We start from the raw sequence: 51391 nt of genomic DNA, 5'->3' as shown, positions 1-51391 counted from the left end.
GTACTGACCATGGCCAAGGAGATCTTCGTCGCGTACGGCGTCGACGTCGACGCCGTCGCCGGGTGGCTCGGGTCCTACGGAGGCGAGAACTCCCCCGACGACATCTCGCGCGGGCTCTTCGCCGGCGAGGTGGGGACACCGCGCCTGCTCAAGCTCTTCGAGCGTCACGGCCTGAAGACGACGTGGTTCATCCCCGGGCACTCGATCGAGACGTTCCCGAAGGAGACGGAGATGGTCGTCGCCGCCGGGCACGAGATCGGGATCCACGGGTACTCCCACGAGAACCCGATCGCGATGACCCGGGAGCAGGAGACCGAGGTGCTCGACAAGTGCATCGGGCTCGTCGAGCAGTACTCGGGCAAGCGGCCGACGGGCTACGTCGCTCCGTGGTGGGAGTTCTCCACGGTCACGAACGAGCTGCTGCTCGAGCGGGGCATCAAGTACGACCACTCCCTGATGCACGACGACTTCCTGCCCTACTACGTGCGGGTCGGCGACTCGTGGACGAAGATCGACTACTCGAAGAAGGCGTCGGAGTGGATGGTGCCGCTGGAGCGCGGCGAGGAGACCGACCTGATCGAGATCCCCGCGAGCTGGTACCTCGACGACCTGCCTCCGATGATGTTCATCAAGACGGCGCCGAACAGCCACGGCTTCGTCAACCCGCGCGACATCGAGCAGCTGTGGATGGACCAGTTCGACTGGGTGTACCGCGAGTACGACTACGCCGTGTTCACGATGACGATCCATCCCGACGTGAGCGGCCGCCCGGCGGTGCTCGCGATGCACGAGCGGATCATCGAGCACATCAACCGCCACGACGGCGTGCGCTGGGCGACCTTCGACGAGATCGCCGACGACTTCGCGCAGCGGAACCCGCGCGGCTGAGGTCGCGCGGGCGGGGACGGTCGCACGCGGCGACCGTCCCCGCCGCTAGCCCACGGCGGCGGCGAGCGCCTCGGCGGGGTCGATCCCGGCCCCGAGCGCGACCTGCAGCAGGACGCGCGCCTTCGGCCCCGCGAGGTCGCCGGCGAAGAGCGCACCCGCCTCGGCGAGGTCGCGGCCGCCGCCGCGCCCGTACACGGGCTCGACGCGACCCTCGAGGCACCGGCTGCAGACCGCCACGACGACACCGGCCGCGACCGCCTCGCGCACGGCCTCGACGACCGCGTCGTTCGCGTTGCCGCGCCCCGTGCCCTCGAGCACGATCGCACGCGCTCCCGTCTCCGTCGCCGTCCGCACGAAGCGCCCGTCGCTCCCGGCGTGGAGCCGGATCAGGTCGACGGGCGCCAGCTCGTCCGGGTCGGGCAGGGGATCGGGCCGCCCGGGCGCCCTGCGGTAGCGGACGGCGCCCGCGTCGACGTGCCCGATCGGGCCGTAGCCCGGCGAGGCGAACGCGCGGAGCGCACTCGTGTGCACCTTGCGCGCCTCGCGGGCGGCGTGGACCTCGCCGGCGAACGCGATCAGCGCCCCCCGACCGCGCGATGCCGGCGCCGACGCGGTCGTGATCGCGTCGCGGAGGTTGCGCGGCCCGTCCGCGTCGCGCTGCTCCGCACCGCGCTGTGCGCCCGTGAGCACGACGGCGGCCGCCGAGTCGGGGAGCAGCAGGTCGACGAGGTACGCCGTCTCCTCCATCGTGTCCGTGCCGTGCGTGACGACGGTAGGTGTGCCCGACACGGCGTGCTCGACGACGCGCCGGGCGAGCGAGAGCGCGAGCGCGCCGTGGACGTCGAAGCTCGGGACGTGCAGGAAGTCGTCGAGCTCGAGGGTCGGAGCATCCGGCCAGTCGAGCATCTCGACGAGCTCGTCCCCGGAGACGGCGGGGACGAGCTTGCCGGTGTCGGGGTCCGGTCGCATGGCGATCGTGCCCCCGGTGGACACGACGACGACGCGCGGCACGAACGCCTACTTGTCGGTCGAGCGTGCGGTCTCGACGCGCATCTGACCGCCGACCTCCTCGCCGAACTCCTCCTCCACGCGGTGCACGGGGGTGGCGCTGCCGCCGCCGCGGAGCTTGACGATGAGGGCCGCGACGACGAGGAAGGTGAGGACGACGAAGATCGAGACGAGCGTCGTCGCGGTGCCGAGCGCGTACAGGTCGGGACGGATCGCGCCCGTGAAGGTGAGGCCGCCGATCGTGAGCGGCAGCGTGTCGGTCGAGGTGATCTGGAAGAGGATCGAGCGGTCGTAGTCGTTCCAGGTGAGGGTGAAGCCGAAGAGGAACGATCCGAAGATGCCCGTCCAGACGAGCGGCAGGGTCACCTCACGGAACGTCCGCGCCTTGCCGGCGCCGAGGTCACGGGCCGCCTCCTCGATCGAGTCGTCGTAGCGGTTCCAGACCGCGAGCATGACGAGGAACCCGAAGGGGATCCCCCAGATCACGTTGGCGCCGAGCGCCGTCTTCCAAATCGACGTGGGAACGTCCATCCAGGCCCAGAACAGCTGGGTGCCGAGCGCGAGCAGGAAGCCGGGGGTCATCAGCGCGAGCAGGATCACGTAGAACGCGAGCGACGCGCCCCGGAACCCGCGCCGGAAGGCGACCGAGAGCGAGAAGGCGATGAGGGCGACGATCGCCCCGGCGGCGAGGCTGATCCAGAGCGAGTTCCGGCCGGCGGCGGCGATCTCGTCGGCGTGCGAGCCGGGGATCGAGGAGTCGAAGAGCGACTTCCACCAGTTGAAGCCGGCAGGCCCGCGGAACGGCCACGTGAGGCCGCCGTAGATCCCCTGGAGGGAGAGGACGCCCATCAGGATCATCGGCAGGTAGAGGAAGCCGAGGAAGATCACGAAGTAGACGGCGAGGATCCACTTCGCCCAGTCGATGCGTCGGCGGGGCTTCCTGGGAGCGGCCGTGGTCGTCGCCGCGCCGGCGGGGGCGGCGGCCTCGGAGGCGGAGCTCACCTAGATCTCCTCCCGGAGGTTCGCGAAGCGCGTGATCACGAACACGCCGACGAGCAGCACGGCGACGAGGAGCACCGCCGACGCCGAGCCCTGCGGATACTGGATGCCGATCTCGACCTTCGACTGCACGATCGTGCCGACCGACGAGATCTTGTTGCCGCCGATCACCTTCACCGTGCCGTACTCGCCCATCGTGAGCACGAAGATGAAGATCGAGCCGATCACGACACCGGGCATCACCTGCGGCAGGATCACCTCGCGGAAGGTGCGGATCCAGCTGCCGCCGAGATCGCGTGCGGCCTCGATCGCGCTCCGGTCGACCTGGGCGAGCGCGAAGAAGAGCGGCGTGATCATGAACAGGATGTAGAGCTGGATCATCGCGAGGCGCACGGAGAGCGTCGAGAACCCGAGTGCCTCGACGGGGTTGTCGACGATGCCGAGCTTGCGGAGCACCTGGTTGACGCCGCCCTCGCGTCCCATCAGGGGGTACGTCCACGCGATCGCGCGGGTGAGGAAGCTCGTCCAGAACGGCGCCAGCGCGATCACGAAGAGCGCGATCTGGTTGCGCAGGTTCTGCACCTTGAGGGCGAGGAAGTATGCGACCGGGAACCCGAAGATGAGGCACGCGGCAACGGCGATCACCGACGTCGTGAAGCTCGAGAGCATGTTGCGCCAGTACGTGTCGTCGCCGAACAGGTCGGTGTAGTTCTGGAGCGTCCAGTCGGTGACGAAGCCGGACTTCGCGCCCTGCTCGTAGGTCCAGAAGCTGACGAGCAGGATGAAGACGAGCGGGGCGAGCAGGAAGAAGGCGAGCCAGATGTAGCCCGGCAGGCCCCAGAAGAACGAGATCAGCCCGTACCCGCGGGCCTTGCGCTCCTCTGCTCCCTGCGAGCGGGCGGCCTCCGACCCGCTGACCAGCGGCTCACTGCCGAAGGAGTTGGACATCCTCCTCCTCCCACGTGACGCGCACGGTGTCGCCCTCCCGGCCGCGTAGCACCGGGTACTGGTCACCCGCGACCTTCGCGAGCATCCGCTCGCCGCCGACGTCGAGGTGGAGCTTGACGAGGTCGCCGAGGAACTCGACGAACGTCACGTTGCAGTCCGCGGCGTTCGTGGCCGCGTCACCACCGCCTGTGTCGGAGACACGCACGGCCGCCGCCCGGACGGCGAGGTCGGCCCGCTCGCCGACGGCGGGGCTTCCACCCTCGTCGGTGCGGGCGCTCGCGCGGACGCCGGCATCGCTCTCGACGACGACACGGGTGTCCGTCCGCTCGACCACCTTCCCCCGGATCAGGTTGTTGTCGCCCATGAACCGTGCGACGAGCTCGTTGCGCGGCCGGGTGGCGATCGTCAGGGGGTCGGCGATCTGCTGGATGCGCGCGTCGTTCATGACGACGATCCGGTCGGCCATCGACAGCGCCTCTTCCTGGTTGTGCGTCACGTGGATGAACATCAGGCCGAGCTGCCGCTGCAGCGCGCGGAGCTCGACCCGCATCCGCAGCTGGAGCAGGCGGTCGAGGTCGCCGAGCGGCTCGTCGAGCAGGAGCGCCTTGGGCTTGGTGACGAGCACGCGCGCGAGCGCGACGCGCTGCTGCTGCCCACCGGACAGCGCCCGTGGCTTGCGGTCGGCGAGTGACTCGAGGCCAACCATCTCGAGCGCCTTCATCGCCTCCTGGCGCCTCTCGCCCTTGCCGACGCCGTGCATCTTGAGGCCGAACTCGACGTTGTCCAGCACCGAGCGGTGCGGGAAGAGCGCGAAGTGCTGGAACACCGTCGTCGTCGGACGCTTGTCGGGCTCGAGGTCGACGAGCGACTGGCCGTCGAGCACGATGTCGCCGCTCGACGGGAACTCGTGGCCACCGATCATGCGCAGCGTCGTCGTCTTCCCGCAGCCCGACGGGCCGAGGAGGACGACGTACTCGCCGTGGTCGACGTGCAGGTTGACGTCGTCGACGGCGACGGTACCGCCGGGGAACACCTTCGTCAGCCCGATCAGGTCGAGGCCCGAGGGCTGCGAGGCGGAGGGGGCGGTGGCCGCCCCCTCCGTCGTCGCTGCTGCTTCCGAGTCTCCCATCGTCAGGCGGACAGGAACTCGTTCACCTTCTTGACCTGGTACACGTTGTTCGTGAAGAACGAGTTCCAGGTCGAGTACTTGCTCCCGCGGTTCGCCAGCGAGCCGCCGTCGCGGAACGAGCCCTTCTTGATGTCGCCGACCTGCCCCGTGATGCCCGGGAGGTCCTTCGAGGCGCGCTTGCCGTTGTACCAGAACTGGTACTCGTCGATGTCGAAGCCCGCCGCCTTGCCCGCAGCGCTGTTGATCCAGGCCCCCAGCCTCGCGCCGTTCGCGATGTAGTAGCCCTGGCGCATGATCAGCGCGCCGAGCCACCCCTGCTGCATCCAGTTGAGGTAGTCGTACACCGCCTGGAGCTTCTCGCCCGTGACGTGCTTCGGGATGCCCTGGGCGCTGCACCAGCCGCGGAAGCCCGTCGGCGGCGCCGCGTAGCGGCAGTTGACGCCCTGGGCGACGAGGAGCGCGACGGCCGGCGACCACATCGACTCGATCACGACCTCCTTCGAGGCCATCAGGTTGACCGACTCGTTGAAGGTCGACCAGAAGGCGCGGAACTGCCCCGCCTTCTTGAAGGTCGTGAGGATCTTGAACAGCCGATCCATCTCCGGCTTGGTCATGTTGCCGACGTCCCTGAACTTCATCAGGCCGGCCGCCTCGACAGCGAGACCGGCGTCCTGCGTGAGGATGCCCGGGTCGTTCAGCAGGGCGACGCGGCCGCGCCACTTGACGTTCAGCAGCTCCGCCCAGGAGACGCGGTTCGGCGCCTTGGTGAGCACGTTCCCGTCGTAGCCCATCGAGTCCATGTTGAAGTGGGCCGGAGGGCCGACGACGTAGCGCGGCATCGGCCTGCCGCGGAAGGGCTTGTTGGTCGCCTCGTTCCACCACTGGACGATCTGCTTGTTCGTCTTCGGGCCCTGCCTCGTCAGCGGCAGCCCCGTCGACCCGTCCGGGTCGACGAAGATGACCCTGAACGGCGCGTTGCCGTCGCCGGTGGTCGCCTTCTTGTTGTTCGGGAGGAGCCGGCCCTTCGTGAAGACCTGGTAGTTCTGCTTCCAGTACCTCAGCTTCCGCGTGTCGACCGGCTGGAAGTTGCCGGTGGGCCAGATCTGGAAGTACTGGTAGTTGTAGAGGCCGCCGATGTCGAAGCTCCGCGGCGCGGTGATCGACTTCTGCACCTGGGCGTTCGTGCCCATCAGCTGGATGTTGAACTTGACGCCGAGGTCCTTCTCCGCCTGCTGCTCGGCACCCTGGGGCCACTCGACGCCGAGGCTGATCATGTTCAGCGTCCCGGTGTACTTGCCCGCTGCAGCCGGTGCTGCGGAAGCGCGTCCAGCCAGCGAGGCGAGGCCTGTCAAGGCGGCGGCGCCCACTCCACCCTTGACGAGCACGTCACGACGCGAGAGCCGCCGCTGTTCGGGTGTCTCCGCCCGAACGGCCTCGGGCTCCGTGAAGTCGTTGCGGGTGAGCTCGTCCATGTACCCGAGCTGATCGGCGTACTCGACCGGATCGAAATCCGTCTCGTCGAATCTGCTCATTCGCCTTCTCCTTTCGCCCCCGGTTATCCGGTGGGTAGTCGCGCGACGGGCTGCCGTGCGTTCCGCCTCCCTCTGGCTAGGACGTCTCGCCAGAGGGTTAGTTGTATACAAGGCTCCACGAACCGCGTCAACTGGGTCCTCGCGCCTGTCGCCCCCCGGAGGCCGCGAGCACGCCGGTCCCACCGCGCGGAGGACGTGACCGACGCGTGGCCGCGACGAGCAGGAGGTACGCGGCGGCGCCCGTGGCGACACCCCAGACGACCTTGAGCCAGCCGTCGGGGACCGCGTAGTAGACCGCCACGCCGACACCGATCGCGGCGACCGCCGCGATGTTCACGCCACGAACGTACGCGTATCGCCCCTTCGCGTCGAAGAGCGCCGGGACGTCGATCCGCATGCGCTGGACGACCACGTAGTCGGCGAGGAAAACGCCCGTGAGGGGAGCGCCGAGGTTGCCGAGGTGCGTGATCCACGTCTGGGCACGCTCGATGAAGTCGGGGAACGCGGAGAGCACGATCGCGAAGATCGCGACCGCGATCGTGGCCCGGATCCGCCCGAGGCGCGGCACCGCGTTCACGAGGGAGAGCCCGGACGTGTAGACGTTCGTGACGTTGGCGGCGATCCCCTGGACGACGATCGCAGCGAGCATCAGCACGAGGAGGAACGACACCGACGTCACGTCGGCGACGGCGACGAACGGGTTGACCTCGCCGGTCGCGGCGGCGGCGTAACCGCCGACGAAGGTCGTGATCGCAGCCGAGGTGAGCGCCGACCCGATGTACCCGATCCGCATGTCCCGACGGGTCGGCGTGTAGCGGCAGTAGTCGGCAACGCTCGTGACGAGGGTCAGGGAGGCGCCGCACATCACGGTGACGTACGTCGCGAAGCCGACCCACGTGAGCGACTGGTCGGGCGAGTCGAGCACGCGGCCGAGCGCGTACGCCGGGTCGTCCGAGGCGAGGAAGAGCCCGACGAGCAGGACGGTGAAGAGGAGCGAGACGGGGAGCACGATCCGGAGCAGCCACCGGGTGACGTCGAAGCCGAGCACCGCAAGCGTCGCGTGGACGCCCGCGAGGGCGAGCGCCACGGGGACGAGCGGGAGCCGGTCGCCGGTGAGCACGAGCACGATCGCCTGGAAGCCGAGGCCGGCGGTGAGGGCCTGCGCGGCGAACCAGTAGCTCGCGGCGATGATGCGGTACGGCGAGCTGAGCAGGCGCGCACCCCAGTAGCCGAGCGACCCCCGCATCGCCACCTGTCCCGGCAGCCCGTCGTCGACCCCCGGCTGCGCGACGACCACGAGCAGGGCGTATGCGAGCGCCTGGCCCAGCACCATCGCGGCGACGGCCCACAGCAGGGGCAGCCCGCCGTCGACCACGGCGAGCGCCCCGAGCACGTACATCACGGGGTTGAGGAAGAACGTGAAGTTGATCGCGAAGAGGTCGCGCCACCCGGCCGTGCGGAGCTCGGCGGGGATCGGCTCGATCCCGTATTCCTCGAACGCGACCATCCCGGCGCGCCTCCCGGCTCAGCCGCTCAACGGGTGCCGCCGTAGGAACTCCACGACCGCGCGCCCGTGCTCCTCGGTGGCGTCGAAGATCGTCGAGTGCCCGGCGCCGGCGATGACGTACTTCTCCGCACCCGCGATGCCCTCGTAGATGCCCTCCTGGCCGACGCCGTTCGGCCCCTGGTCCCACGGCGTCATGATGTCCTCGTCCCCGCCGAGGACGAGCGCGGGCGACGTGATCTTCGGCAGCCACGACGTCAGGTCCATGTCGTTCATCGCCTGGCAGACGGCGGTGAAGACCTCGGTGCGGTTCGAGTCGCGGAGGATCTGCTGGCAGACGTCGGCGATCCCCTCGCCCTCCGGCGTCTCCAGGAACCGCTTGTTCACGGCCTGCCACGCGATCAGCTCGGCGAGCAGGCGGCTGCCGGGGCCGTCGGGATCGGCGTTCGCGATGTCGATCCAGTTCTTGAAGATCAGTCTGCCCATGTGGCCGAGCTTGGCGGCGGCGCAGTTGATGACGACGGACTGCGTCCGGTCCGGGTACTTGCCGGCGACGACGATCGCCACCATGCCCCCCATCGACGTGCCGTGGACGTGCGCGCGCTCGATGCCGAGCACGTCCATCAGCCCGACCAGGTCGTCGGCGAAGACCTCCATGTCGTAGTGCTGGATGGGCTTGTCCGACTGGCCGTACCCGCGCTGGTCGTAGTCGACGACCTGGAAGCCGGCGTCGGCGATCAGGGGCGTCACCGGGTCGAGGTTGAAGTGCCCGAACCCCGCGCCGTGGATCTGCACGACCGGCTCGCCCTCGCCGGTGACCCGGTACCAGAGGTTGACGCCGTTGACCTCCGTGAAGCTCTCCATCTTCCCCACCACCACCTTGATCGCTGGGCCAGAGGGCGACAGTATGTTCCGAATGTCTGACATACGACAAGGGACCAGGCTCAGCGGGAAGGTCGCGCTCGTGACGGGCGGCGCCTCCGGGATCGGCCGCGAGACGGCCGCCCGCTTCGCGGCGGAGGGAGCGCACGTCGCGGTCGCCGACGTGCGCGAGGAGGCCGCGGTCGCGGCGGCGGCGGAGATCGGCGGGGACGCGATCGGGCTCGAGCTCGACGTCACCTCGGCGGCGTCGGCCGACGAGGCGGTGGCCGCGGTCGTCGACCGCTTCGGCGGGCTCGACGTCGTCGTCAACAACGCAGGGGTGACGATCGTCGGCGGCGTCCACGAGATCGGGGAGGACGACTGGGATCGCGAGCTCGCGACGAACCTCAAGGGCATCTACCTCGTCTCGCGCGCCGCCTGGCCGCACCTCGTGGCCCGCGGCGGCGGCGCGCTCCTGCAGACGGCGTCGATCGCCGGCATCTGGGCGATCCCGTCCGATGCGGCCTACTGCGCCTCGAAGGCCGGGGCGATCATGCTCACCAAGTGCATGGCGCTCGACGGGGCGAAGGACGGGATCCGCGTCAACTGCGTGTGCCCCGGGTTCACGGAGACGCCGATGATCGACGGCTACTTCGCCGCACAGCCCGATCCCGAGGCCGCGCGCGCGCACGCGACGTCGATCCACCCGCTCGGCCGGCTCGGGCGCCCGCGCGACCTCGCCGACGCGTTCGTCTACCTCGCCTCGGACGAGGCCGCCTGGGTCACGGGGACGGCGCTCGTCGTCGACGGCGGGCTCACCGCGGGGATCTGGGGCGGCTGACCGGTCGCGGCGACGAACGACGAGGGACGGAGGAGGCATGACGGAGCACTTCATCGAGCGGATGACCTGGGAGGAGGTCGGTGCGCGCATCGACGACGGCGTCGACGCGGTCCTGATCCCGATCGGGACGACCGAGCAGCACGGCCCCCACATGCCGCTCGACACCGACTGCCTCATCGCGCGCTCGCTCTCGGCGCGGGCGGCGGCGCTCGCCGAGGAGGAGGGGCTGAGCCTGCTCGTCGCGCCGACGCTGAACGTGACGCTCTCCTGGTACCACATGCAGTTCCCGGGGAGCATGCACCTGCAGGTGACGACGTTCCTGCAGGTGTTCCGCGAGGTGTGCGACTCGCTCACGCACCACGGCTTCCCGCACCTCGTCGCGGTCAACGGGCACGGCGGGAACATCGCCGCCCTCACCGTGGCGGTGAACCACTACTTCGAGCAGACCGGCCGCCGCGTCTTCCTCGTCCAGTGGTGGGACCTCGCGGCGGACGCACTCGCCGAGATCGAGGGACCGATGATCCACGCCGAGGAGGCCGAGACGTCGCTCGCGCTCGCCCTCGGCCAGCGCGTGCTGATGGACCGGGCGTCCCGCGACGCGTGGGACCGCGGGCAGGCGGTCCGGGACGCGGGGTTCCCGTGGACGTCGTACGGGCAGTACGGCATGCGCCACGCCGGGCCGAAGGTCGTCGTCCCGATGGACATGCTCCGGGACATCACCGCGTCGGGCGTCGTCGGTGACGCCTCGCGGGCACGCGTCGAGACGGGTGAGCGGATCGTCGAGGTGCTGGTGCCCCGCATCGTCCAGGTCTGTAGCGAAATGGCCGGAAAGGAGCCGTCATGACACGTCGCGTGATCGACCTCTCACAGCCGCTCTCCCGCGAGAGCCAGCTGCACCCGTTCTTCCCGCCGACGCAGATCCTCCGCCACATCCTCCACACGGACGCGGAGCCCGGCCGCCCCTCCTTCTCGGCCGAGATCATCATCACCTCGAACCACGCGGCGACGCACGTCGACGCGTTCGGGCACTACGACCCGGACGGCGTGGCGATCGCCGAGATGCCGCTCGACACGTTCTGCGGGGAGGCGATCTGCGTCGACCTCCGGGCCTACGGCAAGGGTCACGACGTGACCGCGGACGAGGTCGAGCAGGCGGTCGTCGAGAGCGGGCAGCAGATCGAGCCGGGGGACATCCTGCTCTTCTGCTCCGACCACTACAGCCAGACGGCCGGCACGCCCGACTTCCTCGACGGCTTCTGCGGCATCTCCGCCGAGGCGGTGCACTGGATGGCGGACCGCGGCGTGAAGATCTTCGGCGTCGAGACGATCTCGCCGGACCTCGTGTACCTGACCGACGAGTACCCGACCCATCGCGCCTGCGCGGAGCGGGGGCTGACCCACTACGAGAACCTGAACAACCTGCGGGAGGTCGTCGGGCGTCGCTTCGAGTTCTACGGGTTCCCGCTGCGGCTGGAGACGGCGTACGGGTCGCCGGTGCGAGCCGTCGCGATCGTCGAGGACTGAGGCTCAGGCCTCGACGACGACGTCCACCGCCTCCACCGGGGCGGAGGCGAACGCCTCGTGGAACGCCGCCTGCGTCCACTGCTCCTTGGGCACGCGGCGGCGGAGCAACGTCACGGCGACCGACGGCTCGGCGAACGGGTACGGCGTGACGCGGGCGCGCCAGGGGCCGAGCGGCTCGAAGCGATACGACTCCACGTCGAACGGCTCCCCGGCCTCGTCCCAGCCGCGCATGCAGAAGGCGAGCGAGAACCGATCGAGCCACTGCAGTCGGTGGTAGTCCCCCCAGCGGAGCTCGTCGGAGACCCCCACCGCCGCCAGGCGCTCGGGGTACGCCGCCTCCTGCTCGGCGACGAACGCGTCGACGAGCTCCTGCGCCTCGGGCGCGCGGGTGAGGCCGAGCGCGGGGTCGGTGCCGTAGCGCTGGCGGTAGATCCCCGCGCCGTGCATCGACACGAGCAGGCCCGCATAGGGGTCCTCGTCCGTGATCGCGGCGATCCCCGCCCGGTAGAAGGCGAGGTGCGCGGGCACGTGCACGTCGAGGAACTGCACGGGCCTCGAGGCCTCGTCGACGAGCGGCGACCGCTCCCAGGTCGCCCACCCGTCGTCGTGGCGCCGCGCCGCGACGACGACCGAGTCGTGCCGCGGCCCGCGGTCGGCCCAGGCGGCGCCGAAGCCGGCCGCGAGATCGGCGTGGTCCGTCTGGAGGACGAGCTGCCACGAGTCGCCTGCGTCGCGAACGATCACCCTCGCATCGTGGCAGATCTATGATCGCGAGGTGGACGAGCAGCGCCCGACCTGGCTCCGTGTGCCCGCGCCCGAGGAGCTCCCCGAGGCGGTGCACGAGCTCTGGGCGCCCTCCCTCGAGAAGCTCGGCTTCGTCCCGAACGTGCTTCGCAACTACGCGCTGCGCCCGTCGCACCTGCTGGCCTGGAACGCCTGGTACGAGGAGGCGATGAAGGGCGACTCCGGTCTGACGAAGGCGGAGCGCGAGATGATCGCGGTCGTCGTCTCCGTCGCGAACGAGTGCGCGTACTGCATCGCCGCCCACTCCGCGGCGCTGCGCAAGCTGACGAAGGACGCCGCGCTCTCCGACCAGGTCGCCGCCGACCACCGCCGGGCCGCGATCCCCGAGCGAATGGTGGCGGCGCTCGACTACGCGGTGAAGCTGACGCTCCGCCCGACGGAGATGACCGAGGACGACGTCGAGGCGCTCCGGCGCGCCGGCTGGACGGACGAGGACGTGATGGACATCGCCGAGGTGACGGGGCTGTTCAACATGTCGAACCGCATGGCGTCCGGCCTCGGCTGGGCCCCGAACCCGGAGTACGAGGCGCTCGGCCGCTAGGCGCGGACGACCTGTCCGCCGCCGTCACTCCGGGTCGCCGCGCAGGGCGTCCAGCACCTCGTCGAGCGACACGACGTCCCCGTACTTCGTGTCGATGTCGTAGAGGTTGGCCTCGTGCGCTGCGGGGTTGCGGTCGCCGACCGCCTCCCGCGGGACGATCGGCCGGTAGCCGTGCTGGAGGGCGTCGAGCACGGTCGCCCGCACGCACCCGGAGGTCGAGGCGCCCGTCACGACGAGGCTGTCGCAGCCGTGCGCGGCGAGGAAGCTCGCGAACGGGGTGCCGAAGAACGACGAGGCCCAGAGCTTGTTGAACACGGGCTCGGACGGGAGCGGCGCGATGCGGGGGTCGATCTCCACCCAGGGCGTCCCCGCCTCGAGGGTGAGGAGCGCCGGGATCTTGTCGATGAACGCCGCGGCCGCCTGTTTCGCCGCCTCGTCGTAGGAGACGGTCGTGAAGGCGATGGGGAGCCCCCGCTCGCGGAACGCGCCGAGCAGACGGTCGATCGCCTCGACGACGTCGTCGAGGTCGCAGACGAGCGGCGACGCCGGGTCGGTGAACCCGCGGTTGACGTCGATCACCACGAGGGCGGGCCGCCGGCCGAAGCCGGCGCGCCCGTGGAATCCCTCGTGGCGCATCATCTGCCGGGCAGGACCGGGATCCGCGGGAGCGGATCCCGGTCGCGCGCACACCCCTGGAGGCGTCCGCTGCCGCGGCCGCGTCGCCGAGCCTCCCCGATCCCGGTCACTCGCTCACGACCCCGGTGCCGGCACGCCGTCGCCCTCGCGGACGCGGGCGAGCGCCTCGTCGCCCGGCTCGAGCGGTGACCACCGCAACGGCGTGGCGGGGGACGGCGGCTCGAGGCCCGTCTCGGCGACGCAGTTGGCGATCACGTCCTCGAGCGGCGGCCCGAAGTCGAAGGCGAGCGCCTCGCCTCGCTCCGTCCGCTGCCGCTCGCGCTCGGCCTCCGTGGACGCCTCGTCGACCGACCCGTCGGCGGCGAGCACGACACCGTAGCCCTCTGTTGCGAACTCCCGGCTGACGAGCCCGAAGGAGACGTCGCGCGCGACGAGCTCGGCCGGACGGTCGAGCCGGTCCTTCCAGCCGCCGCCGCCCGCCGTTCGGTACACGAGCATGTCGCCCGGCTCTACGACCACGTTGTCGCACTTCGACGGCAGCACCTGCTCGGTGCCGTCGGCGCGCTTCAGCAGCTTCGACGAGCGGGCGCCCGGCCAGCCGCCGAGCACGCCCCACGGCCGCGTCAGCCACCGGTCGTCGTGGATCGAGACCTCGCCCGGCTCCAGGTACACGTACCGCTTCTCCACGCCGTTGCCGCCCCGGTGGAAGCCGGGGCCGCCGGAGTCGGTGACGGTCGTGTAGCCGTCGATGCGCAGCGGGTAGTAGGCCTCGAGGTACTCGGTGGGGATGTTCTCGAACAGCGGCCACCACGAGTGGCCGTCCATCCCGTCGCCGATCGGCCTCCCCGGGATCCCGCCGTACAGGATCTCCATCGAGTAGAAGAACTCGCCGGCGTCGTCCCAGCCCGAGTACAGCATGTACGGGCTCGTGCCGTAGCCCGACGCCGTGTTCAGCTCCGGCGCCTGCTTCACGAGCGCGCCGCCGAGCACGTCGAACAGTCGTGCGAGCGCGTGCGTGCGACAGCCGAGCGCAGACGGGAAGCGCGGGTTGAGCAGGCTCCCCTTCGGCATCACCACGTGCAGCAGCGGGTAGAAGCCGTCGTTGAAGAGGATCTGGGGATCGTTGACCATGATCAGGTAGATCCCGATGAACATCTTGAACATGCCCTCGGAGAGGTAGAAGTTCACCGGGCCGAGCGCCTGCGGGTCGGTCCCCGACCAGTCGAAGAACGCCTGGTCGCCCTCCCGCCAGATCGTCAGCTGCATCTTGAACGGGCCGTTGCCGAGGCCGTCGTCGTCGACGTAGTCGACGAACGTCTGCGGCACCTCGGGGATCGCGACGAGGATCAGCTTCCGCATCGCCTCGTACGTGCGGTCGAGGAGCGCCTGCAGCGCGGCGAGGTAGGTCTCCTTGCCGAAGCGCTCGCAGAGCTCCATCACCCGCTTCTCGCCCGCCCGGCAGCCCGCGACGATCGCGAACAGGTCGGCGCGGTTCATCTCCGGCAGGCGGACGTTGTTGAAGATCAGCCGGAGCACGTCCTCCTGCGGCACGCCGCGCTCGATGATCTTGAGCGGCGGGATGATGATCCCCTCCTCGAAGATCGTCCGCGCCCCCGTTGGCAGCGACCCCGGCAGGGGGCCGCCCGCGTCCATCTGGTGGCCGAACTGGCTCGACCAGCCCACCAGCTCGTCCTCGTAGAAGATCGGCACGAGCACCAGCCAGTCGTTCGTGTGCGAGATCGACGCGGAGCACTTGAACGGGTCGGACGTGAGGATCACGTCCCCCGGGTACACCCCCCGGTCCCACTCCTCCATCATCTCGTTGATGTACGCGCCGAACTGGCCCACGACCATGCGGCCGCGCGGGTCGGTGATCATCGGGAACTCGTCGTGCTGCTCGCGGATCACCGGGCTCATCGCGGAGCGGAAGAGCACGGCGTCCATCTCGAACCGGGCGCTCTTGAGGGCGCCCTCGATGATGTCGAGCGTGACCGGATCGACGTCGATGTCCGTCGGGATCTCGGCGATCCGCAGCTCGTCGTGTGTCGTCGCCATCTCGGACCTCACGTCTTCGGGTTGATGAGGATGTTGTAGTTCACGTCGACCTCTCCCGAGTAGCCCGGGAGGACGACGGTCGTGGAGTCGAACTCGGTCACGATCGCCGGGCCGTCGAAGCGCATGCCAGGGGCGAGCTTCGCCCGGTCGTAGATCTTCGTGGGCACCTGCTCGCCCTTGAAGGTGATCGCGTGCTCGTCCGTCACGGCCACCGAGGCGTCGGCGCCGCCCACCTTCCCGACCGGTAGCTCGGGCTTGGGCACGGCACCGGAGCCGACTGCCCGCAGGTTGACGATCTCCGACAGCGTGTCGTGCATGCGGAAGCCGTAGAGCTGCTCGTGGAGCGCGTCGAAGCGCTCGTCGAGCCCCTCGAGCCCGTTCGCCCGGACATCGTCGGGGTCGACGGTGACCGGGATCTCGTAGCCCTGGCGGTGGTAGCGCATGTCGGCCGTGTAGGCGACGTGCTGACGGTCGACCTCGATGCCCTCCGTGTCGAGGAAGGCACGCGCGCGGACGCCGAGGCTCTCGAGGATCGACGCGACCTCCTCGGGCTCGGCGTCCGGGAGCACGCGGATGTAGGTCTGTGCGAACTCGTCGCGGAAGTCCGCGACGAGGTCGCCGATCGCGCAGAGGAGCCCTGGCGCGGGCGGCACGAGCACCGGGAAGGAGCCCATGATCTCCGCCACGGCGTTGGCATGGAGCGGGCCCGCGCCGCCGTAGGCGACGAGCGCGAACTCGCGTGGGTCGTGCCCGCGCTGCACCGAGACGAGCCGCAGCGCGCCGGCCATGTTCTCGTTGACGATCGCGAGGATCCCCTCCGCGGCCTCCTCGACGCTCGCCAGGCCCATCGCGTCCGCCACGGTCTGCACGGCGGCACGGGCGGCGTCGGCGTCGAGCTGCATCTCACCGCCGAGCAGCTGCGGCGGGAGATGGCCGAGGACGACGTTGGCGTCCGTGACCGTCGGCTCCTGCCCGCCACGCCCGTACGCCGCGGGGCCGGGATCGGCACCGGCGGACTGCGGCCCGACGCGGAGCGCCTTCGTCAGCTCGGGGACGTGCGCGATCGATCCGCCGCCGGCACCGACCGTGTGGACGTTCACCGACGGCACCTTGATCCGGAAGTGGCTGATCGACGTCTCGCGGCCGATCGTCGGCTCGCCGTTCTGGCACAGCGCCACGTCGGTCGAGGTGCCGCCCATGTCGAACGTGAGGATGTTCTCGAAGCCGGCCTTGCGGGCGACGTACAGCGCGCCCGCGACGCCGCCCGAGGGGCCGGAGAGGATCCCGTAGATCGGGTTCCGTGTCGCCTCCCCCGTCGTCATCAGCCCCGCGTCCGACCGGAGGATGTTCACCTCGGCCCCCGCCCCGACCCGTTGCAGCTCCGACTGCAGGTGGGTGACGTAGTCGGCCACCTTCGGTCGCACGTACGAGTTCATGCAGGCCGTCAGCGTCCGCTCGTACTCCCGGAACTCGGGGAGCACGTGCGACGAGAGCGTGACGGGGAAGCCGGGGTAGAGCCGCTCGACGACCGCCCCGATCTGCTCCTCGTGAGCCGGGTTCACGTACGAGTTGATGAGCCCGACGGTCAGCGACTCGACGCCCGACTCGACGAGGTCGCGGACGATCTCCTCGACCTGCGCCTCGTCCACCGGGACGAGCGTGCCGCCGCGGGCGTCCATGCGCTCGACCGCCTCGCGGGTGTCGGCCAGCGAGGCCGGCGGGTCCGGCTTGATCATGATGATCCAGCCTGCGAGCGGGCCCGGTGTCTGCGAGCGGGCCAGGTGCAGGATCTGCTTGAAGCCCGTCGTCGTGATCAGCCCGACGCGGGCACCCTTCGACTCCAGCACGGCGTTCGTCGCGACCGTCGTGCCGTGGAGGATGTTGCGGAGCTCACTGACCTCGATCCCGGCCTCCTCGCAGATCCTCGTGACGCCGGTCAGCACACCCTCGGACGGGTCCGCCGGCGTCGACGGGGTCTTCACGCGATACTGCGCGCCCCCGTCCGCGTCACTGACGAGGAAGAGGTCGGTGAACGTGCCTCCGACGTCAACCCCGAGCCTGTACGCCATCCCGGTTCTCCTTCTCCTCGATCTCTCCTGGGGTTATCCGGCGACCGGCGCGAACACACCGGCCTTGTAGACCATTCCCTCGAGCTCCCGCCCGAGCACGCCCTCGAGCCACTGGGCGACCTCGACCAACCCTCCGAGGTCGATCCCCGTCTCGACGCCCTCCCCGTGCAGCAGGTACACGAGGTCCTCGGTGCAGATGTTCCCGGTCGCACGGGGTGCGAAGGGGCAGCCACCGACGCCTCCGACGGACGCGTCGAGCACCGTGGCACCGGCCTCGACGGCGACGAGGGCGTTCGCGATCCCCGTGTTGCGCGTGTTGTGCAGGTGCGCACCGATCGGGACCCCGAGCTTCACCCCCTCCTCGACGAGATGCCGGACCTGCCGGGGCACGGCGACCCCGACGGTGTCCGCGAAGACGATCTCGTCGGCGCCGCCGGCGGCGAAGCGACCGGCGAGCTCGAGGACGACGCCGGGGTCGATCGCCCCCGCGAACGGGCAGCCGAACGACGTCCCGAGCGTGACGGTGGCGCGGATGCCGTCCTCGCGCGCCCGCGCGACGATCCGCTCGCCCGACTGCACCGAGTCCTCGGTGCCCGTGCCGGCGTTGCGCTGGTTGAACTCCTCGGAGACCGCGAACGCGAAGTGCACCTCGTCGAGCGCCGTCTCGCGGAGCCTGTCGTAGCCGCGGTCGTTGAGGGCGAGACCCGCGTAGACGACGCCGTCGCGCCGCTCGATGCCCGCGACGACGCCCTCGGCGTCGGCCATCTGCGGGACCCGCTTCGGGTGGACGAAGCTGACGGCCTCGATCCGTGGGACGCCGGCGGCGGCGAGCCGGTTCACGAGCTCCGCCCGGGTCGCGGCGTCCAGGATCTTGGCGTCGTTCTGCAGCCCGTCCCGCGGGGCGACGTCACAGATCGTCACGGCGGTCACAGCACACCCTCCTCTCGCAGGGCCGAGAGCTCGTCGTCGGACAGGCCGAGCAGCCCACTGTAGACCTCGTCGTTGTGGCTGCCCTCCTCCCACGTCGCCGACCAACGGACCTCGCCGGGCGTGTGCGACAGCTTCGGCACGATCCCCGGCCCGATGTACTCGCCGAACTCGGGGTCGTGGTGGGGGAGCAGCATCTCGCGTGCCTGGTACTGGGGATCCTCGAAGATGTCCGCGATCGTGTAGATGGGGCCGCAGATCACGCCGGCCTCGTTCAGGACCTCGTCGATCTCCTTCGCGGTGCGCTCACGCGCCCAGTCCGCGACGATCCCCTCGATCTCCTCCTGGTTCTCGCCGCGCGCGAGGTGCGTCGCGTAGCGCGGGTCGTCCGCGAGCTCCGGCATCTCCATCGCGTCGCACAGCCGACGGAACACGTTGTCGGCGTTGGCGGCGATCACCATCCACTTGTCGTCGGAGGACTTGAAGATGTTCGACGGCGCGATGCCCTTGAGGTTCGTCCCCTGCGGGCCGCGGACGATGCCGAGGCGGTCGTACTCGGGGACGGTGCTCTCGAGGAGGGCGAACGCCGCCTCCATCAGCGAGACGTCGACGACCTGGCCGACGCCGCCGCCGAGCGCGTCGCGGTAGTAGAGCGCGGCGAGGATGCCCTGGACGGCGAACATGCCGGCGAGCGAGTCGCCGAGCGACAGGTGCATCCGCGGCGGCGGCTGGTCGGGGAAGCCGTTGATGTGGCGGATCCCGCCCATCGCCTCGGAGACGGAGGCGAAGCCGGCGCGCTTCGCGTAGGGGCCGGTCTGCCCGTAGCCCGAGACCCGTGCGACCACGATCCCGGGATTCACCTCGCTGAGCTGCTCGTAGCCGAGGTTCCAGCGCTCGAGGGTGCCCGGGCGGAAGTTCTCGACGAGCACGTCCGCCCGCTTGACGAGCTCGAGGAGCAGCTGCTGGCCGCGCTCGTCGCGGAGGTTGAGCGTGATGCACTTCTTGTTCCGCGACTGCACGGGCCACCAGAGCGATCGCCCCTCGTACCGGGCCTTGCCCCAGTCGCGGATCGGGTCGGGCTTGCCCGGCGCCTCGACCTTGATGATCTCGGCCCCAAGATCGCCGAGCAGACGCCCGGTGAACGGCCCAGCGAGGAGCTGCCCGAGCTCGATCACCCGCATCCCGGTGAGCGGCCCGTGGGCGCCCGGGCGCTCGCCGCTCGAGCCGGGCGTGGGCGTGACCTCGCTCACCGGCCCGCGTCGGCCTCGAGGCGGGAGACGAGGACGTCCCGGCCGTGGAAGACGTGTTCGCGCATGATCGCGTCGGCGCGGTCGCCGTCGCGACGCTCGAGCGCGTTCACGAGCTGGACGTGCGCCTGATGGGAGAGGCGGGCCTGCTCCACCGAGTACCAGATGTACGACCGGTACACGAGCGGCGCGACGACGACCTGCCGGACCATCCCCGCCAGGCGCTCACTCGCGGCGGCATCGAGGACCATCTCGTGGAAGATGCCGTTCTCCTTGACGAGCTCCGTGACGCGGCCGTCCCCCTCGAGGTCGCCGACGTGGTCGGCGAAGCGGGTGCAGCTCGCTCTGAGCTCGTCGAGGGCTGCCTCCGTCACGCGTCTCGCCGCGCGTCTGGCGGCGTGCCCCTCGAGGACGGCACGGAGCTCGTACATGTCCTGGAGCTCCCGGGCGTCGTAGGCGCGCACCGTGGAGCCCCTGTTCGGAGCGGCGTCCACGAGGCCCTCGGCCTGGAGCAGGAGCAGTGCCTCCCGGATCGGCGTGCGGCTGATCCCGAGCTCGTTCGCCAGCTGCACCTCCTTCAGGCGCTGGCCGGGGGCGAGGCGGCCGTCCACGATCGCCTCGCGGATCAGCTCCATCGCGACGGACGACGCGGTTCGCGTGAGCGGCGGCTGACCGTCGAAGACCGTCTCCACCCGGTCGACCTTACAACGTGCTGGAGGCCCGCCGGAAGCGGGAGCGATCCGCGGTGCGCGTACGAGGCCCACGAGGGTCGTATACATCATGCGATTTGCCCGGGCAACCGCGTGGCGCGGGTCGGGACGGGAAACGCGGCGGTGGCTGCCCGACCGGGCACACTGTCCACGTGACGCAGACGCCGTTCTCGCTCCACCACGAGGACGAGGCGAGTGGCCTCGTCGCGTCGGTGTTCGCGGACGTCAGGCGCCGGATGCGCTTCACGCCCGCGATCTTCAAGGCGCTCGCCGCCGACCCCCCGGCGCTCGAGCTCGCGTGGGTGCAGGCACGCGCGATCGTTGACGATCCAGGATTCGACGCGGCGACCGGACGGCTGCGCGCCGCTGCGACGCCTGACGCCGGCGGCATCGGGCCGTCCCGCGCGATCGCGGAGGCGGTGGCCCCGTTCGCGGAGGAGCTCCCCGGCATGCTGCTCATCGTGTCGTCGCTCGGGCTCTCCCTCGACGGCCGGCTGCCGCGCAGGCCGCCGCCGCCGCTCGGGCTCGCCACCGGCGAGCCGCCCCCGGAGCCGACCGTGCCCGAGGCGCGCGGGGAGCACCCGCGCTACCGCGACGTCCGGGAGCTCTACGGCACGGCACACGTCCCGACGCTCTACCGGTCGCTCGCCGCGCTCGACCTCCTCGACGAGGCCTGGCCGATGGTCGCGTCGCTCCTCGGTGGCGACGCCGGACGCGAGCGCGTGGCGCGCCTCGCCGAGGCAGGTGAGCGGGAGGCGCTCGCGTTCCCCGACGCCGCGTGCTTCGACCTCGAGCGGACGCGGCCGGTGCTCGAGCAGTTCCGGATCGCGCTGCCGCGGAACCTCGTCGTCGCCGTCGCCCTCAGCGGGGGCGCGGCGTCGCCGGGGCCGTCGGGATCGCCGTCCGCGTGAGTCGCGTCGCGAGCAGCGCACCACCCGCGGCGATCCCGGCGCACGCGAGCCACAGCCCGTCCCACCCCGCGTGGTCGGCGAGCGCGCCGAGGAGCGGCGTCGACAGGCCGGAGATCACGAACACGACCGTTGCGGCGACGGCGACCGACCGGGCCGCCAGCTCCGCGCTCGCGCGCTCCCCCGCGCTCACGTAGACGAGGGCGTTCCACCCGAGCGCCCCGACGCCGAAGAGCACCGCGGCGGCGACGATCGCCGCCGGGCCGACGTGGAGGGCGAGGGCGAACAGGAGAGCGCCGCCGCAGGCGACGAAGCCCACCTCGACGAGCGTCCGCACGCGGCGCGTGCCGCCGCCGGTGTCGGCGATGCGCCCCCAGGCGATCCGGGCGAGCATCGCCGTGACGTTGATCGCGACGTAGGCGATCGATGCCGTCAGCGCCGAGTAGCCGGCGGCCCGGATCGCCGGGACGATGTACGTGAGAAGTGCCTGGAGGACGACGATGTAGCAGGCGGCGACGAGCAGCAGCCGCTGCATCCCCGGTGCGCGCACGATGCTCCTGAACGGCCGCTCGACCCTGCGAGCGCCGCGCACGCGGTCGTCGCCCGCGATCAGCGCGAACCAGATCCCGGTGGCGCACACCGCGACGGCGACTGCGAGGAGCGTCCCGCGGCTCCCGCCGGCCGCGTACAGGACGGGGAACGCCACCGCCGCGATCGTGCCGCCGAGCGGCACCGCGGTCTGGCGGACGCCGAGCGCCCACCCGCGTCGGGAGACGGGGAACGACCGGAAGAGGGCGCCCGCCCCGGCGACCGGGACGACCGCGCTGCCGATCCCGAACACGAACAGCCCCCCGAAGAGCACGCCCTTCGTCGACGCGAGCGCCGCCACGACGAGGCCTGCCGTTCCGAGAGCGGTACCGAGGAGCATCGCGTCGCGGGTGCCGAGCCGGTCGACGACGACCCCCGCGGCGATCAGCGCGACCCCGGCGCCGAGCAGGCCCGCGGTGAGGACGGCGCCCAGCTCGAGCAGGCTGAGGCCGAAGTCCGCGCGGAGCCTCGGGCCGATCGCCGGCAGCCCGAAGTTCACGAACGAGACGGTCGCCTGGGCGGCCGTCGCGCCCACGAGGACGGCGCCGGCCGAACGGGGGGAGCCCTGCACGCTGCGATTATCCTTGCGTCGTGAACCGCGACGCGATCGCACGGGAGCGGCGGCGGCGCGAGGCCGTCGAGGCGCTCGAGTTCGAGCAACAGCGCGAGGCCGCGCTGCGGGAGCAGATCGAGGAGACGATCCTCGAGGAGGAGCGACAGCGCGTCGACCGGGAGGCGCTCGCGCAGCTCGACCCCGCGGAGGCCGCCCTCGTGCGCGAGATCCTCGGCACCGACGACGAGGAGGACGAGGACGACGAGGCGCTCGAGGAGTGGGACGAGATGTTCGCGGACTTCGAGGAAGAGGACGAGGACGCGGCGGGCGACGCCGGCGCGGGGGACGAGATCGGGCGCCTGAACGCGGAGATCGAGGACTCGCGCAGCCGCCAGCGGGCGCTCGAGCGGTTCGTCGACGCCCTCGGGCGAGCCGCACGGCCCGAGGGCGCACCGCCCGCGACGTAGCCGCACACGACGGTGTAGGGTCGGTGCGATGCCACTGCAGCCGTCACGGGTGGTTGCCCAGCTCAAGGAACTCCGTGCGCTCACGGGCGACGAGAACGGCGCCCAGCGCGTCGCCTGGACGGAGACGTGGGCGACCGCACGGGAGTGGCTGGCGAGCCTGCTCGCCGACCTGCCGCTCGACGTCGAGCGGGATGCGGCCGGCAACGACTGGTACACGCTCCGCGGCGAGTCGGAGCGTGCGGTCCTGATCGGCGGGCACATGGACTCGGTGCCGAACGGCGGCTGGCTCGACGGCGCGCTCAACGTCCTCGCGGGCGCCGAGACGCTGCGGCGGATCGCGGAGGAGGGCACGCCTCCGGTGACCGTACGCCTCGTCGACTGGGCCGACGAGGAGGGTGCGCGCTTCGGCCGCTCGCTCCTCGGGTCCTCCGCGGCATCGGGGTCGATGGCCGACCAGGACGAGCTCCGGCGCCTCGTCGACCGGGACGGCGTCTCGCTGCCCGACGCCGTGGGCGCGTTCGGGGTCGATCTCGACCGTGTGCTCGACGCCCGCGCGCAGCTCGAGACCGCGGCCGCCTACCTGGAGCTCCACATCGAGCAGGGCCCCGTCCTCGAGTCGCTCGAGCTCCCGCTCGGGGTCGTGCTCGGCACGTTCGGCGTCGAGCGCTGGCGCGTCACCTGGACGGGTCAGGCGGCGCACGCCGGGTCGACGCCGATGGCGGAGCGGCGCGACGCGCTCGCTGGCGCCGCCAAGCTCGCCCTCGCGATCCGCGACATCGCGCGTGAGGCCGGCGGCGGGGCCGTGTGCACGTCGGGCGGCGTCGTCTGCAGGCCCGGCATCGTCACCTCGGTCGTCGAGACCGCCGAGCAGCTGCTCGACCAGCGGCACCTCGACGCGGAGACGCTCGCCGCGATGCTCGCCCGGGCCCAGGAGCTCTCGCACGGGTTCGCGGACGAGGAGCGCATCGACGTCGCCTGGGAGCGCATCTGGAACATCCAGCCGATCCTTTTCGACGACGCGCTGATCGCGCTCTGCGACGAGGCGATCGCCGAGGTCGCGGGGTCGAGCCACCGTCTTCCTTCGGGCCCGCTGCACGATGCGGCGGAGGTCGCGCGCGCCGGCGTCCCGACCGTGATGATGTTCGTCCAGAGCCTCCGCGGGCTCTCGCACACGAAGCTCGAGGACACTCGCGAGGAGCACCTCGAGCTCTCCGTGGCCGCACTCGACCGCCTCGCGGCGAAGACGGTCGCGCACGTGGCCGCCGCGTAGGGCGGCCCACAGACGGTGGCGCGGACTCCCGTCGTCGCAGGCCTCGCGACGGGAGGGCTGCTCACGTGGAACGTGTCGAACGTCGGCGCGGCCGCCGACCGCCTCGCCGACGCGTACGGCGTGTCACTCGCAGCGGTCGGCCTGCTGACGACGGCGCTCTTCCTGACGCACCTGGCGGCGCAGCTCCCCGCGGGTCGGGCGGCCGATCTCCGCGGTGCGCGTGCCGTCGCCCTGGCGGCGATCGCCGCCGCGGTCGTCGGCAACGCGATCCTGCTCACGACCGACCTGTGGGGCATGGCCCTGGTGGGACGCCTGATCGTCGGCGTCGGCTCGGGCGCCGGCTTCGTGGCCGGGCTCGACCTCGTGCGCGCCGCCGGCGGCGGCCCGTTCCTGCAGGGCCTCTACGGCGGCGCGACGATGGCCGGCGGCGGCCTCGCGCTGATCGTCGTGCCCCCGCTCGCCGCGGCGGCCGGGTGGCGCGCCGCGTACTGGACGGCCCTCGTCCTGGCGGCCGCGGCGGCCGTCCCCGTGCTCGCGGCCGGCGGCCTGCAGCGGGTCGGCCACGCCGCCGGCACGGTGCTCCGCGACCGGCGACTGCTGCCGCTCGGCGTGTTGCAGGCGGCGACCTTCGGGCTGGCGGTGGTCGCCGGCGTCTGGGTCGTGCCGCTGCTCGAGCGCCAGGGCGCGAGCCCCGCCCTGGCGGGCGCGGCGGGCGGGATGGTGCTCTTCGCCGGGATCGCGACCCGCCCGTGGGGAGGGCGACTCGCGCATGGAGGGCGACGCACGACGCTCGTCGTCGCGAGCCTGGCCTGCATGGCGCTCGGAGCGCTGCTGCTGGCAGCCGGGGGGCCGCTCGCGCTCTCGGCGGCCGGCGCGCTGCTCGTCGGTCTGGCGGCGGGCGTCCCCTTCGCGAGCATCTTCGCCGCAGCGCAGCGGCTGCGGCCGGACGCGCCGGGGGCGGCGGTCGCGCTCGTCAACGGCTGCGCGGTGCTGGCGATCCTCGTGGGCACGCCACTGGCGGGCCTCGCGTTCGACCTGCCGGGTGACGGGAGGATCGCGTTCGCCGTCCTCGCGGCGCTCGTCGTGCTGGCGGTGCCGGCCGTACCGAGAGCGGGCCTCGGCGGCGGCGTCCCGGCGTCGCCACTGGCACCGACCGGCGTCGAAGACGGATAATCGTCTCTTCCGCGACGAAGGAGATCCCCATGGCACTGAGCTTCGGCGTTACCGTCCTTCCCGACCCGCCTGCGACGCGGCTCGTCGAGCTGATGGCGCTCGGCGAGGAGAACGGCTTCGAGATCGGGTGGACGTACGACTCGCACGTCCTCTGGCAGGACTCGTTCCCGCTCCTGACGCTCGCGATCCAGGCGACGTCGCGGATGCGGTTCGGGCACCTGGTGACGAATCCGGGCACGCGGGAGCCGACCGTGGTGGCGAGCCTCTACGCGACGCTCCACGACATCTCGGACGGCCGCATGGTGATGGGGATCGGGCGTGGCGACTCCGCGCGCCGCTACATCGGCCAGAAGCCGGTGCGCGTCGCGGAGTTCGAGGAGGCGCTCCGCATGATCAAGCCGTTCATGAACGGCGACGAGGTGCACTGGAACGACAAGGACCTGCAGCTGAAGTGGGTGCGGCCGGAGCTGCCCCGGATCCCGATGTGGGTCGCCGGGTACGGGCCGCGTGCACTGGGCGTCGCCGGGCGCGTCGGTGACGGGGTGATCATCCAGCTCGCCGACCCCGAGATCATCCAGTGGATCATGGGGACGGCGCGCGCCGCGGCGGAGGAGGCGGGTCGTGATCCGGCCGAGCTGAAGTGCATCGTCTGCGCGCCGAGCCATGTCGGGCCGGTCGAGGACGGCCGCGAGCAGACGCGGTGGTTCCCGGCGATGGTCTCGAACCACGTGATGGACCTGATCGAGCGGTACGGCGCGGACGGCTCGACGATCCCGCACGCCCTCACCGACTACGTCCAGGCGAGGAAGTTCTACGACTACAACGACCACTCGCGCGTCGGGGCGGCGCACGGCGAGTTCGTGACCGACGAGATCTGCGACCGGTTCTCGGTCCTCGGCTCGACCGACCAGATCACCGCGAAGCTGCGCGAGCTCGAGGAGATCGGGGTCGACCACTTCTCGATCTACCTGATGACGCACGGCCAGGAGGAGACGCTCGCGGCCTACGGGAAGGAGGTCATCCCGCAGTTCGAGCGGGCGACGCTGTAGCGACGGGAGGCCGGGGCGTGCGTGATCCCGCCCGCGAGCAGATCGAGGGCTGGCGGAGCGTCGCGCCGGGCTGGGAGCGGCGCCGCGACACCCTCTGGCGAGCGACGCGCTCGCTCTCGGAGCGGCTCGTCGACCTGCTCGACCTCCAGCCCGGGGAGACGCTGCTCGAGCTGGCCGCCGGCTCGGGCGACACGACGTTCCTCGCGGCCCCGCGTCTCGAGCCCGGCGGACGCGTCCTGTGCACGGACGCGGCGCCGGAGATGCTCGCGGCGGCGGCGTCGCGGGCCGCCGACCTCGGCGTCACGAACGTGGAGTTCCTCGTCGTCGACGCGGCGGCGACCGGCTTCGCCGATGCGTCCGTCGACGCAGCCCTGTGCCGCTTCGGCGTGATGCTCGTGCCGGACTGCGATGCCGCGGCGCGCGAGCTGTGCCGCGTCGTCCGCCCCGGCGGACGCGTCTCCCTGGCGGTATGGGCGAGCGCCGAGGAGAACCCCTGGATGTCGGCGGGCGGGCGGGCGGCGGTCGAGATGGGCCTCGTCGACCGGCCGCCTCGCGACGCACCGGGGCCGTTCCGCCTCGCCGATCCCGTGCGACTTCGTCTGCTGCTCGAGCGAGCCGGGCTCGAGGTCGACGTGCTGGAGGACGCGGGCGTGACGTGGCGGGCCGACTCCCTCGACGAGTGGTGGGCGATCACGACCGACACGTCGCGGATGCTCGGGGAGCTGGCACGGCGCGTCGACGACGAGACGTTGTCGCGGCTCCGTGCGCGGGCGAGCGGGTTGCTGCGGGAGCACACGGCCGCGGACGGGTCGCTCGCCGTCCCGGGGAGAGCCCGGGTGGTGCGCGCACGGCGGCCGCCGGCCGCCGGCGGCTCGTGAGCGACGGGCGCCGACGGCCCCTTCCCGTCACGTGCGGATCGCCGCGCCCCTGCGGAGCGCGTCAGAGGATCGTCTTGCCGAGGGCGCTCGCCACGAGCTCGACGGCGGTGGCGGCGGTCGAGTTCTCTCGGTCGAGGATCGGGTTCACCTCGACGATCTCGACGGAGTGGACGAGCCCGGACTCGGCGACGAGCTCGCAGGCCAGGTGCGCCTCGCGGTACGTGAGACCGCCGCGAACGGGGGTGCCGACTCCGGGCGCCTCGTCGGGATCGAGCGCATCCATGTCCAGCGAGAGGTGGACGAACCCGGGCCCGGCGACCCGTGCGAGCGCCTCGGTGACCGCCCGCTCGATCCCGATCCGGTCGATCTCGCTCATCGTGAACGCGCGGACGCCCGAGGTGCGGAGGAGCTCGCGCTCGTCGCGGTCGAGCTCCCGGACGCCGACGAGCGCCACGCGCGCGGGGTCGACGGCCGGGAGCGCCAGCCGCGGGTGCGCGAACGCGTCGCCGGCGAGCCCGAGCGCGGCGGCGAGGGGCATCCCATGGACGTTCCCCGTGGGGCTCGTCTCCGGACGGTTGAGGTCCCCGTGCGCGTCGATCCAGAGGACGCCTCCGGCCTGTCCGGCGGCCGTCGCCGCACCGGCGAGCGTGCCGATCGCGACCGAGTGGTCGCCGCCGAGCACGACCGGCAGCGCCCCGGCGCCCAGCGTGTCGCGGACGGCCTCTGCAAGCGCGGCGCAGGTGTCGAGGATCTCCTCGAGGTAGCGGGCGCGGATGTCGCCGACGGCGAGCGCCTCCGGCTCGCGGGTGGCGATGTTGCCGCGGTCGACGACGTCGAAGCCGATGGACGTGAGGCGCTCCTCGAGGCCCGCATAGCGGAGCGCAGACGGCCCCATGTCGACTCCGCGCCGACTCTGGCCGAGGTCGAGCGGCGCGCCGATCACCTGGACTGCCCTCGTCGCCGCCACGGGCGCGAGCCTAGACGATGGCTCGCGTGTCCGCGGGCGCGAGGTCGATCGCTACACTCCCCTTCCGCGGCGAGGTAGCTCAGCTGGTAGAGCACTCGGCTGAAAACCGGGGTGTCGCCGGTTCGAGTCCGGCCCTCGCCATGGCACGTGCGCCGACGCCGCAGCGCTGCCCGCCGACGGGATGACGACCGACACCCAGCAGCCCGACGGGCTCCTGTTCCTGGAGGACTTCGCCGTCGGGCAGGTCTTCGAGCTCGGGACGACGGCGATCAGCGCCGCCGAGATCGTCGCGTTCGGTCGGCAGTTCGACCCGCAGCCGTTCCACGTGGACGAGGCGGCCGCCCTGGAGTCCCCGTTCGGCGGACTGATCGCGAGTGGGTGGCACAGCTGTGCGGTGCTCATGCGGCTCTGGTACGAGGCCGTGTTGCGGGTGAGCGTGTCGCTGGGATCGCCCGGCGTGGACGAGGTGCGCTGGCTCGAGCCGGTGCGTCCCGGCGACGTCCTCACGGGTCGCGGGGAGGTGCTGGCCGTGCGGCCGTCGGAGCGGCGGCCCGAGCGCGGGACGGCGGTCGTGCGGATGACGCTCGAGAACGAGGAGGGCGAGACGGTCGTCTCGTTCGTCGGGCGTGCGCTGTTCGGGAGGCGCCCGGCGGAGTGAGCCGCGGACGAGGAAGAGGCGTCCGGGCCGGTAGACCGCACCACGAACGCCTCTGTCACCTCGGAGCCTACGCCCCGTTCGGGGAGCCGGTCAAGCCCGTCGGATCCTGATGTGGCGTCCGACGACGGCGTGGAGCAGTGACGCTGCGCTGCCGTTGGAGACAGCGAGCGACATGTTGCGGTAGCTGTCCTCGTAGAGGATCACGTCTCCGGGGCGTGCGTCGCCGAAGGTGCGGGCGGCGATCGCGAAGTACCGCTCGCCGGTGACGTCGAGCTCGACACGCGTCCCGGACACGACCCCGATCCGCTCGACGTCGTCACGCGTGATGTTGAGCGCGATGTTGCCGAAGCTGTCGACGTAGAGCATCGTTCCTTCCACGGCGTCGCCGGCGACCCTTGGCTCGGGGAGCTCGAGGCGCACGAGCGCGTCGACGGCGAGCGGCGGCCCGAGCTCGGCGAGGGGCACGCCGAGGGCGAGGTGCGCGGCTGCCGGTGCGAAGAGGTCGCGCCCGTGGAACGTGCGCGAGATGGTGTCGAGGGCGTAGTCCGGGTTCGCGATCTCCCGGACCTCCTCGATCCCGGCGCGATCGGCGGCGGGGAGGAGGAGCCCGTTGTCGGGGCCGACGAAGAACCGGCCGTCCGCGTCGCGGAGGGCGAGCGGGCGGCGAACGCCGCCGACACCGGGGTCGACGACCGCGAGGTGGACGCCGACCGGCATGTAGGGGAGCGTGTTGGAGAGCACGAGCGCGCCCTGGAGGACGGCCTGCGCCGGGATGCCGTGGGTGACGTCGATCACCTGTGCGTCGGGGGCGATGCGCTTGATGACGCCGTGGCAGGTCCCGACGAAGTCGTCGCGGAGCCCGAAGTCGGTGAGGAAGCAGATGAACACGCCTGCGAGCGTAGACGATCGGGGTCAGGGCTCCCCGAGGGCGCGGCGGACGGCATCGGCGAGGCCCGCGAGGTCGTGCGTGGCCGCCTCCGCGGCCACGACCACGCCGGCGTCACGGGCGGCGCTGCTGGTCTCCGGCCCGATCGTCGCGGCCGGGAGCGCCCCTCCCGAGCGAGCGTAGGCGCGGGCCGCGGACGGGGACGCGAGCACGACGAGGTCGGCGGGCGGGAGCTCCGCGATCGTGAGCTCGCGCGTTCGGTAGAGCGGCACGACGTCGGCGTCGAGGGCGTCGGCGACGACGCGACGGGCGCTCTCGGCCGCGGCGAAGAGCACGCGTCCGGCCGGCTGCGGCATGTCCGCGAGCAGCCCCTCCTGCGTCGAGACGCCTGCGACGAGGTCGGCACCGCCCATCGCCTCCGCGGTCGCGGCCCCGATCGCGGCGACGCGCGGCATCCTCCCGCGAGCCCTCCGGCGCAGCTCCCGCGCCCCGTTCGCGCTCGTGACGACGACCCAGTCGTAGCCGGAGACGTCGATCGGCTCGTCCCCGAGCGGCTCGACACGGATCAGCGGCACGTGCACGACGTCGTGGCCCTCGGCCCGGAGAAGCCGGACGAGGTCGGCCTCCTGGCCCTCGGGTCGGGTGACGAGGACGCGCGCCATCCCGGTCCCGTCCCTAGCCCCCACCCACCCGCGGGGTGATCGACGTTACCGCCACGGTCGAGACCCGAGTGTGCCGAGAGTGGATCGGTTCCGAGGCGACGTGCTCGACACGAGCGCTCACGGGAGGAAGGAACGGAGGGAGGCCGCCAGCTCGTCCGGGTCGGAGCCGCTTGCGCGCTCGACCCAACGGCCGTCCTCGTCCGCGACGAGTGCGGTGAGACATGCCCCGTCGTGATGGGCGGCAACGGGTGCGAGGCAGCCGCCCCCGATGAGCGCGACGCACCGCCGCTCGAGCTCGACGCGGCGGCGCGTCTCGGGGTCGTCCGCAGCGGCCACGAGGTGTTCGTCCCCGTCGCGGACTTGGAGCGCGAGCGCGCCCTGGCCTGCCTCGGGGAGCAGCTCACCGACGTCGAACCGGCGGCCCGCCTCCGCGGAGAGCCCGAGGCGGTCGAGGCCGCAGGCCGCGAGGACGATCGCGTCGAGCCCGCGCTCGCCGCGCTTCCTGAGCCGTGTGTCGACGTTGCCCCGCAACGGCTCGATCGAGAGCGTCGGCTCGAGCGCGAGCAGCTGCGCACGCCGACGCGCGGATGCTGTTCCCACCCGCATGCCGGGCTGGATCGACGAGGCCCCGCAGAGCGCGTCACGGGGGTCTTCGCGTACGGGGTATGCGCCGACGACGAGCCCGTCGGTGTCCGTCGACGTCATGTCCTTGGCCGAGTGCACGGCGACGTCGATCCGTCCGGCCAGCAACGCCTCCTCGAGCTCCTTCACGAACACGCCGCGCTCGCCGATCTCGCCGAACGGACGCGTGCGATCACGGTCGCCGGCGGTCGTGATCGGGACGAGGGCGATCTCGATCCCCGGGCGGCGCAGCGCGTCCGCGGCGCGCTCGGCCTGGGTCAGTGCGAGCCTACTGCCGCGAGACCCGACGCGAAGCAGCACCGCAGGTACGCCGTGGGGCGGTGTGCGATTCGCCGCAGCGCCGCCGGGAGCGGGGACGGATGCGCACGAACGCCGTCGGGAGCTGGAGTGGAAGGGGCCGGCCGTCCGCGATCGGTCGTGTCACTGTTCCCGTTCCTCCTCCCCGAGCCCGAACAGGTGCCGCACGACCGCAGCATAGACGACCCCGTCCGAGGCGGCTGCGGCCTCCTTCATGCGAACGGTCGGGAGGTGGAGCAGCTTGTTCACGATCTGGGCGGTCATCGCCTCGATCAGCCTGCGGTCGTTCTCCGGGAGACGCCCGAGCCTGCGTTCGGCCCTTGCCAGCTCCGCCGAGCGGATCTCCTCGGCGTGTGCGCGCAGCGACGCGATCGCCGGGACGACCGCGAGTGAGGCCTGCCATTCCTTGAAGCGCTCGGCCTCCGCCGCGACGATCTGCTCGGCACGCGCCGCCTCGGATCGGCGACCGGCGAGTGACGCGTCGACCACCGCCTCGAGGTCGTCGATGTCGTAGACGAAGCACCCGTCGACGGCGGACAGCGACGGATCGACGTCGCGCGGAACCGCGAGATCGACGAACAGGAGCGGTCGCCCGCGGCGGGCCCGCAGTGACGTCGCGGCATCGTCGCCGATGACGAAGCCCGGAGCGCTCGTGGACGCAACGACGATGTCGACGTCACGGAGCTCCTCGGCGATCCCGTCGAGGCCGATCGCACGGGCTCCCAGGTGGCGGGCGAGCTCCTCACCGTGCGCCGGTGTGCGGTTGGCGATCGCAGAGACGCTCGCTCCCCGCGTGCTCAGGTTGCGGGCGGTGAGCTCGCTCATCCTCCCGGCGCCCACGAGGAGCACACGTCGCCCCGCGAGGTCGTCGAAGACCTGCTGCGCAAGGGCTGCGGCGGCGGCCGGCACCGAGGCGGGTGCCTCCCCGACGGCCGTCTCGACCCGTGCGCGTCGCCCGGCGTGCAGCGCCATCCGGAACAGCCGGTCGAGGAGGGCGCCGGTCGTGCCGACGTCGTACGCGTCGCGAACCTGCCCGAGGATCTCGCCCTCGCCGGGCACGAGCGAGTCCAGGCCCGCTGCGACACGGAAGAGGTGGAGCGCGGCCGACTCGTCGCTCAGCCGGTACAGCACCGGCTCGAGAGAGGTTCTCTCCTCCTCGGCGAGCTCGAGCAGCGCCGTGACGGCACGTTCCTCCAGGGGTGCAGGCTCACTCGACGCGAGGTAGAGCTCCGTGCGGTTGCAGGTGGAGAGGACGACGCTCTCGCAGCCGAGGGCGAGCGCGGCCGCGAGGGCGCGCGCGCCGTCGAGGTCGACGGCGACGCGCTCCCGGAGCTCTACCGGGGCCTGGTGGTGCGAGACGCCAACGAGTGCGAGCTTCACGGGGCAAGTGCTCCTACGCGGCGAAGTGGGTGATCGGCAACACGATCGCGACGAGGAGGAGGCCGAGGAGGAACGACCAGGCAGCACGACGGCCATGGAGCCCGACCTCGCGACGGAGGAGCAAGACGGTCGCGTAGAGCAGCCAGACGACGGCGGTGACGCCCATCGCCGCATCGACCTCGTCCCGTTCGAGGGTCGCGAGCCCGACCACGATGCCCGCCGTCAGCGAGGCGAAGCCGACGAGGGCGACGCGGGCAGCGAGGCGGTCGAGTGCCGCGAGCGGTGGGAGCCTCAGCCGCAGGACTCTCGCGTCGCGGCGCTTGAGCCGGCGCTCCTCCCACAGGTAGAGCGCGGCCATCCCGCCCGCGACGGTGAACGCGGCGAAACCCGCCAGCATCAAGCCGGCGTGGACGGCGAGCGCGGCCCCGGCATCGCTCACCTGCTCGATCGCCGTGCCCCCGCCCGCCCACGCGAGCAGCAGGAGCCCGGCGGCGACCGGCATCACGGCGAGCCCGAGCATGCGATATCGGGGAGTGCAGCCCCAGATCAGGTACGCGCTGACGACGAGCCACGAGAACAGGTTCAGTGCCCCCGCCCACGTCGACCAGGGGAATCCTTCACTGGACACCGCCTGGACGAGCAGCAACGCCGTCTGGGCGAGCCATCCGATGCGGACGCCCCAGATCCCGAGGCGTCCGGCTCGGCCGGCCCCGCGGAGCTCGCCGGCGTAGGCGAAGGCGGCTTCGCCGTAGGCGATCAGCGCCGGCCAGACGAGTAGCTCAGCCATCGTCCCGTCGCTTCCGCGCGAGCTCGGCGAGCTCGGTCGCCTCTCGCTCGAGGCGTGCGAGCTTCGCCGCGATGATCGCCACCCAGACGAGGACGAACAGGAGCACGATCCCGTAGGCGGCGGCGACGTACTTCTCACCCGCGCTCATCCGGTCAGAGCCTCCCGTAGCTCGCGGAGACGGGCATCGGTGCGCTTCCCCGCGAGCTCGACGCTGTACATGAGCAGCGCGAGCGCCATGATCGCCGCCCAGGCGACGCAGAACGCGGCGAACATCGTCCCGGTCATCTGTGGGCCCTCGCGTGTGAAGACGGTGGGGTGGATGAAGTCGTTCGCCAGCCGGATCGCGAAGAAGCTCACCGGGATCAGCGCCACCCCGAACAGCGCGTAGACGGCCGAGATCCGCTCGCGCCGCGGGCCTGCCTCCACCGAGAAGCGAAGCATGAAGTACGCGCAGTAGAAGAGGAAGAGCACGAGGAACAGCACGAGCTGATTGGAGCTCCAGGTCCACCACACGCCCCATGACGCCTTCGCCCAGATCGCCCCTGTGATCAACGTCAGCGCACCGAAGATCGTCCCCTGGTGGATCGCTGTGTAGCTCTCGAGGTCGTATCGCTCACCGCGTGTCCAGAGGACGCGCAGCGCCTTCCAGGCGCCGAGCCCGAACAACGCGTAGGCGGTGAGGGCGATCGGGACGTGGAAGTAGAAGATCTTCTGCGAGATGCCCTGGTCGGCTTCCTCGGGCGCGACGAAGAAGATCATCGTCACGGCGATCGCCATCAGCGCGATCGTCAGGGTGGAGAGGATCGGGAGGGTGACTCGCATGGGCGCGGATGTCCTTACTCGGTGACGACGTACTCGAACGACGCCCACGAAAGTATCGCGAACACGGCGTCGTACAGACAGAGGAAGAGGAGGTACGTCCGGGGCTCGGCGGAGATGCTCGAGCCGACGCCCCCGACGACGAGGGGGATCGAGAGGGGGAGCACGAGGAGAGGCAGCACGACCTCCCGCCCACGCCCGGCCGCGGCCATCGCCGATGCGAGGGAGCCCACGACGCAGATGCCGACGCTCGCGAGCACGACCCCGAGCACCGCTGCGAGGTCGAGCGGAGCGAAGAGCAGCGCGAACGTCGGGAGTGCGACGAGCTCGGCCGCGCCGAGGAAGGCGAGCGCGGCGAGCGTCTTCGCGAGCCAGATCGCGCTCCGGTCGACGGTGGCGAGGACGAGGCCGTCGAGGGCACCGTCCTCACGCTCGGGGACCCACGCGCGCGTGAGGCCGAGGAGCGCGGTGAAGACGATCGCGACCCACAACAAGCCGTACGCCGCCTCGTCTCCCGTGTTCTCCGGAAGCGCGAAGTGGAACACGACGAGCGTCGAGACGACGAAGAGCAGCATCGCGGGCAGCGTGTCGCGCGCGCGCAGCTCGAGGCGGAGGTCCTTGCGCAGAAGCGCAGCGACGTCTCCCAGGTAGCCGTTCATGCGGCGACGAGCGGGAGCTGCGACGTGGCGTACGGGGCGACGTGGTCGGGGTCGTGCGTCGCGATGACGAGCGTGCGGCCCTCGAGGAGCCGTCCGAGCTCTCCGTCGAGGAGCGCCGCGGCCTCGGCGTCGAGCGCGGTGAACGGCTCGTCGAGCACGAGCAGATCGGAGTCGTGGAGCAGGGCACGGCAGAGGGCGAGCCGCTGGCGCATCCCCCGCGAGTACGCCGCGACGCGCTCACCGCGGACGTCCCACAGACCCAGGCGCTCGAGGAGCATGCCGATGCGCTCGCGACGCTCCGGGACGCGGTACAGGCGCCCGTAGAGATCGAGGTTCTCGATCGCGGTCAGCTCGCCGTAGAGCAGCGACTCATGGCCGAGGTAGCCGACGCGCGACCGCTCCGTGCCCACGGACAGCACGCCACGGGTCGGTGCGGCGAGGCCGGCGAGCAGGCGCAGGAGCGTCGTCTTGCCCGAGCCGTTCGGGCCCGTCACGACCAGGAACTCTCCCCGGTCGAGCGTGAACGACACCGGCCGCAACGCCCGACGATCGCCGTAGCGCTTCTCAAGGTGCTCGGCTCTGATCACTCCGCGCCGTCCTCGCCTTCCTCTCCCTGCCACCCGGCGAGACGGCCGCGTGGACAACCACCCCCAGGGGACACCCCAGGTCCCTGATAGCACGGTAGCGAGGATTTCGCGACTCGACTGTGCCGAGAGCGCGCCCAGGCCGCAACAGGTCGCCCGTCCTCCCACGCCGCCGATGCCGTCATCGCGTCAGAGGAGCGTGTCGAGGCCGACGAACACGCAGAAGACGACCGAGATCACGCCGTTGACCGTGAAGAACGCCGCGTCCAGACGGTGGAGGTCTCCCGGTCGGATCAGCCGGTGCTCGTAGAGGAGCAGGAGCGCCACCGCGCCGACACCGCCCCAGTACCACGGCCCGGCGCCGAGCCCGAGCCCCACGACGGCGAGCGCTGCGACGGCCGCGGCGTGCATGACGCGTGCCCCGGCGAACACCCCGCTCTCACCGAACCGCGTGGCCCAGGAGTGCAGCCCGGCCTCGAGGTCGTGCTCCAGGTCGAACAGGGAGTAGAAGAGGTCGAACCCGGCGACCCAGAGCGCCACCGCGAGCCCGAGCACCCAGGTCTCCCAGCGGGTGGTGCCGGTCACGGCGAGCCACGCCCCGACGGGAGCCAGGCCGAGACACGCGCCGAGCCACAGGTGGCAGAGCCAGGTCAGCCGCTTCAGGTAGGGATAGACGACGAACATCGCAACGGGGATCGGCCAGAGCCAGCGGACGACGGGGTCGAGCTGGAACACCGCGACGAGGTAGACGCCGAGCGCGATTGCGGACAGTCCCCAGACCTGTGGGCGTGTGAGTGATCCACTCGGCAGCTCGCGGGACGCGGTACGCGGGTTTCCCGCGTCGATCTCCGCGTCGACGAGCCGGTTCAGCGCCATCGCGAGCGTCCGCGCGCCGGCCATCGCCACCGTCACCCACACCATCGCCGAGGCGCCGGGCCACCCTCCGACGGCGAGCAGGCCGCCGACGTAGGCAAAGGGGAGCGCGAACACCGTGTGCTCGAGGCGGACGAGCCGCGACAGGCGGCGCGGCAGCGAGACGGCGTGATCCGTCACGTCTGCCGATGGGTGGACTGCTGCTCCCCGGCTGCGAGCTCGAGGCCGTGCACCAGGGCCGGCCGCAGCACCGCGAAGCCGTCACGGCACCCTCCCGGAGACCCGGGCAGGTTCACGATCAGCGAGGCGCCCCGGAGACCCGCGAGGCCACGGGAGAGCAACGCATGCGGCGTGCGTGTCAGCGCGTCCGCCCGGATCGCCTCCGCGATCCCGGGAGCCTGCCGGTCGAGAACGGTCGCCGTGGCCTCGGGCGTGACGTCGCGAGGCGCGAACCCCGTGCCCCCGGTTGTCAGCACCACGGCGGACCCGGCCGCCAGCTCGAGGAGGGCGGCCGCGATCTCGGACGCCTCGTCGGGCACCACGCGGCGCGCGACCTCGAAGCCGTCCGCCTCGAGCAGCGCGGTGAGGACGTCGCCGCTCCGGTCCTCCCGCACGCCCGCGTGCACGCCGTCCGAGACGGTGAGCACCGCTGCGTTCATGCCGGCTCCTGCTTCGTCTTCTCCACGAGCTGGATCGCGGTCACGCTCATGCCGCTGTCGACGGCCTTCGCCATGTCGTAGACGGTGAGCGCGGCGACCGCGGCACCGGTCAGCGCTTCCATCTCGACGCCGGTCTGCGCCGTCGTCTCCGCGACGGCCTCGATCTCGACGCCGGCGTCGGTGACCTCCAGGTGGATCTCGACGAGGGACAGCGGCAGCGGATGGCAGAGGGGCACGAGCTCGCTCGTTCGCTTCGCGGCCATCACGCCCGCGATCTGCGCCGTCGTCAGGGCATCCCCCTTCGGCAGTGACCGCAGGCGTGCCGCCGTCGCCGGGGCCATCCGGAGCGTGGCGCGAGCGACGGCGCGCCGGCGGACGTGCGGCTTGTGGCCGACGTCGACCATCTGCACGTCACCGGTGGACTCGTCGACGTGCGAGAACTCACTCATCGGAGGAACGTCCTGCGAGCGAGGGACGCGAGCCCGCGCCGATGCTCGCGGACCGCGCGCGCCCGGGCGCCCAGCCCGTCGCCGTAGAGGATCCCGAGCGCGCCGCGGAACCCGTCGCCGATCGCGTCGGAGTACGGGTACCACCACGGAGGCCGCAGCCGCCCTGCATCGGCGTCCGTGTACGTGATGTGCGACAGGGCGTAGAGCCCGTGCTTCGAGTGCGTGCGGCCGTGCCCCGAGTCGCGGCGTCCGCCCCACGGCGCCTGGCACGCCCCGTACGAGTAGGCGTGGTCGTTCACCCACACCGAGCCCGCCTCCAGGGACGATGCGACCCGCGTCGCCCGCTCGCGGCTCGTCGTCCACACGCTCGCGCCGAGCGCGAACGGAGAGTCGTTGGCGAGTCGCACGCCCTGGTCGTCGTTGTCAATACTGCAAACGACGACGGCCGGGCCGAACACCTCCTCCCGCCAGATCCGCGCGGCCGTCGGCTCGGCGGTGAGCACGGTCGGCTCGTGGAACCAGCCCGGAAGACCCGTCTCGGGGCGACCTCCCCCGGTCGCGATCTCCGCCCCGTGCTCGACCGCATCCGCGACGAGCGATTCGACCTTCGCGCGCTGCGCCTCCGTCACGAGCGGCCCGAGATCCGTGTTCGGGTCCTCCCCGCGTCCGATCCGGAGACGCGCGGCGCGGGCCACGAACCGCTCGAGGAACGGCTCGTAGAGGCTGCGCGACACGTAGATGCGCTCGACGCCCGAGCACACCTGGCCGCAGTTCGTGAACGACGCCCAGACGGCGCCCTCGACCGCCCGATCGACGTCTGCATCGTCGAGCACGAGCATCGGGTCCTTGCCGCCGAGCTCGAGCGTCACCGGGCAGAGTCGCTCGGCCGCCCGGCGCCCGACGCGGCGACCGGCCTCGGTCGAACCGGTGAACACGACCGCGTGGACGCCGCGATGGCCCACGAGCGCGTCCCCGATCGTCGGGCCCGTTCCCTGCACGACGCGGACGAGGCCGGGGGGCGCACCGGCGCGGCGGAACACCTCCTCGACCCAGGCCCCCGTCAGCGGCGTCAGCTCCGACGGCTTGAGCACGACGGCGTTGCCCGCCGCGACGGCGGTCGCGACCTGGGTGAACGGGACGCCGAAGGGGAAGTTCCAGGGGGAGATCACGGCGACGACGCCGATCGGCACGTATCGCACCTGGCCGCGCTTGTGGAGGAGGTGCGGCTGGGAGAAGCGGACGCGTTCGGGTCGGAGCACCTTCTCCGCCGCCCGCGACAACCAGGAGGCGTTGTCGAGGGACACGAAGACGTCAGCCGTCAGCGCCTCGACGAGCGGCTTCCCGGTCTCCGCCACGACCGTCGCGACGATCTCGTCCCGCGCCTCGAGAACCTCGTGGACGACGCGGCGCAGCACGCGGCCGCGCCCGGCCAGCGGCTCGCGCGCCCACGCCTCCTGCGCCAGCCTCGCCTCCGCGATGACCTCGCCGAGCGCCTCGGGCGGCGTCACCGGCACCCGCCCGACGACGTCGAGCGTCGCGGGGTTGACCGGCGTCAACTGGTCCCGGGCGAGATCGGACGTCGCGCTCACGTGCGCATCGTAGACGGGTCGAGCCGCTCGCCGGTCACCCGCCGGAACGCGATCCGGTCGGGGCCGGCCTGCGGCCGCGGCGCAGCCGGGGTGGCCCGTGCGCGCCCGACCTACGACGAGGGCTGGAGCGGCCGCTCACCGAGCGCCACCTGCACGGTGACCGGGGTGTCCCCGTCCCGGAGCACCTCGAACGAAACCGTCTCGCCCGGCATCAGCTCGTCGGTGACGATGCGCGAGACGTCGTCGGCGCTTCGCACCGGCTTGCCGTCGATCGCGACGATGACATCGCCGCCGAGCGTCACGCTGAGGCCGTTGTACGACTCGCGCTGCGACCCGGCGCGCAGCTTGGCCCGCGCGGCGGGCGTCCCCGGCTCCACCGCGACCACGAGCGCTCCGCGGTCGGCGGCGAGGCCGAATCGCCTCGCGAGGCCGGGAGTCACGTCCTGTGTGGTGATGCCGATGTAGGCGTACGCGACGCGTCCCGTGCGGATGAGCTGATCCAGCGCGCGCTTCGCGACGTTGATCGGGATCGCGAACCCCACTCCCTCCGCGGTCCCCGAATTGGAGCGAATCTGGGCGTTGATCCCGATCACCCGCCCGGCGGCGTCGAACAGCGGCCCGCCGGAGTTGCCTCGGTTGATCGGGGCGTCGATCTGGATCGCATCCGCGACGGCATAGCGGGACGTGAGCGACGCGATCGACCGGCCGGTGGCAGAGACGACGCCGACGGCGAGCGACGTCTGGTTCCCGAACGGGCTCCCGATCGCCGCCACGGGCTGACCGACGACGACGTCCGCCGAGTTGCCGAGCGGGACGGGTTGGAGCGTGTGGTCACCGGTGTCGACCCTGATCGCACCCACGTCGCTGAAGAGATCCCACCCCACGATCTCCGCGGGTGCACGCTCCCCGTCGGCGTACTCGACGAAGACCGCGCGGGCCCCGCGAACGTTGGACGACGACGCGACGTTCGTGATCACGTGGGCGTTCGTGAGGATCGTCCCCTTGCGATCGACGACGAAGCCCGACCCCTGGGACTGGCCGTCGGGGCCGAGATCGGCGTAGATCGTGACCACCCCTCCCGAGCGGCTCGCGTAGATCCTCGCGGGGTCGAACCCGGTCGTGCGGATCGGCCGTGCGGCCGCTGTCTCGGGCGCCTGCGTCTCGGGCGCCGCGACCGAGACCGTCGTCTCGCCGTCGATGAGCCCGGCCCGATCCGCCACGACGACGCCGGCTGCGCCGCCGAGGAGGGCGGCAGCGATCACGACACCTGCGAGTGCGGGGGCGCGCATCGACTCACTGTAGCCGTGCCCGCCGTTCCGGCCCCGGATGCGTTTTCACGTGGAAACCGCGATCGGCTCGGCGGCCGGAGCCGGGACGGCGGCTGCGGGGAGCGCGAGTGTGAACACGGTGTGGCCCGGGCGTGTGGACAGCGTCACCGTCCCGCCCATGCACTCTGCGAGCTCCCGCGCGATCGCGAGGCCGAGCCCGCTTCCCGACGCCGTTGTGCCCTCGCCCCGGTAGAAGCGATCGAAGACCCGGTCGACGTGGTCGGGTGGAATGCCCGGCCCGTGATCCTCCACCGCGAGCGTGGCCCGCGCCCCCTGGTAGCGAGCGTGAACGATCACGTGCGTCCCCTCGGGCGTGTGGACGAGAGCGTTCACGGCGAGCGCACGCGCGGCCTGGAGCACCCGCTCCTCGTCGGCATCGGCCCAGACCGCCTCCGGGGCGTCGATAGCGAGCGTGTGCCCACGCAGCGTGGCCACCGGCTGCAGCTCCTCGCCGAGGATCAGCGCCGTCTCGGTGAGGTCGACGTCCTCGTGCTCGACGTGGAGTCGTCCGGCGTCGATGCGCGAGAGATCGAGCAGATCGCCCGCCAGCCGGCTGAGGCGGTCGACCTGCTCCCGCGTCGAGACGAGGAACCGCTGTCGGGTCTCGTCGTCGAGATCCTCGTCCGTGAGCAGCTCGAGGAAGCCCGCGAGCGAGAACAACGGCGTGCGCAGCTCGTGGGAGGCGTTGGCGACGAACTCCTTGCGTGCGGTGTCGAGCTGACGCAGCTGCACCCGCATCCGGTCGAATGCGACCGCGAGTTGCCCCAGCTCGTCGTCACCGGTGTCGACGACCGGCTCGTCGAAGTGCCCGACCGCGATCCTGTTCGCGGCGCGCTCGAGCCGACTGATGCGCCGCGCGTGCACGGCGGCCGCTGCGGCCCCGAGGACGAGCGCGATCGCGGCCGCGACGAGCGTCGCGAGCGCGAAGCTGCGCTTGACGAGGCGCACCGTCGCGAGCTGGTCCGCGAGCGAGGACGTGAGCACCATCACACCCCCCGAGGGCAGGAGGGGGATCGCCACCGCCGCGTAGCTCCCGCCGCTGCGCTCGGTGCGCCCACGGACGAGCGCGCCGCTGCGGGCAGACTCCATCGCGATCGGGTCCTCGTCGAGGGATGGTGCCTCACTGCCGGCCGAGTCGGCGAGCGTCGTCAGCCGCAGCGGCGGGCCGAGCGCGCCGAGCACGGCCACGCGGGTGTCGAACGTCGACGCCGCGCCGTTGACGAAGCTGTCGAGCCCGAGCGCGTCCGTGGCGCTCCGGGAGGCGAGGGCCGTCGCGAGAGCCCTGGCGTTGTCCTGCATCTGATCCAGCTTGGCGTCCACCAGCCGGCGCTCGAGCGACGGCACGACCATCAGGTAGGCCGCGAGCTGCGCCGCGCCGACGATCAGCACGAGCGCGAGCACGAGCCTCGCGCGGATGCCGCCGGGAATGCTCACTTGTCCCGGAAACGGTACCCGGCCCCACGCACCGTGAGGATCAGCTCGGGCTCCCGCGGGTCTTCCTCGATCTTCTCCCGGAGATGTCGGACGTGGACATCGATCGTTCTCGGCTCCCGGTAGTCCGCGCTGCCGCGGATCCTCTCCAGGAGCTGCCGACGCGAGTAGACGACGCCGGGAGTGGCGGCGAGGAGCGCCAGCAGCTCGAACTCCACGAACGTGAGCTGCACCGGAACGCCGCGGACCGCCACCGTGCGCCGCGGCATGTCGATGACGACGTCGCCGCGGTCGATCACCTCGTCGCGCCGCGAGGCGTGGTGGGGCGTCGCAGCGCGGCGGAGCAGGGCGCGGACGCGGCTCCGGAACTCCCGGATCGAGAACGGCTTCGTGATGTAGTCGTCGGCGCCCAGCTCGAGCCCCAGCACCTTGTCGAGCTCGTCGTCGCGGGCGGTGAGCATGATGATCGGGACCGTGCTCTCGGCGCGCAGCCGCCGACACACCTCGAGGCCGTCGACCCGGGGAAGCATGAGGTCGAGCACCACGAGGTCGATCTCCTCCTCGGCGAAGCGCTGCAGCGCCTCGTCACCGGTGCGAGCCGGCACGACGCGGTAGCCCTCCCGCTCCAGCGGATAGGTGAGCAGGGTCTGGATCGACTCCTCGTCGTCGACGAGGAGGATCGTGGACGTGTCCTGTGGCATCGTGGTCGATCGGGCTGCAGCCGCGGGCGGTGCGCCTCCGCGGGTCTGGTGAACCGCCTCTACGCAGGGGTTTCGCCTAGACTACCGCGCGCGCATGGTGCCGGCACGGCCCCGCATCTCAGGGAGCAGGCCGCGCCGCGGCCCCGTCGATCGGCCGCTCAACCTCCGGCTCGCGCGGACGGCGGCGGTGCTGCTGGCCGCGCCCCTGCTCCTCGTCCTCGTCACGCTCGCCCCGTCGGGTGCGCTGCCCCGGCCGACACTGCCCCCCGCGTTCGACGGCGCGACGGCACTGGAGCTGGCGCGCGAGCTGGCGCGTGACTACCCGGATCGCGAGCCAGGCTCGCTCGGCGGGGCCGGCGCCGCCCAGTGGTACCGCGACAAGCTGCGCCTCTACGGGCTCGCCGCTCGGGAGGATCGCTGGACGGCCGACGTCCCCGGCCTCGGGCGGCGCCCGCTGCTGAACCTCGTCACCGTCGTCCCCGGCACGTCCGAGAACACGATCGTGGTCGTTGCCCATCGGGACAACAGAGAGCTGGAGGCGGGGGCGAACGACAACGCGTCCGGCACGGCCGCGTTGCTCGAGCTCGTCCGCCCGTATGCGCGGACGGGAACCGTCGCGCGTCGCCCGACCCCGGTGCACACGCTGGTGTTCGTCTCGACCGACGGCGGCGCGTTCGGCTCCCTCGGCGCCGCGCGCTTCGCCGACGACTCGCCGCTCGGGCGCCGCGCGGTCGCCACGCTCTCTCTGGACGGGATCGGAGGACGGACGCGACCGCGCCTCGAGATCTCGGGGGTCGCGCCGCGTACCGCCCCGCCCATGTTCGTGCGGACCGTCGCCGCCCGCGTCGGGGACGAGACCGGCGCGGTGCCGGTGCTCCCGGGGTGGCTGACGCAGCTCGTGAACCTCGGCCTCCCCTTCGGATATGGGGAGCAGTCCCCCTTCCTCTCGGCGGACGCTCCGGCGATCCGCCTGTCCACCGCCCCCGACGTGGAGTTCCAGTCCGACCCGGTCGCCGACGCGCTCGATCCTCGCACCTTCGACCAGCTCGGGAGGGCAGCGGAGACGGCGATCGCGTCGCTCGACGAGGGCGTTCGACTCGCCCGCAGTACGGCACCGTTCGTCTACTGGGGCGACGGCGCGGTTCGTGGCTGGGCAATCGCCGCCGTCTTCGTCACCGGCCTCCTCCCCTTCGCCGCCGTCACGATCGACCTCCTCGCGCGCCTGAGACGTCGAGGAGTGCGGCTCACCCGTCAGTGGCGTGCGTTCCGGCTGCGGCTCGTCGTCTGGCTCGGGGTAGGGGCTCTCGTGGCCGTCGCGGCGCTCGCGGGCCTCTTCCCCCGGAGCACGGGCAGGGCCCCGGTCGCCGACGCACCGCCCGTCGAGGACTGGCCGGGCGCCGCGTTGTTCGGCGCCGCCGTCGTGCTCCTCGCGGCGGTCTGGCTCGCCACACGGTTCCGCCACCGCCGCGCCGCAATGATCGACGGCGAGGAGCGGTTGGCCGGATACGCCGTCGCGTACCTCGCGCTCTGCGCGGCGGCGCTCCTCCTCGTCGTGGTCAACGTCTACGCACTCGTGTTCGTGCTCCCGTCCCTCTACGCGTGGGTGTGGCTCCCGGTCGTCGAGCGGCGGCCGGCCTGGGTCTCGGACGCGCTGCTCGGGCTCGGGCTCGCAGGGCCGGTGATCGCACTCGTCGTGCTCGCCGAACAGCTCGGGCTCGGGCTGCGAACGCCCGTGTACGCGGTCGGGCTCGCCACCTCCGGTGTGATCCCCTGGCCCGCGTGCCTCGCGCTCCTCGTGTGGGCCGCCGCGGCCACGCAGCTTGCCGCGCTCGTGGGGACGCTCCGGCCCGCAGGGCCGCCGCTGCCGGCTCAGCAGCCGAGCTCGAGGTAGCGCACGCGGGCGCCCGCAGGGAGCTCGTCCTCTCCTCGCGGAACGCGGATCAGGGCGTCCGCCCGTGATGCCCACACGATCATGTGCGAGTCCTGCCCCGAGAGAGGGTGGAGCCGATCCTCGTCCCCGGATCGATCGACCCGGGCGCGCACGAAGTCCTCTCGGCGCGGATTGCGGGAGACGGGCGCGCCGAGCACGCCGTTGCGGTAGACAGGCCCCGGCTCGCGGGCGCCCTGGAGCGCGAGCAGCGCCGGTCGCACGAAGAGCAGGGCCCCCACGAGCGACGAGACCGGGTTCCCGGGCAGGCCGAAGAGGAGCGTTCGCCCACGCACGGCGAACGACAGCGGCTTGCCCGGCCGCACGGCGACGCCCCAGAACACCTCCTCGACGCCGAGATCGGCGGCAACCGTGCGCACGAGGTCGTGCGGTCCGGCAGAGACACCGCCGGAGCTGACGACGACATCCGCCTCGAGCACCTGCTCGAGTGCTGCGCGATGGGCTGCCGGATCGTCCGGCACCGCCCCCGAGCGCTCGACGGTCGCCCCCGCCCGAGACAGCTCGGCCGCGAGCATGACGCCGTTCGACTCGTAGATCTCGCCCGGACGCAGCTGTGATCCCGGCGGGCGGAGCTCGGTCCCCGTCACGAGCATGCTGACCGACGGACGGCGGGAGCAGACGAGCTCGCCGACCCCGGTCGCGGCGAGGGCTGCGAGATGGGCGGCAGAGAGGATCGTCCCCGACTCGACGACGACGTCGCCGCGGCGGACGTCGCCGCCGATCTCGCGGATGTTGGCGCCGATGGTCGGCGCCGCGGGGATGTCGATCCGGTCACCGTGATCCGTGACGAGCTCGAGCGGGATCACCGCGTCCGCATCGTCGGGGACGACCGCGCCCGTCGAGATGCCCATCGCCTCCCCGGCGCCGAGCGGGCGCGACGCAGGACGCCCCGCCGGGATGCGGACGCCGACGGGAAGCGTGCCGGGGCAGTCCGCGACGCGAACCGCGAAGCCGTCCATCGCCGAGCTACGGAACGGGGGGAGGTCGACCGTCGCGGCCGCATCCGCTGCGAGCACGCGTCCCGCCGCGTCGTCGAGCGACACCGTCTCCGGCGCCAGGGAGTGCGCACGCTCGAGCACGCGCTCGAGCGCCTCGTCGACGCTCAGGAGTGGACGCACGGCCCGAACGCTATCGGTCTCCCGTGGGTCGGGGTACGCTCGCCGCATGACCTCGGCCGTGGCCCCACCTACGTGCGCGGGCCGCTCGTCGAGCCGACGCCGGCGAGGCCGATGAGGGTTCTCTACTTCGGGACGTACGACCGCAGCGCCCCGCGGAACGCCCAGGTGATCGACTGCCTCGCGGCCGCCGGCGTGAGCGTGATCGAGCGGCATCGCCAACTGTGGGGCCGCAGCGCGTGGTCGATGGGCCTCCGGCAGCTCGCGCGCGTGGCAGCGGCCGAGCGGGGGCTCGCGCGCGAGCACGAGCCGGAGGCGGACGTCGTTCTCGTCGGCTATCCCGGCCACTTCGACATGCCGTCCGCCCGCCGGGTCGCACGTGGGCGCCCGATCGTCTTCAATCCGCTCGTCTCGCTCTACGACACCCTCGTCGGCGACGGGGCCCGGTTCCGACGTGGCACGCCGGCCGCCGGACTCCTGCGTCACACAGACCGTGTCGCGTTCCGACGCGCCGACCTCGTCGTCGCCGACACCGAAGCGCAGGCCTCGTTCTTCCGCGAGACGTTCGGGCTCGCCGACGACCGCGTCGCCGTGTGCCTCCTCGGCGCGGACGACCGGCTGTTCCGGCCCGGCTGGCATCCCGAGCACCCCTTCCACGCGCTCTTCGTCGACCCGCCCTTCCCACCGCACGGAGCGGACACGGTGGTCTCCGCAGCGAAGCTGCTTCCCGACGTCCCGTTCCGCATCGTCGGCGTCGACCCGGACGTGAACGCGCCGGATGGTCGTCCCGACAACGTCGAATGGCAGCCGTGGACGGGCGCCGACGAGCTCCCTGCCGCCTATCACGCCGCCGGCTGCGTGCTCGGGACGTTCAGCGACGACCCGAGGGCGGCACGGGCGATCCCGGGCCATGCGTTCCAGGCCCTCGCCTGCGGGCGCCCGTTGATCACCGCCGACACCCCGGCTGCCCGCGAGCTCCTTCGCAACGGCGTCGACGCGGTGCTCGTGCCACCGGCCGACGCCGAGGCTCTCGCCGAGTCACTGGCGCGGATCGCCGGCGACGCCCGCCGTGGGGAAGCCCTCGCGGGCGCGGGGCGGGCGCGGTACCTGGAGCGAGCCAGCTGCGGCGTGCTCGGCGAGCGCTGGCGTGCGCTCATCGAGGGCGCCCTCGAGCGTCGGTGAGGGCGCGCCGCATCCGTGCGGGTCAGGGCACCTGCGGCTGCGGTCCTGCTGTCGGCCCGCCCGACGGGCCGGGCGTGTCGTCAGAGGATGCGTCGTCCTGCTCGACCGCGTCGCCTTCGGCGGCGGCGTCCTTCTCCTCCTCCTCCTCGGCGGGCGCGGCGTACGGGTCGTAGCTGAGCGCGAGCGGTCCCCGGGTGAACGACTCCCACTCGACCGGGGCCACCGGCTCCGGCGGGAACTCGCGCACCGGCCGGCGCTCCAGGGCGGGCTCCATGAACGCGTGCCAGATCTCGGCCGGGAAGCTCCCGCCCGAGACGGAGATCCCGTGCACCGACTCCATCGGGATCTCGCCGCGCGTGTAGCCCATCCACACCGCCGTCGCGAGGTCCGGCGTGTACCCGACGAACCAGGCGTCGGCGTACTCGTCGGTCGTCCCCGTCTTCCCGGCCGCCGGCCGGGAGAGCGCCGCTCGCGTTCCCGTCCCGTAGCGGACGTTGTCCTGGAGGATCCTGGTCACCTCCCACGCGACGCCGTCGGGGAGCACCCGCGTGCGGTTCGGGGTGCCCCAGCGGCCGTCCCGGTCCTCGTTGCCGTCGGCGAGAACGACGCGCCGGATCGCCGTCGGCTCCGCGTAGACGCCACCCGCGGCGAGCGTCGCATACGCCGAGGCCATGTCGAGCGGGGAGACGGCGATGCTCCCGAGCCCCATCGCCGGGACGTACGCGCCGTCGACGTCGAGCGGCGTCCGGACGCCCATGGCGCGTGCCGTCTCGGCCACGCGCTCCGGCGTGACGTCGAGGGTGAGCTGCGCGTAGACCGCGTTGTCGGACCGGATCGTCGCGCGGCTGATCGATGTCCATCCGGTGTAACTCGAGTCGTAGGTCTTCACGCACCACCACGAGCCGTCGTCACAGGAGCCGTTCTCGACCGGTCGATACGTGTAGGGCGCCGACACGTAGTACGTGCTCTCCGGATTGATCCCACGCGCGACCGCCGCCGTGAGCACGAACGTCTTGAACGTCGAGCCGGGCTGCCGGCGCGCCTGGGAGAGGAGGTTGAACTCGTTCGTCGCCCGTCCCGGCACGACCGCGGTCATCGCCCGGATCGCTCCCGTCGCGGGATCGATCGAGATCAGGGCAGCCGCCGGGTCGTCGCGTTCCGTGAGCACGCCGGAGATCGCCTCTCGCGCCAGCCGCTGCCACCGCGGGACGATGGTCGTGTAGACGCGGAGGCCGCCGGAGCGCACGGTCTCGGCGCCGTACCTCGCGATCAGCTCGTCCCGCACGTACCCGAAGAAGTACGGCTCGCGGATCTCGCGGAACCGCTTGCCCGGACGCAGCGGCAGCTCGCGGACGCGGAGCGCGGCGGCCGCGCGCTCCCTCGTGACCATTCCCTCGTCGACCATCGCCCGGAGCACCCGGTCGCGGCGCTCGAGCGCCTTGCGCGGCTCGACGAACGGGTCGTAGGCGGACGGCGCCTGCGTCAGCCCGGCGAGCAACGCCGACTCCTGCAGCGTCAGGTCCTGCGCCGGCTTCCCGAAGTACGTCTGGGCGGCCGCCTCGACCCCGTAGGCGAGGTTCCCGTAGTAGACCTGGTTCAGGTACGTCTGCAGGATGCGGCGTTTCGTCCAGGACTGCTCGAGCTTCACCGCGAGGCAGGCCTCCTTGATCTTCCGCGCCACCGTGCGCTCGCTCGAGATGTAGAGGTTGCGGACGAGTTGCTGCGTGATCGTCGATCCACCCTGCACGACCTTGCCGGCCCGGATGTCCGCGAGCACCGCGCGCGCGATCCCCTCGACGTCGACGCCCTCGTGCTCGAAGAACCGGCGATCCTCGATTGCGACCGTCGCCTTCCGCATCCAGGGACTGACCCGCGAGAGCGACACGACCTCCCGATTGCGCTCGGCCGGGATTGCGCCGAGGAGCGATCCGTCCGCGGCGTAGACGAACGAGTTCTGCCCGATCCTGACCGGCTGCAGGGAGTCGAGGTTGCACGACGTCCCGAACGCGTAGACGGTGGCGCCGGCGCCGATCCCGGCCACGAGCACCACCACCGCCGCCCCAAGGGCGATCGCGAGTGCTGGCGTGCGGCGGCGGCGGCGCCTGCGCCGCGAGCGCGGGAGCTCCCGGTCGACCGGGCGGGGGGGCCGTCGGCGCGGCCGGCTCATGCCGCGATGGTAGCCGTCGCCCGTCATGGCACCACGGAGGGCCTCGGCGAGCCCCCGCAGTGCCCCCGCGGCACCACGTCCGGGACGTCGCGTCCCGGTCATCGCGTCGGCGCGCCGGCGCCGCCGCGCCCCGCGGTTCTCGTCGCGCTGCGTAGGATCGGCGTGGTTCGATGAGCACCCTGGAGACCGATCACATGAGAGCCGACACGTGAGCATCGACGAGCGGCCCGCGGCCGCCGTCGCCGACGACGTCGCCGCATCCGAGGCGACGGCTCCCGGCGACGCGAGCACCCGCGATGTTCCGCGCGGGCGCCTCGTCGGATGGTTCGTCCTCGTCGGCGTGCTGGCGACGCTCAGCTACGCAGGCAACCTCGCCGACGCCGGCGACCCTCCCGCCGACCTCCTCTACCGCTGGTCGTCGGCGATCGGCGCCGCCGTGCAGTACGGGATCATCCTCGTGGTCGTCGTCTTCCTCGCGCGCGGCATCGACCGCAGCGTCCTCGGCCTCCGGCGCCCGCCGTCGTGGGGTCGGGCGGCCGGGCTCGTCCTCGCCGGGTACGCGACGATCATGGTGCTCGGCGTCCTGCTCAACGTCTTCCTCAAAGCCGGGGAGGAGCAGGGGCTCGTCCCCGAGGAGTGGGATCCCGACCGCGCGGCGCCGTTCGTCGCCAATTTCGTCGTCGTCGTCACGATCGCCCCGATCGTCGAGGAGCTCGCATACCGTGGCGTCGGCTTCGCCGCCGTACGCTCGACGTGGGGCCCGACCGCCGCGGTCGTCGTCACGGCCGTCGCCTTCGGGCTCGCGCACGGGCTCGTCGTCGCGCTCCCGATCCTGACCTTGTTCGGGCTCGTGCTCGCGTTCGTCCGGCACCGTAGCGGGAGCGTCTATCCGTCGATCGTCCTGCACGCGCTGTTCAACGGGGTCGCGCTGCTCGCAGCGGTGACGGTGGCGGGGGGTGGGTGATGGACGACGCCAAGGCCCTCGAGGAGCTGCGGCGCCGGATCGACGTCGTCGACGCACGGATCGTCGAGGCCGTCAACGAGCGACTGCGGCTCGTGGACGAGCTGTGGCGCATCAAGGCGCGTCTCGGTGCCGATCGGCTCGACCCGGACCGCGAGAGACGACTGCGGGAGGCGCTCGCCGCCGCCAACACGGGCCCGCTCACGCCGGCGGGGCTCGACGAGCTCATCGACGAGCTGCTCGCGCTCGTCAAGCGCGAGCTCGCCCGCGGAGGGCGCTAGTCCTCCTCGTCCTCGGTCCTGAACTCGTCCGGCGTGACGCTGTCGAGGAAGCGGCGGAACTCCCCGACGTCGACGTCGCTCAGCGAGGTCGGCGTGGCGACGCCGCGCTCGAGCTCGGGCTCGTCGCCGTCAAACTCGACACCGGACTCGTCGATCACCTCGTCCGCGGCATAGATCGACGCGTCGGCGCGCAGGGCCAACGCGATCGCGTCGGAGGTGCGCGAGTCGATCTCCACTTCGTCACCGTTTCGCCGGAGCGTGATCCGCGCGTAGAACGTGTTCTCCCGGAGCTCGGTCACGGTCACCCGCACGATCTCGGCGTCGAGGGTGTCGATGATCGCGCAGGCCAGGTCGTGCGTCAGCGGCCGCGGCGGCTCGGACTCCTGGAGCTTCATGAGGATCGCCGCGGCCTCGGGGTGGCCGATCCAGATCGGGAGGAACGTGTTGCCGTCCGTCGTCCGGAGGAGGACGATCGGCTGCTTGCTCGCGAGGTCGAAGCTGACCCCGTAGACCGACATCTCCCGCATCGCCACTGCATCCCAGTGTATCCACGCGCCCGCCGACCGCACACGGCCTGTGGCGCGTTGAGCGCAACCGCCGGGCGGCGCCGCGCCGACGGCACGGGGAGAGTGGGCGATCCTGGACTCGAACCAGGGACCTCCGCCTTATCAGAGCGGCGCTCTAACCGACTGAGCTAATCGCCCCCCGGGGCACGGCAGTCTAGCGGAGGAGGCGACCGGGCTCTCCACTCACGCACCCGGTCACGGCGAGGCGGCCTCGAGCGCCTCCACGAGCTCCGCGAGCCGCGTCTCGTCGCCGAAGTCGATCTGCAGCCGTCCTCCCACCACGCGGCTCGGCAGCCCGGTGAGCCGCTCGGCGGCGCGCGCGGCGCGGTCGGCGAGCGCGGGGTCGACCGCGGCCGCCGCACGCCGCGGGCGACGGCGGGCACCGCCTTCACGGGCCGCGCGCTCGGCGGCCCGCACGGTCATGCCGTCCCGGGCGATCCGCCGCGCGAGACGGATCCGGGACTCGTCGTCGGGGAGCGAGAGCACCGCACGCCCATGCCCCTCGGTGATCTCGCCCCGCGCGAGCATCCACAGCACCTCCTCCGGGAGCTCGAGCAATCGCAGGCGGTTCGAGATCGAGGGCTTCGAGCGGCCGACGTGCTCCGCGAGCTCTCCGAGCGACAGCTCGAACTCGTCGACGAGCGAGGCGTAGGCACGCGCCTCCTCGACCGGTGAGAGGTTCTCCCGGGCG

52 protein-coding genes and 2 tRNA genes are annotated in these 51391 nt (G+C 72.0%); 17 read left to right on the top strand and 37 right to left on the bottom strand.

What is annotated here, in order from left to right; all coding sequences use genetic code 11:
• Positions 1 to 9: 9 nt before the first annotated feature.
• Positions 10 to 888, top strand: a complete 879-nt coding sequence (locus AC162C_RS10055) for a polysaccharide deacetylase family protein (protein WP_462972421.1) — start codon at positions 10 to 12, stop codon at positions 886 to 888.
• 45 nt (positions 889 to 933) lie between these two features.
• On the opposite strand, the gene AC162C_RS10050 is transcribed toward AC162C_RS10055, so the two are convergent.
• The 7 genes from AC162C_RS10050 to AC162C_RS10020 form a co-directional block, all read right to left on the bottom strand.
• A complete protein-coding gene (locus tag AC162C_RS10050; protein WP_484097425.1) occupies positions 934 to 1899 on the bottom strand; it encodes an asparaginase in 966 nt (321 codons plus the stop codon).
• A 6-nt stretch (positions 1900 to 1905) separates the two neighbouring features.
• Positions 1906 to 2898, bottom strand: coding sequence for an ABC transporter permease (locus AC162C_RS10045; RefSeq protein ID WP_484097424.1), 993 nt, complete (start codon positions 2896 to 2898; stop codon positions 1906 to 1908).
• On the bottom strand, positions 2899 to 3843 hold the full coding sequence (locus tag AC162C_RS10040; RefSeq protein WP_484097423.1) for an ABC transporter permease: 945 nt from the start codon (positions 3841 to 3843) through the stop codon (positions 2899 to 2901).
• A complete protein-coding gene (locus tag AC162C_RS10035) occupies positions 3821 to 4972 on the bottom strand; it encodes an ABC transporter ATP-binding protein (RefSeq protein WP_484097422.1) in 1152 nt (383 codons plus the stop codon). The genes AC162C_RS10040 and AC162C_RS10035 overlap by 23 nt, the downstream gene beginning before the upstream one ends.
• A 2-nt stretch (positions 4973 to 4974) precedes the next feature.
• Entirely contained in the window at positions 4975 to 6504 is a 1530-nt protein-coding gene (locus tag AC162C_RS10030; protein WP_484097421.1) for an ABC transporter substrate-binding protein, read from the bottom strand.
• A gap of 127 nt (positions 6505 to 6631) precedes the next feature.
• Positions 6632 to 8011 (bottom strand): purine-cytosine permease family protein, encoded by a 1380-nt coding sequence (locus AC162C_RS10025; protein ID WP_462975079.1) that lies wholly within the window; start codon positions 8009 to 8011, stop codon positions 6632 to 6634.
• Between the two features lie 18 nt (positions 8012 to 8029).
• Positions 8030 to 8872, bottom strand: a complete 843-nt coding sequence (locus AC162C_RS10020; protein WP_484097420.1) for an alpha/beta fold hydrolase — start codon at positions 8870 to 8872, stop codon at positions 8030 to 8032.
• Between the two features lie 52 nt (positions 8873 to 8924).
• Here AC162C_RS10020 and AC162C_RS10015 point away from each other — a divergent pair, with 52 nt between their 5' ends.
• Genes AC162C_RS10015 through AC162C_RS10005 form a run of 3 tightly spaced genes read left to right on the top strand, consistent with a single transcriptional unit; the run spans position 8925 to position 11234 of the window.
• A complete protein-coding gene (locus tag AC162C_RS10015; RefSeq protein WP_484097419.1) occupies positions 8925 to 9710 on the top strand; it encodes an SDR family NAD(P)-dependent oxidoreductase in 786 nt (261 codons plus the stop codon).
• Between the two features lie 37 nt (positions 9711 to 9747).
• The gene (locus AC162C_RS10010; protein WP_484097418.1) at positions 9748 to 10554 is read left to right on the top strand and encodes a creatininase family protein; all 807 of its coding nucleotides are present in this window, start codon (positions 9748 to 9750) and stop codon (positions 10552 to 10554) included.
• Positions 10551 to 11234 (top strand): cyclase family protein, encoded by a 684-nt coding sequence (locus AC162C_RS10005; RefSeq protein WP_484097417.1) that lies wholly within the window; start codon positions 10551 to 10553, stop codon positions 11232 to 11234. The genes AC162C_RS10010 and AC162C_RS10005 overlap by 4 nt, the downstream gene beginning before the upstream one ends.
• 3 nt (positions 11235 to 11237) lie before the next feature.
• Here the strand turns inward: AC162C_RS10005 and AC162C_RS10000 are convergent, their stop codons facing one another.
• Entirely contained in the window at positions 11238 to 11978 is a 741-nt protein-coding gene (locus AC162C_RS10000; RefSeq protein ID WP_484097416.1) for a DUF3891 family protein, read from the bottom strand.
• A gap of 31 nt (positions 11979 to 12009) precedes the next feature.
• Between AC162C_RS10000 and AC162C_RS09995 the strand changes: the two genes are divergently transcribed.
• On the top strand, positions 12010 to 12579 hold the full coding sequence (locus tag AC162C_RS09995) for a peroxidase-related enzyme (protein ID WP_484097415.1): 570 nt from the start codon (positions 12010 to 12012) through the stop codon (positions 12577 to 12579).
• 24 nt (positions 12580 to 12603) lie between these two features.
• Here AC162C_RS09995 and AC162C_RS09990 read toward each other — a convergent pair whose 3' ends face one another.
• The 6 genes from AC162C_RS09990 to AC162C_RS09965 form a co-directional block, all read right to left on the bottom strand.
• A complete protein-coding gene (locus AC162C_RS09990; protein WP_484097414.1) occupies positions 12604 to 13218 on the bottom strand; it encodes an isochorismatase family protein in 615 nt (204 codons plus the stop codon).
• 111 nt (positions 13219 to 13329) lie between these two features.
• Complete coding sequence (locus AC162C_RS09985; RefSeq protein ID WP_484097413.1) at positions 13330 to 15270, bottom strand: hydantoinase B/oxoprolinase family protein; 1941 nt, start codon at positions 15268 to 15270, stop codon at positions 13330 to 13332.
• 8 nt (positions 15271 to 15278) lie between these two features.
• The gene (locus AC162C_RS09980; RefSeq protein ID WP_484097412.1) at positions 15279 to 17339 is read right to left on the bottom strand and encodes a hydantoinase/oxoprolinase family protein; all 2061 of its coding nucleotides are present in this window, start codon (positions 17337 to 17339) and stop codon (positions 15279 to 15281) included.
• Between the two features lie 33 nt (positions 17340 to 17372).
• Positions 17373 to 18269 (bottom strand): hydroxymethylglutaryl-CoA lyase, encoded by an 897-nt coding sequence (locus AC162C_RS09975; protein WP_462972405.1) that lies wholly within the window; start codon positions 18267 to 18269, stop codon positions 17373 to 17375.
• The gene (locus AC162C_RS09970) at positions 18266 to 19447 is read right to left on the bottom strand and encodes a CaiB/BaiF CoA transferase family protein (protein ID WP_484097426.1); all 1182 of its coding nucleotides are present in this window, start codon (positions 19445 to 19447) and stop codon (positions 18266 to 18268) included. Before AC162C_RS09970 ends, AC162C_RS09975 begins: the two co-directional genes overlap by 4 nt.
• A 65-nt stretch (positions 19448 to 19512) precedes the next feature.
• Positions 19513 to 20205: a GntR family transcriptional regulator gene (locus AC162C_RS09965; RefSeq protein ID WP_484097411.1), complete on the bottom strand. Its 693-nt coding sequence runs from the start codon at positions 20203 to 20205 to the stop codon at positions 19513 to 19515.
• Between the two features lie 170 nt (positions 20206 to 20375).
• Between AC162C_RS09965 and AC162C_RS09960 the strand changes: the two genes are divergently transcribed.
• Positions 20376 to 21134 (top strand): hypothetical protein, encoded by a 759-nt coding sequence (locus AC162C_RS09960; RefSeq protein WP_484097410.1) that lies wholly within the window; start codon positions 20376 to 20378, stop codon positions 21132 to 21134.
• On the opposite strand, the gene AC162C_RS09955 is transcribed toward AC162C_RS09960, so the two are convergent.
• Entirely contained in the window at positions 21085 to 22290 is a 1206-nt protein-coding gene (locus AC162C_RS09955) for an MFS transporter (RefSeq protein WP_484097409.1), read from the bottom strand. The genes AC162C_RS09960 and AC162C_RS09955 overlap by 50 nt on opposite strands.
• A 20-nt stretch (positions 22291 to 22310) precedes the next feature.
• On the opposite strand from AC162C_RS09955, the gene AC162C_RS09950 reads away from it, so the two are divergent.
• The 5 genes from AC162C_RS09950 to AC162C_RS09930 are packed head-to-tail and all read left to right on the top strand — an operon-like array spanning position 22311 to position 27109.
• Complete coding sequence (locus AC162C_RS09950) at positions 22311 to 22739, top strand: hypothetical protein (RefSeq protein ID WP_484097408.1); 429 nt, start codon at positions 22311 to 22313, stop codon at positions 22737 to 22739.
• A 28-nt stretch (positions 22740 to 22767) separates the two neighbouring features.
• Positions 22768 to 24009 (top strand): hydantoinase/carbamoylase family amidase, encoded by a 1242-nt coding sequence (locus tag AC162C_RS09945; protein ID WP_484097407.1) that lies wholly within the window; start codon positions 22768 to 22770, stop codon positions 24007 to 24009.
• Positions 24010 to 24024: 15 nt separating this feature from the next.
• Positions 24025 to 25182 (top strand): MFS transporter, encoded by a 1158-nt coding sequence (locus AC162C_RS09940; protein WP_484097406.1) that lies wholly within the window; start codon positions 24025 to 24027, stop codon positions 25180 to 25182.
• Between the two features lie 29 nt (positions 25183 to 25211).
• Positions 25212 to 26231, top strand: a complete 1020-nt coding sequence (locus AC162C_RS09935; protein WP_484097405.1) for a TIGR03842 family LLM class F420-dependent oxidoreductase — start codon at positions 25212 to 25214, stop codon at positions 26229 to 26231.
• A 17-nt stretch (positions 26232 to 26248) separates the two neighbouring features.
• Entirely contained in the window at positions 26249 to 27109 is an 861-nt protein-coding gene (locus AC162C_RS09930) for a class I SAM-dependent methyltransferase (RefSeq protein ID WP_484097404.1), read from the top strand.
• A 61-nt stretch (positions 27110 to 27170) separates the two neighbouring features.
• Here AC162C_RS09930 and rocF read toward each other — a convergent pair whose 3' ends face one another.
• A complete protein-coding gene (gene rocF / locus AC162C_RS09925) occupies positions 27171 to 28076 on the bottom strand; it encodes an arginase (RefSeq protein ID WP_484097403.1) in 906 nt (301 codons plus the stop codon).
• Positions 28077 to 28144: 68 nt separating this feature from the next.
• On the opposite strand from rocF, the gene AC162C_RS09920 reads away from it, so the two are divergent.
• A tRNA-Phe gene (locus AC162C_RS09920) sits at positions 28145 to 28217 on the top strand.
• Positions 28218 to 28257: 40 nt separating this feature from the next.
• Positions 28258 to 28734 carry a MaoC family dehydratase gene (locus AC162C_RS09915; protein WP_484097402.1) on the top strand — a complete coding sequence of 159 codons (477 nt, stop codon included), beginning with the start codon at positions 28258 to 28260 and terminating at the stop codon, positions 28732 to 28734.
• Between the two features lie 90 nt (positions 28735 to 28824).
• Here AC162C_RS09915 and AC162C_RS09910 read toward each other — a convergent pair whose 3' ends face one another.
• The 16 genes from AC162C_RS09910 to AC162C_RS09835 all read right to left on the bottom strand — a co-directional run bounded on the left by AC162C_RS09910 (position 28825) and on the right by AC162C_RS09835 (position 42480).
• A complete protein-coding gene (locus AC162C_RS09910) occupies positions 28825 to 29622 on the bottom strand; it encodes an SAM hydrolase/SAM-dependent halogenase family protein (protein ID WP_484097401.1) in 798 nt (265 codons plus the stop codon).
• 24 nt (positions 29623 to 29646) lie between these two features.
• Positions 29647 to 30282 carry a uroporphyrinogen-III synthase gene (locus AC162C_RS09905; RefSeq protein ID WP_484097400.1) on the bottom strand — a complete coding sequence of 212 codons (636 nt, stop codon included), beginning with the start codon at positions 30280 to 30282 and terminating at the stop codon, positions 29647 to 29649.
• Between the two features lie 117 nt (positions 30283 to 30399).
• The gene (hemC, locus tag AC162C_RS09900; RefSeq protein ID WP_462972392.1) at positions 30400 to 31224 is read right to left on the bottom strand and encodes a hydroxymethylbilane synthase; all 825 of its coding nucleotides are present in this window, start codon (positions 31222 to 31224) and stop codon (positions 30400 to 30402) included.
• Between the two features lie 120 nt (positions 31225 to 31344).
• The gene (gene hemA, locus AC162C_RS09895) at positions 31345 to 32601 is read right to left on the bottom strand and encodes a glutamyl-tRNA reductase (protein WP_484097399.1); all 1257 of its coding nucleotides are present in this window, start codon (positions 32599 to 32601) and stop codon (positions 31345 to 31347) included.
• 13 nt (positions 32602 to 32614) lie between these two features.
• Positions 32615 to 33388, bottom strand: coding sequence for a cytochrome c biogenesis protein CcsA (ccsA, locus tag AC162C_RS09890; protein WP_484097398.1), 774 nt, complete (start codon positions 33386 to 33388; stop codon positions 32615 to 32617).
• Complete coding sequence (locus AC162C_RS09885; protein ID WP_462972389.1) at positions 33381 to 33536, bottom strand: hypothetical protein; 156 nt, start codon at positions 33534 to 33536, stop codon at positions 33381 to 33383. Before AC162C_RS09885 ends, ccsA (AC162C_RS09890) begins: the two co-directional genes overlap by 8 nt.
• The gene (gene ccsA / locus AC162C_RS09880) at positions 33533 to 34210 is read right to left on the bottom strand and encodes a cytochrome c biogenesis protein CcsA (RefSeq protein ID WP_484097397.1); all 678 of its coding nucleotides are present in this window, start codon (positions 34208 to 34210) and stop codon (positions 33533 to 33535) included. The genes AC162C_RS09885 and ccsA (AC162C_RS09880) overlap by 4 nt, the downstream gene beginning before the upstream one ends.
• A gap of 14 nt (positions 34211 to 34224) precedes the next feature.
• Positions 34225 to 34866, bottom strand: coding sequence for a heme exporter protein CcmB (locus AC162C_RS09875; RefSeq protein ID WP_462972387.1), 642 nt, complete (start codon positions 34864 to 34866; stop codon positions 34225 to 34227).
• Positions 34863 to 35453: a heme ABC exporter ATP-binding protein CcmA gene (gene ccmA / locus AC162C_RS09870; protein ID WP_462972386.1), complete on the bottom strand. Its 591-nt coding sequence runs from the start codon at positions 35451 to 35453 to the stop codon at positions 34863 to 34865. Before ccmA ends, AC162C_RS09875 begins: the two co-directional genes overlap by 4 nt.
• Before the next feature lie 186 nt (positions 35454 to 35639).
• Entirely contained in the window at positions 35640 to 36503 is an 864-nt protein-coding gene (locus AC162C_RS09865; RefSeq protein ID WP_484097396.1) for a UbiA-like polyprenyltransferase, read from the bottom strand.
• The gene (locus tag AC162C_RS09860; protein WP_462975094.1) at positions 36500 to 36982 is read right to left on the bottom strand and encodes a MogA/MoaB family molybdenum cofactor biosynthesis protein; all 483 of its coding nucleotides are present in this window, start codon (positions 36980 to 36982) and stop codon (positions 36500 to 36502) included. Before AC162C_RS09860 ends, AC162C_RS09865 begins: the two co-directional genes overlap by 4 nt.
• Positions 36979 to 37431 carry a cyclic pyranopterin monophosphate synthase MoaC gene (moaC, locus tag AC162C_RS09855; protein WP_484097395.1) on the bottom strand — a complete coding sequence of 151 codons (453 nt, stop codon included), beginning with the start codon at positions 37429 to 37431 and terminating at the stop codon, positions 36979 to 36981. The genes AC162C_RS09860 and moaC overlap by 4 nt, the downstream gene beginning before the upstream one ends.
• The gene (locus tag AC162C_RS09850; protein WP_484097394.1) at positions 37428 to 39020 is read right to left on the bottom strand and encodes an aldehyde dehydrogenase family protein; all 1593 of its coding nucleotides are present in this window, start codon (positions 39018 to 39020) and stop codon (positions 37428 to 37430) included. The genes moaC and AC162C_RS09850 overlap by 4 nt, the downstream gene beginning before the upstream one ends.
• Before the next feature lie 110 nt (positions 39021 to 39130).
• Complete coding sequence (locus tag AC162C_RS09845; protein WP_484097393.1) at positions 39131 to 40309, bottom strand: S1C family serine protease; 1179 nt, start codon at positions 40307 to 40309, stop codon at positions 39131 to 39133.
• Positions 40310 to 40354: 45 nt separating this feature from the next.
• A complete protein-coding gene (locus AC162C_RS09840) occupies positions 40355 to 41782 on the bottom strand; it encodes a sensor histidine kinase (protein WP_484097392.1) in 1428 nt (475 codons plus the stop codon).
• Entirely contained in the window at positions 41779 to 42480 is a 702-nt protein-coding gene (locus tag AC162C_RS09835; protein WP_484097391.1) for a response regulator, read from the bottom strand. The genes AC162C_RS09840 and AC162C_RS09835 overlap by 4 nt, the downstream gene beginning before the upstream one ends.
• A gap of 94 nt (positions 42481 to 42574) precedes the next feature.
• On the opposite strand from AC162C_RS09835, the gene AC162C_RS09830 reads away from it, so the two are divergent.
• Entirely contained in the window at positions 42575 to 44371 is a 1797-nt protein-coding gene (locus tag AC162C_RS09830; protein WP_484097390.1) for a M28 family peptidase, read from the top strand.
• Here AC162C_RS09830 and AC162C_RS09825 read toward each other — a convergent pair.
• Complete coding sequence (locus tag AC162C_RS09825) at positions 44350 to 45546, bottom strand: molybdopterin molybdotransferase MoeA (protein ID WP_484097389.1); 1197 nt, start codon at positions 45544 to 45546, stop codon at positions 44350 to 44352. The genes AC162C_RS09830 and AC162C_RS09825 overlap by 22 nt on opposite strands.
• A gap of 111 nt (positions 45547 to 45657) precedes the next feature.
• Here AC162C_RS09825 and AC162C_RS09820 point away from each other — a divergent pair, with 111 nt between their 5' ends.
• A complete protein-coding gene (locus tag AC162C_RS09820) occupies positions 45658 to 46725 on the top strand; it encodes a glycosyltransferase family 4 protein (RefSeq protein ID WP_484097388.1) in 1068 nt (355 codons plus the stop codon).
• 22 nt (positions 46726 to 46747) lie between these two features.
• Here the strand turns inward: AC162C_RS09820 and AC162C_RS09815 are convergent, their stop codons facing one another.
• Complete coding sequence (locus AC162C_RS09815) at positions 46748 to 48892, bottom strand: transglycosylase domain-containing protein (protein ID WP_484097387.1); 2145 nt, start codon at positions 48890 to 48892, stop codon at positions 46748 to 46750.
• A 208-nt stretch (positions 48893 to 49100) separates the two neighbouring features.
• On the opposite strand from AC162C_RS09815, the gene AC162C_RS09810 reads away from it, so the two are divergent.
• Positions 49101 to 49856 carry a lysostaphin resistance A-like protein gene (locus tag AC162C_RS09810; protein ID WP_484097386.1) on the top strand — a complete coding sequence of 252 codons (756 nt, stop codon included), beginning with the start codon at positions 49101 to 49103 and terminating at the stop codon, positions 49854 to 49856.
• Complete coding sequence (locus tag AC162C_RS09805) at positions 49856 to 50134, top strand: chorismate mutase (RefSeq protein WP_484097385.1); 279 nt, start codon at positions 49856 to 49858, stop codon at positions 50132 to 50134. Before AC162C_RS09810 ends, AC162C_RS09805 begins: the two co-directional genes overlap by 1 nt.
• Here AC162C_RS09805 and AC162C_RS09800 read toward each other — a convergent pair.
• The 3 genes from AC162C_RS09800 to AC162C_RS09790 all read right to left on the bottom strand — a co-directional run.
• Positions 50131 to 50661, bottom strand: coding sequence for a bifunctional nuclease family protein (locus tag AC162C_RS09800; protein ID WP_462972458.1), 531 nt, complete (start codon positions 50659 to 50661; stop codon positions 50131 to 50133). The genes AC162C_RS09805 and AC162C_RS09800 overlap by 4 nt on opposite strands.
• Positions 50662 to 50764: 103 nt before the next feature.
• Positions 50765 to 50838 (bottom strand) — tRNA-Ile (locus AC162C_RS09795).
• A 57-nt stretch (positions 50839 to 50895) separates the two neighbouring features.
• Positions 50896 to 51391: ParB/RepB/Spo0J family partition protein (locus AC162C_RS09790; RefSeq protein ID WP_484097384.1), on the bottom strand; the 496-nt coding region annotated here is incomplete at its 5' end.

This window comes from Gaiella sp., assembly GCF_057140465.1.
The sequence above is the reverse complement of the archived record's forward strand: the minus strand, read 5'-3'. Positions and strand labels throughout refer to the sequence as shown.

Bases quoted from the DNA above. Each gene is read 5' to 3' on its own strand.
- AC162C_RS10055 (WP_462972421.1), top strand. From the start codon at position 10: ATGGCCAAGGAGATCTTCGTCGCGTACGGCGTCGACGTCGACGCCGTC.
- AC162C_RS10040 (WP_484097423.1), bottom strand. From the start codon at position 3,843: ATGTCCAACTCCTTCGGCAGTGAGCCGCTGGTCAGCGGGTCGGAGGCC.
- AC162C_RS10035 (WP_484097422.1), bottom strand. From the start codon at position 4,972: ATGGGAGACTCGGAAGCAGCAGCGACGACGGAGGGGGCGGCCACCGCC.
- AC162C_RS10030 (WP_484097421.1), bottom strand. From the start codon at position 6,504: ATGAGCAGATTCGACGAGACGGATTTCGATCCGGTCGAGTACGCCGAT.
- AC162C_RS10025 (WP_462975079.1), bottom strand. From the start codon at position 8,011: ATGGTCGCGTTCGAGGAATACGGGATCGAGCCGATCCCCGCCGAGCTC.
- AC162C_RS10020 (WP_484097420.1), bottom strand. From the start codon at position 8,872: ATGGAGAGCTTCACGGAGGTCAACGGCGTCAACCTCTGGTACCGGGTC.
- AC162C_RS10015 (WP_484097419.1), top strand. From the start codon at position 8,925: ATGTCTGACATACGACAAGGGACCAGGCTCAGCGGGAAGGTCGCGCTC.
- AC162C_RS10010 (WP_484097418.1), top strand. From the start codon at position 9,748: ATGACGGAGCACTTCATCGAGCGGATGACCTGGGAGGAGGTCGGTGCG.
- AC162C_RS10005 (WP_484097417.1), top strand. From the start codon at position 10,551: ATGACACGTCGCGTGATCGACCTCTCACAGCCGCTCTCCCGCGAGAGC.
- AC162C_RS09990 (WP_484097414.1), bottom strand. From the start codon at position 13,218: ATGATGCGCCACGAGGGATTCCACGGGCGCGCCGGCTTCGGCCGGCGG.
- AC162C_RS09985 (WP_484097413.1), bottom strand. From the start codon at position 15,270: ATGGCGACGACACACGACGAGCTGCGGATCGCCGAGATCCCGACGGAC.
- AC162C_RS09980 (WP_484097412.1), bottom strand. From the start codon at position 17,339: ATGGCGTACAGGCTCGGGGTTGACGTCGGAGGCACGTTCACCGACCTC.
- AC162C_RS09970 (WP_484097426.1), bottom strand. From the start codon at position 19,447: ATGCGGGTGATCGAGCTCGGGCAGCTCCTCGCTGGGCCGTTCACCGGG.
- AC162C_RS09945 (WP_484097407.1), top strand. From the start codon at position 22,768: ATGCCACTGCAGCCGTCACGGGTGGTTGCCCAGCTCAAGGAACTCCGT.
- AC162C_RS09935 (WP_484097405.1), top strand. From the start codon at position 25,212: ATGGCACTGAGCTTCGGCGTTACCGTCCTTCCCGACCCGCCTGCGACG.
- AC162C_RS09915 (WP_484097402.1), top strand. From the start codon at position 28,258: ATGACGACCGACACCCAGCAGCCCGACGGGCTCCTGTTCCTGGAGGAC.
- AC162C_RS09905 (WP_484097400.1), bottom strand. From the start codon at position 30,282: ATGGCGCGCGTCCTCGTCACCCGACCCGAGGGCCAGGAGGCCGACCTC.
- ccsA (WP_484097398.1), bottom strand. From the start codon at position 33,388: ATGGCTGAGCTACTCGTCTGGCCGGCGCTGATCGCCTACGGCGAAGCC.
- AC162C_RS09885 (WP_462972389.1), bottom strand. From the start codon at position 33,536: ATGAGCGCGGGTGAGAAGTACGTCGCCGCCGCCTACGGGATCGTGCTC.
- ccsA (WP_484097397.1), bottom strand. From the start codon at position 34,210: ATGCGAGTCACCCTCCCGATCCTCTCCACCCTGACGATCGCGCTGATG.
- AC162C_RS09875 (WP_462972387.1), bottom strand. From the start codon at position 34,866: ATGAACGGCTACCTGGGAGACGTCGCTGCGCTTCTGCGCAAGGACCTC.
- AC162C_RS09860 (WP_462975094.1), bottom strand. From the start codon at position 36,982: ATGAACGCAGCGGTGCTCACCGTCTCGGACGGCGTGCACGCGGGCGTG.
- moaC (WP_484097395.1), bottom strand. From the start codon at position 37,431: ATGAGTGAGTTCTCGCACGTCGACGAGTCCACCGGTGACGTGCAGATG.
- AC162C_RS09845 (WP_484097393.1), bottom strand. From the start codon at position 40,309: ATGCGCGCCCCCGCACTCGCAGGTGTCGTGATCGCTGCCGCCCTCCTC.
- AC162C_RS09835 (WP_484097391.1), bottom strand. From the start codon at position 42,480: ATGCCACAGGACACGTCCACGATCCTCCTCGTCGACGACGAGGAGTCG.
- AC162C_RS09830 (WP_484097390.1), top strand. From the start codon at position 42,575: ATGGTGCCGGCACGGCCCCGCATCTCAGGGAGCAGGCCGCGCCGCGGC.
- AC162C_RS09820 (WP_484097388.1), top strand. From the start codon at position 45,658: ATGAGGGTTCTCTACTTCGGGACGTACGACCGCAGCGCCCCGCGGAAC.
- AC162C_RS09815 (WP_484097387.1), bottom strand. From the start codon at position 48,892: ATGAGCCGGCCGCGCCGACGGCCCCCCCGCCCGGTCGACCGGGAGCTC.
- AC162C_RS09805 (WP_484097385.1), top strand. From the start codon at position 49,856: ATGGACGACGCCAAGGCCCTCGAGGAGCTGCGGCGCCGGATCGACGTC.
- AC162C_RS09800 (WP_462972458.1), bottom strand. From the start codon at position 50,661: ATGCGGGAGATGTCGGTCTACGGGGTCAGCTTCGACCTCGCGAGCAAG.